Source organism: Bradyrhizobium sp. USDA 4506 (genome assembly GCF_054058795.1).
Genome location: NZ_JBSSBM010000002.1, coordinates 5,831,174 through 5,888,284, shown reverse-complemented (window position 1 = coordinate 5,888,284; position 57,111 = coordinate 5,831,174). Strand labels below are relative to the sequence as shown.

Here is a 57,111-nt window from a genome sequence, read left to right as displayed (position 1 = left end):
GATCGTCCGAACCCGAGCCGCTTTGAAAGCTTGTGCTCGAAAGCTGAGCTGCCGTGACATTGATGGCGGCATTGGAGCCTTGGGCGACTCCCCCGACCACCCATTGCCCGCTGCTCGCATCCGCCGTGGAATCCCACACCTGATAATTCGTGATGGTGTCGGTGGCGATACCATAACGAAATATGCGTTGTGGGATTCCAACACGAACGGGCGTTGGAACGTCAACGGAGTGAACCAGTCTGCGAATACGGAGATCGACGTCACTCCGGCACAACTTGCCCTGACGACCTATCAGGCCGGCTCTGGCACCGACCAGCTCTCGATCCGGGCCTATGATGGCAGTGCGTGGGGTGCCTGGCAGCCTTTCAACGTAACGGGAGAGAGCCCCAGCAGCGCCACCATCGCAGCAGGCGCGACGCTGGAATTGACGGGTGCTTCGAACGCGGCCGTAACGTTCCTCGGCAGCACGGGGACGCTGAAGCTCGACAATTCCGCGAGCTTCACCGGAACTGTCGCCGGGATGTCCGGTTCGGACACGATCGATTTCGCGAATATCAATTTCGCGACCGTTCAGACGCCGACCTTCAGCGGTGACAGCACGCACGGAACGCTCACGGTGACGGACGGCACTGTCACCGCCAGCATTGCGCTGCTGGGCAACTACATGGCTTCCACGTTCACGGCCTCGAGCGACGGCCATGGTGGTACCTCGGTCGTCGATCCGCCGGCGATGCAGGTCAGTCAGCTTGCGCAGCCGCAGCATGCGTAAGGGCTTGAGATAGGGCGGCTGTGGAGGGCCTGTTGCGGGGCCCTCGGCAACCAAGATCGCTCAACCGGCAAAGATGAAAGGGCCCGCCTCCTGGCGGGCCTTTTTCTTGTCTTGCAGCGCTTTCGCGATGCCGCTCAACACCTAACGCCTGCTCAGTACCTGATCACAGCGACGAGCCGTTACAGGCTGCTTCCGCCGCCTGGTCGTCCACATTCGGGTCGGCCGCGGCCGTGGCCCAGGCGAGCTCGACGAGGGTCACGATCCGCCGGCCGGCACCGTCGAGCTGGCAGACGATCAGGCCTTGTTCCTCGATGTAGGTCAGAAGATGCCGGGCGCGGCGCAGCGAATGCGTGCCGTAGGCGCGGGCGATCGCAGCATCGCTCGGGCACGGCCAGCCCTCTTTCGCGGCGCGGGCGATCATCATGAAGACGCCCTGCATGTCCTCGGGCAGCAACGCGGCGCGCAGCGAGACGTCCTGCCAGGCGTCGTCGTCCGCGACATCGGCGCCGAGCCCGGCGCGGGCGCGCGTCAGCATCCGGCGGAAGTCCGTCAGCTCCGGCACCACGGCACCGAGGCCCTCGATCCGGCAGCGGACCACGAACTCCTGATAGAGCACGCCGATGGCGCGGAAGCCGGCGTCGGGCTCGGCGAGGATGGCGCGCAGGATACGGTCCAGCCGTTCCCGCCGCTCGGCCATTTGCTCGGCGCTCGGCGGCGGCTCCGCAGCTTCGGGATCTCGCTCCGCTGCCGGCTGCTTGGCGGCCATCAACTGGCTGAGCAGGTCCGGCGACGGCGTCCGGCGCTGCGGCCGCACCGCTTCCGGCGGCGGAGCGGCGAGGATGATCGCGCGTGCGTCCTCCAGTGCCGCTTCAGGCAGCGGCATCAACCGCGGCGCCGCGTTGCGCGGCTGGGTGTCGGTCGGACCGATGCGCAAGCCCAGCGGACGCCGGGACAGTGCAGGTCCCAGCGCCATGAATTGTCCGCGCTCGAGGTCGCGGAAGGCTTCCGCCTGCCGCCGTTCCATGCCGAGCAGGTCGGCGGCGCGCGCCATGTCGATATCGAGGAAGGTGCGGCCCATCAGGAAGTTCGACGCCTCGGCCGCGACATTCTTGGCGAGCTTCGCCAGCCGCTGGGTTGCGATGATCCCGGCAAGCCCGCGCTTGCGGCCGCGGCACATCAAATTGGTCATCGCGCCGAGCGAAAGCTTGCGCGCCTCGTCGGACACCTCGCCCGCGACCGCCGGCGCGAACAGCTGCGCCTCGTCCACCACCACCAGCATCGGATACCAGTGGTCGCGGGCGACGTCGAACAGCCCGCCGAGGAAGGCCGCGGCGCGCCGCATCTGGTTCTCGGCGTCGAGTCCTTCGAGATTGAGCACCGTGGAGACGCGATGGATGCGCACGCGCTCGCCGGCGACCTGCAGGCTGCGCTCGGTGTGGTCCTCGGCGTCGATGACGAGGTGGCCGAATCGTTCCGCCAGGGTGACGAAATCACCTTCGGGATCGATGATGGTCTGCTGCACCCAGGGTGCGCTCTGTTCCAGCAGCCGGCGCAGCAGATGGGATTTGCCGGAACCCGAGTTGCCCTGCACCAGCAGGCGTGTCGCCAATAGCTCCTCGAGGTCGATGGCCGCCGAAGTGCCGGCCGTCGTTTGTCCCATCTCGATCGCTACGGTCATGTCCCGACTCAAATTGCCTTGCGGAGAGGCGGCTTAACAAGCTGATCGCGCCGCGTCGAGCGAACCGCACCATCATCCCCAGGCACGGCCGGGAGGCGGACAATGCGGATGCTCGCCAAGCGAGATGAAGTTTGATCAAGCCACTACAACGTGTTTAGCTTGCGTCTCTGATGTAGATTTTTTCGAACCAGTTCCAGTTCAGCTGCGCGATCCGGCCCGGTTCGGACCCGCTCTTATTCAGTCAGCCCGTCGAACTCTCAGCCCGACGAACTCAATGTCTGAGTTCAACTACGACGCATTCATTTCCTACATTCTTCCCGATCCAAACGGGAGTGATCCCTGCTTGCAAGGCTCGCGTTGTCGAAGGCATCCGCCAAAAATCGAAGGTTTCACGGATCTTATCCCCGCTCACGCGCGCACGCGGCGGAGTGATCCTGATGTCGGCAGCGAGATGGTCGATCATCTTCCTGGTGCCGGTGCTGAACTTCGCCGTTATCGCATTCGGGCTGGTCCTGGCGCTGCTCGGCGACGGGATCTGGGACCAGGCGTCCTGGATCGCACTTGCCGTGCCGCTTGTCGTCATCGCTTTCTACATGTTCCGGCGTTCCGCGCGTCCTTCGCAGAAGGAGCGAGCGTTCGCGGTGACGCCGAAGTGATCGGCGTCGCTATTCTCATGCCGGATACCTCCGTCCCGTTTGCCGGAGATGTCCCGTCGCGCAAACCTCGGCATAGTCCGCCGCACAAAAGAAACGTGCGAGGAAACATGACTGAGAGCACCGTCGATACACTTGCGCCGTCGGTCGCGGCGCCTGGCGCAGTGTCGCCGCGAAAAGTGTTTTGGGCGACCTGGTTCGGCTGGATGCTCGATGGCTTCGATTCGTCGATGTACGCCTACATCCTGGTCGGCGCGTTGAGCGAATTGCTGCCGGCCAGCGGCATCGAGCCGAGCAAGGCCAATATCGGCATCTATGGCGGGCTGTTGTTCTCGATCTTCATGCTGGGCTGGGCCTGCTCGATGGTCTGGGGCTGGGCTGCGGACCGTTACGGGCGGGTCCGGATCATGTGCTGGACGGTGCTGGTCTACTCGCTGTTCACGGCGCTGTGCGGGCTTGCGACCGGTATCGTGATGTTCGCATTGTTTCGCTTTGTTGCCGGCTTCGGCATCGGCGGCGAATGGGCCGCGGGCACACCGCTGCTGCAGGAATCCGTGCCGGAGAATACGCGGGTGCGGCTCGCCGGATGGCTGCACACGGCGACGCCGACCGGGCTGTTCCTCGCCGCCGCCGTCACGCTTGCGATCGGCAGCACGCTCGGCTGGCGCGGCATGTTCCTGCTCGGCATTCTGCCCGCTCTCCTGATCGCGTATCTGCGCAGCAACATTCCCGAACCCGAGCGCAGCGCTGCGCGCGAGCAGCCGTCGGTCGCCGCCTTGTTTGCCGGCGATCAGGCGCGCACCACCTGGGCCGCGGCGCTGATGATGGCCTGCATCATCTTCGGCCTGTGGTCGTCGAACTTCTGGGCCCCCACCGTGATCTCGACCAAGCTGGTCGCCGCGGGCGCGACGCCGGCGCATGCGCAAGAGATGGGCGCGGTGGCCGGCCTGATCACCAATGTCGGCACGCTGATCGGCTGCCTCCTTGTACCATGGCTAACGACCTGGCTCGGCAGCCGGCGCCGCACCGCGGTGCTGTTCTTCGTCGGCGGGCTGATCTCCGTCGTGGTCTCCTATGAGGTCGCGATCGAATGGCTCGACAGCCTGACGCTGTTCATGGTGCTGCTGCCGGTGCTCGGCTTCTTCACCAACGGCGTGTTCGGCCTGTTCACGATCTGGCTGCCGGAAATGTTTCCATCGGCACTGCGCGGCTCGGGCTCCGGCTTCGCCTTCAGCATGGGCCGCGTGCTCGGCGCCGCCGGCCCGACCCTGATCGGCGCGCTCGCCGCCCGCACCGGCAGCTTCCCGCTGGCGATTTCGATGCTGTCGCTGATCTATGTGGTCGGCCTGCCGCTGATCGCCCTGGCGCCGGAGACGGCCGGCAAGCCGCTGGCGAGATAGCAGGCTACTTTGCGCGTTGCGCGCGGCTTCGGCCGCGCGCCGTCGCGTCAAGCGGTGGCTTACTCCGCCGGCTTCGCGGTCACCGGCGCCTGCGCAGCCGCAGGTACCTTCGCGGGTGCCTTGTCGACCTTCTTCGACCAGGAGCGGTAATAGGCGAGCGCGGTCATCAGCACGATGCCGACGATGCTGACCGCGATCTGCATCCAGATGCTGCCGGAGACCTCGACCAGCAGCACATGCGCGATGACCGCGAGGAAGACGCCGGTGCAGAATACTTCGAGCGACTGCTGGCCGCATTTGATGATCGGCTGGAAGATCGGCCATTCATACCCGGGCCACTCTCGCGGCAGGAAGCGCGTGACGAAGAAGGCCAGGACGATGAAGTGCAGGACGCGATAGGGCGCGAGGTTGGTCTTGTCGTTCGGATTGAAGGCGTCATAGAGCCAGGCCGGCATCGCCTGCCCGAGCTCCGGGAAGCGGCCCGCCAAGGTCATGACCAACGCGAACAGCAGATAGGCGCCGCCGAGCCAAAGGAAGGCGCGCGACCGGATGAACGTGATCGATTCGCTCGCGCCGCCAAGCGCGAACCAGCCGCCGAACACGAACAGGAACTGCCAGCAGAACGGATTGAAATACCATGAGCCGGACGGATAGGCCGGCAGGTTCCAGCCGAATTGCCGCGCCGCGAGATAGAGCAGGAACGAGGCCAGCAGCGTCAGATTGAGCTTGCGCAGCATCGCCCACAGCACCAGCGGATAGCACAGCATCAGCGCGATATAGAGCGGCAGCACATCCATGTTGACCGGTTTGAACGCCAGGATCAGGCCCTGATAGAGCGTCTCGGCCGGGTTGTGCATGAAGCCCGCGACGTTGAACTCGTTCTGCAGGTTGGGGTCATGGTAGCGCTGGGAGAGATAGCCGATCTCGGCGATATAGATCACGAACAGCAGGACGTGCGCGACATAGATCTGCCAGGCCCGCTTGATCAGGCGGGTGGCGCCGATCACGGTGCCGCGCTCGAGCATCATGCGCGCATAGACGAAGGATGCGGTGTAGCCGGAGATGAACACGAACAGATCGGCCGCGTCGCTGAAGCCGAAATTCTTCTGCGTGATCCAGTTCACCGCGTTGTTCGGGATGTGATCGAGATAGATCGCCCAGTTGGCAAAGCCGCGCAGCAGATCGAGGCGATAGTCGCGGCCACGCGGCGGCAGAACAGCCTTGACGTCCATCGGTACGCTCCCATCCCGAGTGCCCGCGTGTCCGGTCGCGGGTCGCCCACGACGTCATACTAGAACAGGATTTCGACGGTTGTGTATTGGTTTTCCGGAAACGGATCGCCGCCACAGCCGGCCAAACAGCGATGAATTTGGATCAAATCGTTCGCGCCGCGAACCGCGCGGTGCGTAGGATGGGTAGAGCGAAGCGAAATCCATCGCTCCGTGTCGACCTGACGAATGATGGGTTTCGCTTCGCTCTACCCATTCTACGAGAGCCGACCGCGCACCGGCGCGGCTAACGCTGCACAAACCCGTTATGTAGCGTGGTGAACAGCGCCTTGCCCTTCTTCACCAGATCGTATTTGCGGCCGTAAAGCAGCCAGACCGCGGTGAGGTGGCACATTCCGCCCATCATCAGCGACATCGCGGTGTAGGGATCGAGATTGCGGCGATAGCTGCCGGCGCGGCTCGCCTGCTTGATCAGCTGCACATAGCGCAGCGCGTATCTGTCGACCGCCTTCTTGATCCGCGGCTCGGCGGCAAGCACGCTCGGCCAGATCTCGAGGAAGAACACCCGGCCCCAGCTCGGGTTGTCCTTGATGTACTGGAAGTTGGTGAGGAAGATGATGCGGAGCTGCTCGACGGGATCGCCACCCTTGACCAGCAGCGGCTCGGTCTTCTGATAAAGCGCCTCGAAATTGCCCTCGGGCACATCGAGCACCAGCGCGCGCTTGTCCTCGAAATAATCATAGATGCTGGAGAGCGGTACTTTCGCCGCGGCGGCGACCTCGGTGAGCGAGGTTCCGTCGATGCCTTTTTGGCCGAACAGCTTGGTGGCCGCCGTGAGGATCTGCTCGCGGCGGTCGCGGCTGCGTTGCTGCTTGAGCTTGAGTGTCGTCCCCGAAGCCACGGTGGTCTCCAAGAGCGTTTTCGCGCGAAGTGGATACCGGTTCGCGCAAGGAAAACGCGTCAAAGCAAGAATCTCGTCTCGTAAAAACAGTAAGGCAGCGGGATCGGAACACAAGCGCCATTGCGACGGCATACAGCGGTAAAGCCCATGGGTCACACCGGCGTGTTCCGCCGCTCATGTGTGCGGAACGCGTTGCGGGCAATGATCTGGCGCATGATCTCTGAGGTGCCGTCCAGAATGCGGACCACCCGCGTTTCCCGCCAGATGCGCTCGATCGGCAGGTCCCTGGAATAACCGGCACCACCGAACAGCTGCATGGTCGTGTCGGCGACGCGCTGCACCATGTCGGCGCCGGTATATTTGGAGAGCGCTGCCGCGGCGGTGCGGGCGGCGGCATCGCCCTGGTCGTAACGCCAGGCTGCCTCATAGGCGACAAGCCGCGCGGCATGCAGCGAACTCGCCATGTCGGCGATCTGCCACTCGATGCCCTGATGGTCGCGCAGCTTGCGTCCGAACGTCTCGCGCTCCGAGACATGGTCGAGAGCGTAGTCCAGCAGCTGGCTCGCCGCGCCGACGCAATAGGCGCCCCAATGGGTGCGCCCGGCATCCAGGCACCGCATCGCGATGGCGAATCCTTCGCCCTCCTGTCCCAGCAGATTCTCGCGCGGAACACGGCAATCCTCGAAGATCACTTCGGCGTGCTCCGAGCCGCGTCCGGCAGCCATCTCGACCAGGCGGCCGATGGCGAGGCCCGGCGTCTTTGCGTCGACGACAAAGGCCGCGATGCCCCTGGCGCCGGCGGAGGGATCGAGCGTGGCGAACACCGTGAAGACGCCGGCCGCGGGCGCATTGGTGATATAGGTCTTGCGGCCGTCGAGCACGTAATGATCGCCGTCCCGCCGCGCCCGGGTCTGGATCCGGGCGGCATCGGATCCGGCATTCGGTTCGGTCAGCGCGAACGCGCCGATCACCCGTCCGCTGGCGAGTTCCGGCAGCCATCGGTCGCGAACCGCCGGCTGCGCGTAGAGCTCGATTGCCTTTGAGCCGATGTGAACGTTGACCCCGCTCAGATAGTAGAAGGCGGTGTGGGCCTTCGCGAGCTCCTCGATCGCGATGCAGCTGCCCAGCATCGAGAGCCCGAGGCCGCCGAATTGCTTCGGCGTGTTGGTGCCGAACAATCCCATCCTGCGCAGGCCGGCCATGGCGCTGTCCGGCACCTTGCCGGTTGCCTCGATGGCGACATCGTGCGGCTGCAGCTCGCTGCGCACGAATTCACGCACCCGGCCTTGCAGAACGCGGAGGTCGTCGGGAAGCTCAAAATGCATGGCGCACCAAAAGTCGAATAATCTTCGAAAAATGTTGCGCCGCTTCCCGGCAGATGTCAAGGTTTTGCGGAAGTTCCGGAGAACACGGGATGCTCGCAGGCTTGATGCAGCAGGTCCCGCTCACCCTCAATCTGGTGAGAGAACGGGTCGCGGATCTCTATCCGGACAAGACGGTGATGACGCGGTATTGCGACCGCATCCATGTCATCAGCTATGCGGAGCTGCTCGGCCGCGCGGGCCAGCTCGCCAACTTCCTCGCCGAGATCGGCGTCGAGCGCGGCATGCGCGTTGCCACGCTGGCCTGGAACTCGCGCCGTCACCTCGAGCTTTATGTCGCCGTGCCCTGCATGGGCGCGGTGCTGCACACCACCAATGCGCGCCTGCACGCGCCGGACATCGCAAGACTGCTCGCCCACGCCGAGGATCGGGTGCTGTTCGTCGATCGTTCGATCTGGCGAACCGTCGGGACGGAGATCGAGCTGCGCAACACGTTTGAAGCTCACTAAGCGCTTCAACCCAGCTTCCGACCATCGCATCTTCCGCCGCAACTTTGTCCACTTGTTACGGGACAAAACCACGAGTTGTGGACTGGCGACCTGTCGCTTTGGGGAGAAGATCATGCCACGTTCGTTTCAATCCAATTATTCCGTTCGGCTCTTCCTCGGCCTCGCCGCCGCCCTCACGATCGGGCTTGCCTCGCCGGTATCAGCGCAACAGGCCTCCGGCACCGCGCTGGCCCGCGTGCTCGTGCTCGGTACCGGCGGCACCATCGCGGGGCAGGCCAGCGCACGCGCCGGCAACGCCTATGACTCAGGCAAGGTCAGTGCAGCGAACCTGGTCGCGGCGATCCCGGGCATCGACAAGCTCGCCCAGATGTCGGCCGAGCAAATCTCGTCGATCGGCTCGCAGGACATGAACGACAAGGTGTGGTTCGACCTCGTCAAGCGCATCCGCGCGGCCATCGACAACAAGGAGGTCGACGGCGTCGTCATCACCCATGGCACCGACACGATGGAGGAGACCGCGTTCTTCCTGCAAAACGTGCTCGACACCGACGTGCCGATCGTGCTGGTCGGATCGATGCGGCCCTCGACCGCGATCGGCGCCGACGGTCCGGCCAATCTCTACGAGGCGATGCGGGTCGCCTCGGCCCCGGAATCCCGCGGCCGCGGTGTGCTCGTGGTGCTCAACGACACCATCCATGCCGCGCGCTGGGTGCAGAAAACCAACACCACCAGCGTCGAGACTTTCCGCTCGCCCGATGCCGGGCCGGTCGGCTATGTCGACACCGGCTCGCTGCGCTTTCTGCAGCCGGCCGCTCCAGCCAGGGGTGCCAAGCTGAAATTGCCGGATGCGCCGCCCTTGCCGCGGGTCGACATCATCTATTCGCACGCCAACATGGACGCCGCTGAAGTCGAGGATGCGGTCAGGCGCGGCGCCAAGGGCATCGTGCTGGCCGGCGTCGGCGACGGCAATTCGTCGAAGGGCGCGATCGATGCGCTGGCCGCCGCGGCGAAACAGGGCGTCGTGGTGGTGCGCTCGACCCGGGTCGGCTCAGGCTTCGTCAACCGCAACGTCGAGGTCGAGGACGACAAGCTCGGCTTCGCGGTCTCGCTCGATCTCAACCCGCAGAAGGCGCGGGTATTGCTCGAGCTCCTGATCGCGAACGGCATCACCGAGCCATCGGCGGTTCAACAGGCGTTCGCGCGGTAGACCACCGGTTTTGAGGCGCCTGCCGGCTTCGCCTGCGCGGCCTTTTTCGCCGCGCGCCGCGCCGCGAGCAGCAGGGCGCGCGCTTCCGCGATGCGCGACATCACGGTAGTGACGGGAATGCCGGTGACTTCGGCGATCTCCTTGTAGGAGAGATCGATCAAGTCGCGCAGCGCGATGACTTCGCGGAGCAGGGCGGGCAGATCGTCGATCAGTTGCCGGATTGTTGCGCTGTCGCGCCGTTCTGGCGCTACATTCTCGCCGCCTAGTTCTTGGCCGAGTTTCTCCTGGCAAACGGCTTTGAGGATCGCGAGCAGCCACGGCCTGATGGCCGGGCCGCGAACGCCGTCGAACCGGCGCAGTGCGCGCAGATAGCATTCCTGCACGGCCAGTTCGGCGTCCGCCTCGCTTCGCATCAGCACCTGGGCGAACGCATAGGCATCGTCGAGACACGGCAATGCCGCGTCGCGAAACTGCTGCGCCGTTTTATTCCCGGCTTTCGCACTTCGCATCATAGGGTTGCATCTCGTGAATAGCTTTACCGGCAATCGGCGGAGTGGTATCAGGCTCCGCGCCGGAGTCGTGGACCGTCGCGCCAAGCGTAGGGACAGGAACGACGTGCGCACACGACATGCGCGCGGCGGGCAGCAAGCGATCGATCGTGTCAGCCCTGATCGATCGAGCGTCGGAGCGCGGATCATGTCCGAGACACAGGTGCCCAACCGGTTCTCGATCTTCCATCATGGGCTGGCGAAAGGGCCGGCCTATGAGGCATGGCGCGAAGGGATTTGCCGCGGCTTCTGCCGGCTCGACGTCGGACCGACCGACGACAACCGCATCGATTGCCACAACGAGTTCACGCTGCTGCATACGGTCGCCATCGCGACGCCGCGCGGCGGCTCGGCCCGCTTCGCCCGCACCCGCGCGCTTTTGAATGACGGCTGCGACGATCTTGTCCTGATCTTTGCGACGCGCGGCACGGTGCAGGTCACGCAGGCAGGCAAGGCGATCGAGCTTCAGCGCGGCCAGATGTGCCTCACCGAAATGAATATCGTCGGCACCGCCGATCTCACCCGGTCGGGCAGCTTTACGACGACGCGGTTTCCGCGGCGCCTGCTGCTCCAGATCGCGCCCTCGGCGGAGACGCAGCTGGCGCGGGCACTCGGGCGCGAGCCGGCCCTGGGCGCGATGATCGAGCGCTATTCCGTGCTCTGCACCGAGCTTGCCGGCGATCTGGACGTGCCCGGCCAGCGGGCAGCGGCGCACCATCTCGCCGACCTGGTGGGTCTCGTTCTCGGCAGCAGCGCCGAGACAAAGCAGCTGTCGGCACGCGACGGCGTGGCGAAGGCGCGGCTCGATCTGATGAAGGCCGATGTTCTCAAAAATCTCGACAACGGTAAGCTCACGATCGAAGCCATAGCAAAGGCGAATGCGCTGAGCACCCGCCAGGCGCAGCGCCTGTTCGCGTCCGCAGGGACGACGTTCTCGGAGTTCGTCCTCGAGCAGCGCCTGCTGCTGGCGCGCCGGCTGCTGCTGCACGAAGAGGGCGCCGGCCGCAAGGTCAGCGACATCGCCTATACGGTCGGCTTCAACGACCTCTCTTATTTCCATCGCGCGTTCCGCCGGAAGTTCGGCATAGCGCCGGCGGAGATGCAGATGGAACTGGGTCGCAAGCATTGAACACCTGCTGCCGCGGCGCTAGATCAGCAGACCAGCTTCATCGCAACGAGGGCGCTGCCAATGCCTCTGTGGACCTGCGAACAATGCGGCGCGCAATTTCCTGAAACCGCGACGCCACCGCCGGCTTGCCCGATCTGCGAGGACGAGCGGCAATACGTGAACTGGAAGGGGCAGGCGTGGCTGACGCGCGAGGAGCTCGCAGAGCGGCACAGACTGGTCTGGCGCGACGATCTCGGTCTCGTTGGACTTGCGCTCGAGCCGTCCTTTGCGATCGGGCAGCGCGCGCTGCTGGTGCCGGACCGCGGCGGCTGCGTGATGTGGGACTGCGTGCCGCTGGCAACCGCCGAGGCGATCGCGCATGTCAGATCGCTCGGCGGGCTGAAGGCAATCGCGATCTCGCATCCGCATTATTATGGCGCGGTCGCCGACTGGAGCGCGGCGTTCGACAATGCCCCGGTCTATCTGCACGGCGACGATGCACAATGGGTGACGCGGCCTTATCCGTCGATCGTGCCGTGGCAGGGGGACAGCCATCGCATCTCCGACGACATCCTGCTGGTGCGCGGCGGCGGGCATTTTGCCGGCGCCACCATGCTGCATTGGCGCAACGGCGCCGACGGGCGCGGCGCGCTTCTGACCGGGGATATCGCGATGGTGGCGATGGACCGCCGCTCGGTCAGCTTCATGTATTCCTACCCGAACTATATCCCGCTCAATGCATCAGCGGTCCGCCGCCTCGCGCGCGCGGTCGAGCCGCTGGCCTATGATCGGATCTATGGCGCCTGGTGGGGCAAGAACATCGCCTCCGACGCCAGGGCGGTGTTCGACCGCTCGGTGCAGCGCTATCTCGCGGCGATCTCGGACTGACGGTTCCGGCCGCTTTTGGCAACCTTGCCACGCGGCGCGATCGCGCTATATCAGGGCTTTCCCGCCCCTTACCGATTGTCCGAGTTTCCGCATGACCACAACTGCCGCTGCCGAATCCCAGCCGTTCCAGGCCGAGGTTGCCGAATTGCTGCACCTGATGGTGCATTCGGTCTATTCCGAGACCGATATCTTCCTGCGCGAGTTGATCTCGAACGCGTCGGATGCCTGCGACAAGCTGCGCTACGAGGCGATCGCCAATCCGTCCCTGATCACGGACGGCACGCCGCCGGAGATCAGGATCGTCCCGAACAAGGCGGCCGACACGCTCGCCGTGGTCGATACCGGCATCGGCATGGAGCGCCAGGAGCTGATCGACAATCTCGGCACCATCGCGCGCTCCGGCACCAGATCGTTCCTGTCGAAGCTCACCGAGGCCAAGGACGGCGCCAACCTGATCGGCCAGTTCGGCGTCGGCTTCTATGCCGCCTTCATGGTCGCCGAGAAGATCGTCGTCACCAGCCGCCGCGCCGGCTCGGACGAGGTGTGGGTGTGGTCGTCGGAAGGCGGCAGCGGCTTCGAGATCGCACCGGCGGGCGAAGAGGCCGCCCAGCGTGTCGCGCGCGGCACCGAGATTGTGCTGCATCTGAAGAAGGACGCCGCCAAGTATCTCGAGGCCTACGAGATCGAGCGCATCGTCCGCGAATATTCCGACAACATCCAGTTTCCGATCCTGCTGGTGCCGGAAGAGGGCGAGCCGCGCCAGATCAACTCGGCAAGCGCGCTGTGGCAGCGCTCGAAATCCGAGCTCAAGCCGGAGGATTACGCCCAGGCCTACAAGCAGATCGCCGGTGCGTTCGACGAGCCGGCGATGACGCTGCATTACCGCGCCGAGGGCCGGCAGTCCTACGCCGTGCTGCTGTTCGCGCCGTCGCAAAAGCCGTTCGACCTGTTCCAGGTCGAGCGCAAGGGCAAGGTCAAGCTCTATGTCCGCCGCGTCTTCATCGCCGACGATGCCGAGCTGCTGCCGGCTTACTTGCGCTTCATTCGCGGCGTGATCGACAGTGAGGATCTGCCGCTCAACATCTCGCGCGAGATGCTGCAGAACAATCCGCAGCTCGCGCAGATCCGCAAGGCCGTCACCGGCCGCGTGATCGGCGAATTGGAGACGCTCGGCGAGAAGGAGCCGGAGACCTTTGCAAATATCTGGGACGCGTTCGGCCCGGTGATCAAGGAAGGCCTGTGGGAGGATTTCGAGCGCCGCGACAAGCTGCTGGCGCTGGCGCGCTTCACCACGACGTCGGGCGAGAACCGCTCGCTGAAGCAGGTTGTCGACGACTTCAAGCCGAACCAGACCGAGATCTATTATCTGGTCGGCGATAGCGTCGAGCGGCTGAAGTCGAATCCGAAGCTGGAATCGGCGCGCGCCCGCGGCATCGAGGTGCTGCTCTTGACCGATCCGGTCGATGCGTTCTGGACCTCGGCGCCGCTCGATTTCGGCGGCAAGCCGCTGAAGTCGCTGAGCCAGGGCGATGTCGATTTCGGCCTGATCCCGCTTGCCGACGACAAGGACGACAAGAAGGACGAGCCCGCAGCCGACGCGGCGACCACGATCGCCGTGATCAAGGATGCGCTCGGCGAGCGCGTCTCCGACGTCCGCGCCTCGCAGCGGCTGACCGCGAGCGCGTCGTGCCTCGTCGCCGGCGGCGATGCGCGCGACCGCGCGCTGGAGCGGCTGCTCGCCCAGCAGAACCGCGGCGCGATCACAAAGCCGGTGCTCGAGATCAATCTGCGCCACCCGCTGGTCGCAGCGCTCGCGACCGATACCGCGCAGGCGAAGGACCTGTCGCTGCTGCTGTTCGAACAGGCGCAGATCCTCGACGGCGAGATGCCCGACGACCCCGCCGCGTTCGCTGGCCGCATGAACCAGCTTGTGCTGCGCGGATTGGGGAAGTAGAGCGCGAACTCTGAACCCGTCATCCTGAGCCCGTAGCCCGGATGGAGCGAAGCGCAATCCGGGACAGGTGCATCCGTGGATAGCGCGGCCCCGGATTTCGCTGCGCTCCATCCGGGCTACGCATTCCTAAAACTGGCAGGCTGACTGCGCCGCCCAGGCGCTTGACAGGCCGCGCCTCATTGATGTTATGTTATAACATAACATCAAGCGAATGCCCCATGTCCCGCCGCCGCCGATCCCTCCAGCAACTGTTTGATCTCGATGCAAAAACTCCCCGTCACCATCTTGTCCGGCTTCCTCGGGGCTGGAAAGACCACTTTGCTGAACCACGTCCTGAACAACCGCCGCGGTCTGAAGGTTGCGGTGATTGTGAACGACATGAGCGAGGTGAACATCGACGCCGACCTCGTTCGCGATGGCGGTGCGAACCTGTCCCGGACTGACGAAAAACTGGTCGAGATGAGCAATGGCTGCATCTGCTGCACCCTGCGCGACGATCTGCTGAAGGAGGTGCGCGCGCTCGCCGAGAGCGGCCGTTTCGATTATCTCCTGATCGAATCGACCGGCATTTCCGAGCCGCTGCCGGTCGCCGCGACTTTCGAGTTTCGCGATGAAGATGGCCAAAGCCTCTCCGACATCGCGCGGCTCGACACCATGGTCACGGTGGTCGACGCCGCCAATCTCCTGAAAGACTACGCCTCGACCGATTTCCTCAGCCAGCGCGGCGAAGCGCTCGACGGCGACAAGCGCACGCTGGTCGATCTGCTGGTCGAGCAGATCGAGTTCGCCGATGTCGTGGTGCTGAACAAGATCGATGCCGCGACGCAGGCAGAGCGCGAGGCCGCCCGCACCATCGTGCGTGCGCTCAATCCCGACGCCGACCTGGTCGAGGCGAATTTCGCAAAGGTCCCGTTCGACCGCGTGCTCGACACCGGCCGCTTCGACCACGAGCGCGCGCAGCAGCATCCGCTCTGGCACAAAGAGCTCTATGGCTTTGCCGGGCACGTGCCGGAGACCGAGGAATACGGCATCACGAGCTTCGTCTACCGGGCGCGGCGCCCGTTCGATCCGCTGCGCTTCCACGGCTTCCTGCGCGAGAGCTGGCAAGGCGTGATCCGCGCAAAGGGCCATTTCTGGATCGCGACGCGCCCGGATTGGTGCGGCGAGCTGAGCCAGGCCGGCGCCATCGTCCGCACCGAAGGGCTCGGTTCGTGGTGGGCCGCGATCCCGCGCGAGCGCTGGCCGGATCATCCGGACTGGCGGCTGATGATGCAGCGGAGCTGGAACGATCTCTACGGCGATCGCCGGCAGGAGCTGGTCTTCATCGGCTCCGGCATGAACGAGGACGACATCCGCCGCAGGCTCGATGCCTGCCTCGTCACCGGCAGACCGGGCATGGACCCGCAGGCCTGGGCCGGGCTGCGCGATCCGTTTCCGCCGTGGAGCAGGGCAGGCGAGGCGGCGTGAGACAGTCACCGTAGCCCGGATGGAGCGGAGCGCAATCCGGGGTCTCCCGCCGCTTGAGAGGTTCCCGGATTTCGCTGCGCTCCATCCGGGCTACGCTTCTAAAACCGGTCCCAACCCGGGCCGTATCTGCTAGAGAATCCCGCATCAGGGCGGAAACGGCGCGGCGTTGCGATGGCTGGCGGCAGCGATATCTTCTACGGCGGCATTCCGGTGTTTCGCGGCTTCGCGCGGCTGATGGACCCCGCGCTGTATGCGCCGTTGCCGGATGACTGGACGGTCGGCGTCGCCGATATCGTGGAATCAACCAAGGCGATCGCGGCACAGCGCTACAAGGCGGTCAACATGGCCGGCGCCGCGGTGGTCGCCGCCGTCACCAATGCGCTGGAGGGCCGCGAATTCCCCTTCGTGTTCGGCGGCGACGGTGCGAGTTTTGCGGTCGCGCCCGCCGATCTCGACAAGGCACGCGAGGCGCTGGCGGCGACCGCGCGCTGGGTGCACGACGACCTCGATCTGGTGCTGCGGGTGGCGCTGGTGCCGATGGCGGCGATCCGCGCCGCGGGCGCCGATGTCCGCGTAGCGCGCTTCGGGCCGTCGGCCAATCTGTCCTATGCGATGTTCTCAGGCGGCGGTCTTGCTTACGCCGATGCCGCGATGAAGCGCGCCGAGTTCGCGGTCGATCCGGCGCCTCAGGGCACGCAACCCGATTTGTCCGGCCTGTCCTGCCGCTTCGAGGTGATGCCGTCCGCGCGCGGCGTCATTCTGTCGGTGCTGGTGCTGCCGGCGAAGAACGCCGATCCCGCGTCCTTCCGCAAGGTGATCGAGGATATCGTCGTCCGCGTCGAGAAGAGTCCCGATGCCGGACGGCCGGTGCCCGCCAGCGGACCGCCGCTGCACTGGCCGCCGCAGGGAATGGAGTACGAGGCGCGCGCACGGCGCCGCGGCCCGCTCGCGCTGCGGCGCGCCGCGGTGCTCACATTCGCGCTGTGGGCCTATACGCTGATGCGGTTCAACATCCCAGTCGGCAAGTTCGCGCCGAAACGTTATCTGCAGCAGGTCGTCGAGAATTCAGACTTCCGCAAGTTCGACGACGGCCTGCGCATGATCCTGGATTGCACGCCGGAGCTCGCTTCCGACATCGAGCAGCGCCTCGCCGCCGCCGCGGCGCAGGGCATCGTGCGTTATGGCCTGCACGAGCAGGATGCCGCGATGATGACCTGCTTCACCCCGTCGGTGATGCGCGCCGACCACGTCCACTTCATCGACGGCGCCCGCGGCGGCTACGCCTCGGCCGCGACGGTGCTGAAGGCGCGCGCGGTGTAGCAATTTTTCTCACCTCTCCCCGCTCGTTTGCGGGGAGAGGTCGGACGCCACGCCTCGCGTGGCTTCCGGGTGAGGGCAGGCAATGAGTGGCCGCAAGGAGATATTCATCCGACTCGCGAGATCGACGGTGAGCTGACTACAATTCAGATATGGCTACGCGGATAGAGCCCCTCACCCCAACCCTCTCCCCGCAAGAGCGGGGCGAGGGAGCACGGTCCCGTCGCGGTTGCCGCTCGGCTCAGAATTACCGCCCCACCCGCGTCCAGGTCTCGCCGCCGCACAGCGCGCCGACGCAGCCTTCGACGCGCAGCGTACTCTCGCCGGTCACCGAGATGCTGCTCGCATAGGTGCCGCCGTCGTCGGCGTTGTAGATCTGGCCCGACCATTTGCCCGCGGCAACCGGATGCATGCCGGAAAACAGCGGCAGCCCGATGATCGGCCGGCTGGACAGCGACGGATTCGGATTCTTGTTGTCGAGCTGGGGCTTGCCGGTCATCGGATCGATCGGGTCGCGCAGGCTCACCACCACGCCGCAGATGCCGCCGCCGCATTTGCTGATCTTGACGCGGGCATCGCCGGCCTGGGTCTGCCAAACGCCGACCGGCTCAGGCGCGCCTTGCCCATGCGCGACGGGCACGGCAAGCACCGTCGCAATGATTGCGATCATGAATTCGAATCTGCAGGCCATGGCTTATTCCCCCAGAGCATGATCCGGAAAAGTGCGAAGCGGCTTTCCGAAAAGATCATGATCAAACAACAAGCTAAAGCGCGATGACGATTCGACCCAATCTCATCGCGCTTTAGTGGTCGGCCTGCATAACAAGTCGAAGAATTTCTGCAATGTCATATTCGCGCGATCAGGTGAGCGCGCTCCCAAAAAAAATCTGGTGCCTGTTTCAGGAGCAGTCATGCTCAGGCAACGCTCCGGTGCGAGGGCGCTGCGTCGTATTTATTTCCAGCGGGTCAGCCGGATCGAAATGATGGTGGCCAGGCCGAACGCCACCATTGCACCGCCGACCAGCGCAAACAGCGTCCACGCCGGGGCGCTCACGGTAGCGAGCCACCAGCCGCCGATACCGACCAGCAGCAGGCGGATGGTGCCGGCCAGCACCGGTCCGCCGACCTTGGCCGCGCCCTGCGAGGAGAAATAGAGACAGACGCCGACGCCGAAGAAGCCGAAGCCCGGGCCGGCCAGCGCGAAATAGGACGAAGCCGCGGCGGTCACGCCGGGATCGGTGGTGAACAGCGCAATCCACAGCGTCGGTTTGAGCGCGACCACAAGTCCGACGAAGCCAACGACAAGTCCGGCGACGGTGCCGGCGGTCCACGCCACCTTGCGGGCGCGCGTCACGAGTCCCGCGCCGATCGCCATGCCGACCATCGGCACCGAGGCGACGCCGACCGCGAACGCGATCGGGATCAGCAAAAACTCCAACCTCGAGCCCATGCCGTAACCGGCCAGCGTCTCGGTGCCGAAGCTGGCCAGGATCTTGGTGAAGATCAGGATGGTCAGCACGCTCTGCAGCGGCGACAGGCAGGAGATCGCGCCGACCTTGAGAATGTCGAGGAACATCGCGCGCTGGAAGCTGAAGGCGGCGAAGTCGAGCTTCAACCGGCTGCGGCCGGAGGCGAGATACCAGGCGAGGAAGATCGCACCACACGTGAAGGCCGTGAGCTGTCCGGCGGCGACGCCGCGCATGCCGAGACCGGGCATGCCGAACAACCCGAGACCCAGCACGCCGCCGACCGCGATCTGGATCATCGAGACCGTGATCAGAGTCATCGAGGGAATCCGCATGTCGCCGGTGCCGCGCACCACGGAGGCGAGCGTGTTGACCAGCCAGATCGAGATCGCGCCGGAGAACAGCACCTGCGAGTAATGCATCGACTGCTCGAGCACGCCGCCATGTCCGCCGAGCAGCGCATAGAAGTTTCGGCCGAAGCCCAGCATCATCACGGTGAAGAACAGTCCGGCGCATCCGCCGATGATCGCCGCATGCAGCGCCAGATCGGCGGCGCGGTCGCGGTCGCCGGCGCCGAGCGCGCGGCTGATCGCCGACGAGACGCCGCCGCCCATCGCGCCGGCCGACATCATCTGCGTCAGCATCGCGAACGGAAACACCAGCGCAATGCCGGCCAGCGGCTCGGTGCCGAGCCGGCCGATGTAAGAGGTCTCGGCCACCGCGACCAGCGTCGAGCCGAACATGGCGATGGTGTTCGGGATCGCGAGGCGAAGCAGCGTCGGCAGGATCGGCGCGGTCAAGAGGTCATTGACCGGCGTGGCGGGCGCGGCCGTGGCCGGCTGCACGTCGTCGATCGAGGCATCAATGGTCATGCGTCACGGCTCACTTCGCAAGCGGGAAAGGGGCGCACTGCAATCCAACGCCAGTGAACCGGGCTCGCAATCAATAAATGATGATCGACATGTTACGATGTTGCACCGATCATCGCCACCGCCGCCGATGCAGGGGTCACCACGGCAGGCCGCATAGGTCGATCTTGCCCTGGCGCGGCGCGCGGACGATGTCGTTGACGAACGGCGCCATCGCCTCAAAGCGGATCTGCCCGGAAGGCTGTTCGCAATAGACTTCGCCGCTGAAGGGATGCCAGCCGCGCGCTTGGTAGAACGCGAAATTGTGCGGCTCGCAGAATAAGATTGCAAATTTCACCGCGTCGTTGGCACGAATGGTGTGCACGGCGGCATCTAACGCCAGTGACGCATAGCCGCGCCGCCGGCAGTCCGCGCGGGTCGAGACTCCGCCGATGCCGCCGACATGCACCTTGTGGCCATTCCAGGTGATGGTCCGGAAATAGATACCGACATGGCAGGCCAGCCCGCTGTCGTCGGGCGCATCCAGCAGTACGCGCAAATCCGCGTGGGCCCATTTGATGTCCGCCCAGACCGGCTTCTCGGCGGCATCCGGGCTCCAGACCGCCTGGAGCAGCGGCTCGGCGCGCCGCCACGACGCATCTCCGTTGAGAATGTCGATTTCGATGCTCATCGTCTGGGTCCTTGGTCTTGGTTCGGGCTGTGCCGATCTGTCATGGGCGATCCGAAAATGCGGTGTTTCTCCGCCATGGAACCTTCTATAAGGGGGGCCCGTTAAGTGTAGTCTCCCACCCTCTGTTGGACATTACCCCATGACCTTCACGCTACCCGATCTGCCCTACGCCCACGACGCCCTTGCTCCCTACATGTCCAAGGAAACGCTGGAGTTTCACCACGACAAGCATCACCAAGCCTACGTCACCAACGGCAACAACGCGATCAAGGGGACCGAATTCGAAGGCAAGTCCCTCGAGGAGATCGTGAAGGGTTCGTTCGGCAAGAACGCGGCCGTCTTCAACAATGCCGGTCAGCACTACAACCACATCCATTTCTGGAAGTGGATGAAGCCGAATGGTGGCGGCAGCAAGCTGCCCGGCCGGCTCGAGAAGAAGATCAATGAAGACCTCGGCGGCTTCGACAAGTTCAAGGCCGACTTCGCCGCTGCCGGCGCCGGCCAGTTCGGCTCCGGCTGGGCCTGGCTGCAGGTCAAGGGCGGCAAGTTCGAGGTCGCCAAGACCCCGAACGGCGAGAACCCGCTGGTCCACGGCGCGGTGCCGATCCTCGGCGTCGACGTCTGGGAGCACTCCTACTACATCGACTACCGCAACCGTCGTCCGGACTATCTGAAGGCGTTCGTCGAAAACCTCGTCAACTGGGATTATGTCGACGAGCTGTTCGGCAAGGCCGGCTGAGCGCTGCTTCGACCGTCGCATATTTCTTCACCCTCCCCTGAAAGGGGAGGGTCGTTTCGCATGCAGCGAAGCGAAATGCGAAACGGGGAGGGGTCATCTCTCAACACGAGCAGTCTCTCAATGGAGAGACTGTGACCCCGCCCCGCCGCTCATTTCATTCGCGTCGACCCTCCCCTTTCAGGGGTGGGTGATTTGAGTGTGCGGCAAGATGCGCCCTCACTCGACACACACCAGCGGGGGCATTGGTGGGTAACGCGGCAAGCTATCTCCTCGTCTTCTTCGGCGGCGGTCTCGGCGCGACGTTGCGCCAGCTGATCAACGTCACCTGCGCGCGCTGCATCGGCACCGCGTTTCCTTACGGCACCTTCATCATCAACATCACGGGCTCGACCGTGATGGGCCTGATCGCCGGCTATCTCGCCTTCAAGGGCGACGCCTCGCAGCCCTGGCGGCTATTTTTGATGACCGGCATCCTCGGCGGCTACACCACCTTCTCCGCCTTCTCGCTCGACACCGCACTGCTCTATGAGCGCGGCGAGCTCGGCCTTGCGGTGCTGTATGTCGCGGGCTCGGTGGCTCTCTCGATCGCCGGCCTGTTCGTCGGGCTCGCGATCGTGCGGCATTTGACGTGAGATGCGCTCGGTCGTCATGCCTCGCGGGCGCTCTCGCGCGCGCGTGCCGCAGGCAAGGCTTTTTACCTTTTGCACGGGGCCCCATGGGTGCGATCGGCACCCGGCTTTCCCTGCGCCCTTTGATCAAGGGAGGGCGGAATGAGATGCAAAGCTCGGACAAATCATGTTGCGAGAATGTGGATGTGTAACTCATAGACCGCGCCACACACGCAATGTCGTCCTGGCGAAAGCCAGGATCCATTACCCCAAATCTCAATTGTTGCGCGACGCCGGGGCCACGATCCGATTCATCACTGAATGCGGTGGTTATGGGTCCTGGCTTTCGCCAGGACGACGCGCGGGAGGAGTCGTCCGCTACCCCGCCATCCGGCGGCACCCCATTCATCTCCGGAACCCGCCAACCTCCCCGGCCGGCGGCATTTCCCGCCTCCAAATTTCCCTTTGGTAACCTCGCCTTAACCATGATTAGCGTTTGGTTAGGGTCGGAATGACGCGTGAAAAGCCCTCGTTTTGACATGTTGGCAGGGGAAGCAGGGCCCGGCTTTGGACGGGCCCCCATGCGACAGATGTAAGAGGCTCTCGCGCAGTTTTGCCGCGCCGGGCGCGCGGCCGTGGAAGGGGTGCCGATTGGCGGCCCGCCGAATTGGGACACTTGCGTTGAGAGGATATTGCCGATGAATCCCGCCGACGTGGCTCAGTCAACTCTGCCACTGGCATCGAGCGACGTGTCGCTGATCGCGCTGTTCTGGCAGGCCCATTGGGTCGTCAAATGCGTGATGTTGGGACTTCTGTCCTGCTCGGTGTGGGTCTGGGCGATCGCAATCGACAAGATCCTGCTCTACGCCCGCACCAAGCGGGCCATGGACAAGTTCGAGCAGGCCTTCTGGTCCGGCCAGTCGATCGAGGAACTCTACCGCGCCCTCTCTGCCAAGCCGACCCAGTCGATGGCGGCCTGTTTCGTCGCGGCGATGCGGGAGTGGAAGCGCTCCTTCGAGAGCCAGTCGCGGTCCTTTGCCGGCCTGCAGGCGCGGATCGAGAAGGTCATGAACGTCTCGATCGCCCGGGAGGTGGAGCGGCTGGAACGCCGGCTGCTGGTGCTCGCCACCGTGGGCTCGGCAGGCCCCTTTGTCGGCCTGTTCGGCACCGTCTGGGGCATCATGTCGAGCTTCCAGTCGATCGCGGCCTCCAAAAACACCTCTTTGGCGGTGGTGGCGCCCGGTATCGCGGAAGCGCTGTTTGCCACCGCGATCGGCCTGATTGCCGCAATTCCGGCGACTATTTTCTACAATAAGTTCACTTCGGAGGTGAACCGGCAGGCCGCGCGCCTGGAGGGGTTCGCCGACGAGTTCTCCGCCATCCTGTCCCGTCAGATCGACGAGCGGGGTTGAGTTAGATGATGGTCACTTTTGCGGGTGTGCGATCATGGCGATGAGCATGGCAGGGTCCGGCGGTGGCAGACGCCGCCGCGGCGGGCGCAAGCCGGTCATGGCCGAGATCAACGTCACGCCGATGGTCGACGTGATGCTGGTGCTGCTGATCATCTTCATGGTCGCGGCGCCGCTGATGACGTCGAACATCGACATCGACCTGCCGGTGGCGAGCGGCGGCAAGTCGATCTCGTCGAACCAGCCGCCGCTGACACTGTCGGTCAAGCGCACCGGCGGCGGCTGCAACTCGAATGTCGAGCTCTATCTGGGCGACGCGCCGGTCACGGCCGCCGATTTTCCGGCCAAGATCAAGGCGATCGGTGACGCCCGGTCGGATGCCGAAAAAGTGGTCTATCTGCGTGGCGACAAGGACGTCTGTTACACGGATATGATGAAACTGCTCGGGGAGGTCCGGGCCGCGGGATTCAAGGCGAATATCGTCATCATCCCGGAAGGCGGATAACCACCATGCCAAGGCACGGGGAAGCCTGATTTGAAGGTCAAGGTCGACAAGACTCTGGCGGCATCGATTGTCCTGCACGTCCTCGTGATCGGGTGGGGCCTCGTGTCGTGGTCGACCAAGGCGTACGTGATGCCCGAAGAGGAATCGGTTGCCGTCGACGTGATCTCGCCCGACCAACTCTCGCATGTCATGGCCGGTCAGAAGGACGGCAAGAAGGAGAATCCCAAGCCACTGGTCGACAAGGTCGCCGAAGCCAAGCCGGTCGACGACACCGTCGGTAAGGTCGAGGAGAAAAAGCCCCCGGTCGTGACCGACACCGCGCCGCAGCCGGCGCCGAAGGTGGAGAAACCGGAAGACAAGAAGCCGGATCCGCCGAAGAAGGTCGAGAACAAGCCGAAGGAAGAGCCGAAGCCGGTCGAGAAGAAACCCGATCCGGTGAAACCCGACCCGATCGCGGAAGCGATCAAGAAGGAAGAGAAGAAGCCGCCGCCGAAGCCGGTGCAGCAGGCCGCCAAGCCGCCGCCGGAGCAGAAGCCGAAGGATCGCGTGTTCGACCAGAGCAAGATCGCAGCCCTGCTCGACAAGCGTGACCCGACGCGCGCCGCGGCGACCGGCGATACGCTCAATGCCAATGCGGCGCTCGGCACCGCGAAGGGCAAGGCTGCCGACAATTCCGCGACCTGGGGCGCGATGTTCCGGCAGCAGGTCGAGCGCTGCTGGAAGAAGCCTTACGGTGGAATAGAGGCACAGATGGCAGAAGCCGTGTTCTCCATCCATTTGAAGCGCGACGGCACGCTGGAAGGCATGCCGGTCGTGGTAGGAAACGCGAAGACGCCTTATCTTCGGGTGTATCAGGAGAGCGGCTTGCGCGCGATCATCGAGTGCCAGCCCTATCGATTGCCTCCAGCATTCTTTGAGGAGTGGCAGTTCTTCGAGCCGGCCTTCACCGAGAGGCAGAGCTGAAATTGCACGCTACCGTTTACGAGCATGAGTTCGAACGATGATTGACAAGACCCGCTTGCCTCACACGCTATTCCGTCCGAGCCGCCGGCAGATCCTGGCCGGAATGGCGTCCGCCGGCGCGATGCTGGGCGGTCTCACCGGCCCCGCATCCGCCCAGAAGCGGATCACCATCACCGAGGGCGAGTTCGCGCCGGTGCCGATCGCGATCCCGAACTTCGCCGCCGGCACGCCTGGCGATGCCGAAGTCGGCGTCGGCGTCACGCAGGTGATCACCAACAACCTGAAGCGCAGCGGATTGTTCGCGCCGATCGATCAGGCCGCCTATCTCGAGAAGCAGATCAATATCGACGCGGCGCCGAACTTCAACAACTGGAAGAGCATCAACGCGCAGGCGCTGGTGACCGGCCGCATGACGCGCCAGGGCAACGGGCGAGTGAAGGCGGAATTCCGGCTCTGGGACGTCAACACCGGCCAGCAGCTCGCCGGTCAGCAGTACGACACCTCGGCCGAATACTGGCGGCGGATCGCGCACATCATCTCCGACCAGATCTATGAGCGCATGACCGGCGAGAAGGGTTATTTCGATACCCGCGTCGTGTTCGTCGACGAGAGTGGCTCGGCGGATCGCCGCGTCAAGCGCCTCGCGCTGATGGACCAGGACGGCGCCAATGTGCGCTACCTGACCCGCGGTTCGGACCTCGTGCTGACGCCGCGCTTCTCGCCGTCGACCCAGGAAATCACCTACATGGAATTCGGGCAGGGCGACCCGCGCGTCTATCTGCTCAACATCGAGACCGGCCAGCGCGAGATCGTCGGCAACTTCCCGGGCATGTCGTTCTCGCCGCGCTTCTCGCCCGACGGCCAGCGCGTCATCATGAGCCTGCAGCAGGGCGGCAACTCCAACCTGTTCGTGATGGATCTGCGCTCGAAGTCGATGACACGGCTGACCGACACGCCGGCAATCGACACCTCGCCGTCCTACGCGCCCGACGGTACGCGGCTGTGCTTCGAATCCGATCGCGGCGGCAAGCCGCAGATCTACGTGATGCCGGCAACCGGCGGCGGTGCACAGCGCATCTCGTTCGGCGACGGCACCTATTCGACGCCGGTTTGGTCGCCGCGCGGCGACTACATCGCCTTCACCAAGCAGGGCGGCGGGCAGTTCGCGATCGGCATCATGAAACCCGACGGCTCGGGCGAGCGCATCCTGACCTCGGGCTTCCACAATGAAGGCCCGACGTTTGCGCCGAACGGGCGCGTCGTGATGTTCTTCCGCGATCCGGGCGGCAACAGCGGCCCGTCGCTGTTCACCATCGACGTCTCCGGCCGCAACGAGCTGCGGGTACCGACCCCGGGCTTTGCCTCCGACCCGGCCTGGTCACCGCTGTTGTCGTGAGCTGGGTGCAGAGCTGCTCCGGGAACCTCGACGGCAGTCGCGGCTTCTCACCTAGCGCACTGAATTTCATGGTGAATTCCGGCCGTCGTCCTAGCGCGGCAAGGACTTGCTAACGATGTTCGCTCAGAAAGACTTCACCTGCGATCAGTAAGAGTGCGAGCTGAAAAGGACGCGCGCTCTCACAATGCAGTTTGCAAGTCAGACGGGTGAACCGGACCGGTCGATGTCGCCGACGATTTCCGCGGCGCTGGTCGATTCCCTGTTCATGAACCCAGCGCCCATGATCTTCGGCGCCTTCGGCCCCGCCATTGCGGGCGCCGTGATTGCGGCTGTGACGAGCAATCTGTTGTGCTGGCTGTGCGTGCCGCTGTTCATCGTGGTGGGGCTGGCGCGCGCGCTGCAGATGTACCGCTACCAGCAGCGCAATTCCCGGCTCACCGTCGAAGAGTCCGTGACCTGGGAGAAGCGCTACCGGATCGGCACCATCGCCTACGGCATCTCGCTCGGCATCTGGGGCGTCACCGTGCTCCTCACGACCAATGATGCCGCCGCGCACATGCTGTGCGTGACCACGGTGGTCGCCTACACCTCGGCGGGGGTAGGGCGGACCTTCGGCCGGCCGCAGATCTTCCACCTGCATCTGTTGATGTCGATCGGTCCCCTGATCCTGGCGCTGATGTATGTCGGCGGCCCGTATCACATCGCCCTTGCGCTGCTCAGCCTGGTGTTCTTCAGCGCCATCCGGCACCTGACCTCCAGCCTGCAACGCATCTACGTCAACGCCTGGATCGCCAAGGAGCGCGAGGCCGCGCTGGCGGGCCAGTTCGATACCGCGCTGAACAACATGCCGCACGGCCTGTGCATGTTCAGCGCCGACGGCCGCGTTGCGGTGATGAACCACCGCTTCATCGAGATGATGCAGCTGTCGGACGATTTCGTGCAGCGCGGCGCCAGCGCGACCGATATCTGCAACGCCTGCGTCCTGTCCGGCTCGATCTCGGCCGCGGCCGCACAGCAGATCCTCTATGAGATCGAGAGCTCGCAGCGCGGCGATATCGTCACCAGCGACCCCGACCCAACCAAGAACCGCTCGCTCGACTGGACCTTCCAGCCGATGGCCGGCGGTGGCACGGTGGTGCTGGTCGAGGACATCACCGAGCGCAAGGACGCCGAGGCCCGGATCAGCCACCTCGCGCGCTACGACGAACTGACCGCGTTGCCCAACCGCGTCAATTTCCGCGACGAAATCGGCCGGCTGCTCGCCATGCAGCACGGCGATCATCGCTCCGCATTGCTGTTCGTCGACCTCGACCAGTTCAAGCAGGTCAACGATACGCTCGGCCATCCCTGCGGCGACCAGCTGCTCTGCGCGGTCGCCGAGCGGCTGCGCGAGATGCTGCGGCCGGAGGATTTCGTGGCGCGGTTCGGCGGCGACGAGTTCGTGGTGTTCCAGCAGAACATCCACTCGCACGAGGACGCTGCGGCGCTGGCTCGGCGCATCGTCGACCGCCTCAGCGAGCGCTACAAGATCGACAACCATCTGGTCGAGATCGGCGCCAGCGTCGGCATCGCGATGACCGCGCCCGGCGTCGGCGCCGACACGCTGCTGAAGAACGCCGACATGGCGCTCTACCGCGCCAAGGCCGACGGCCGCGGCACCTTCTGCTTCTTCCGCGACGAGATGGCGCAAACCGTCGAGGCCCGCCGCATCCTCGAGCTCGACCTGCGCAAGGCGCTCGCCAACGAGGAATTCGAGCTGTTCTATCAGCCGCTGATCAACCTGAAGTCCGGCAAGGTGAGCACCTGCGAGGCGCTGCTACGCTGGAACCATCCGGCGCGCGGTACGGTCTCTCCGGTCGACATCATCCCCGTTGCCGAGGACATGGGCCTGATCGTCGATCTCGGCCGCTGGATCCTTCGCAAGGCCTGCATGGAATGCATGAAGTGGCCCGAGGCGGTCAGCGTCGCGGTCAACTTCTCGCCGCAGCAGTTCCATCAGCGCGACGTGCTGAGCGAGGTTCGCTACGCGCTCGAGGTCTCCGGCCTGCCGGCGCACCGGCTCGAGATCGAGATCACCGAATCCTCGCTGCTGCACAACACCGAGCTGACCCACGACTTGCTGTCCCAGTTGCGCTCGCTCGGCGTGCGGATCTCGCTGGACGATTTCGGCACCGGCTACTCGTCGCTCAGCTACCTGCACAATTTCCCGCTGCAGAAGGTCAAGATCGACCGGTCCTTCCTCGAAGGCATCGACAGCGACCGTCCGCTGACCCTGCTGCGCGGGGTGGCGCGGCTGTCGGCGGATCTCGGTATGTCGGTCGTGGTCGAGGGCATCGAGACCAATGAGCAGCTCGAACTGATCAGCGCCGATGGCGCGGTGACCGAAGCACAGGGATACCTGTTCAGCCGGCCGGTTCCCTCCGTCCGCATCCGCCAGCTGCTCAATGCCTCGCACGGCCGGCGGACCGACGAGCAACTGCACGTGGTTCCCTCGCGCTCGATCGCTTGAGCCCGGCGCAATACCCTCAATCGATAGTTGTGAGAGCCTTCGGCTGCACCATTCGTAGTGTACCCTTGCGGCGAGAGGTTAACTGTATTGCCTCGATTGCTTTGACGGAAATTAAGAAGCTGTTAATCTTTTGGCCGCGCGTTGAAGTTGTTGCGTTGTTCAGGGAGTACCAAATGAGGTCCGCGGCCGAAGTCATCAAGCCCGCGACAGGAAGGCTTGCGGACCCTCTGGATCAAGTCGATTACCGCCTCGCTCAGACCCCGGAACAGAAAGACGAGATCTACCGGCTTCGCTATCGCGCCTATCTGCGCGAAGGCGCGATCCGGCCCTCGGCGGACGAGCGGGTCGTCGATCAGTTCGATGATGCGCCGAATGCCTGGGTGTTCGGTGTCTATCTGCAGGGCGAACTCTGCAGCTCGATCCGCATCACCGTGGTGACGCCGGAGTGGCGAACCTCGCCGACGCTCGAGGTGTTCGGCGACGTGCTGCTGCCGAAGCTTGATCAGGGCCTGGTCTTCATCGACTCGACGCGCTTCGTCGCGGATCCCGAAAAGGCCCGGAACGTTCCGGAACTGCCTTATGTCACGGTGCGCCTCGGCTCGACCGCGGGCGTGCACTTCAACGCTGATTACGGCCTGGCGCCGGTCCGGCCCGAGCACATGGCGTTCTACCGGCGTGTGTTCCTGCACGAGACCTGGTCGGAGCCGCGGCTCTATCCCGGGCTGGTGAAGCCGGTCGGCTTGATGGCGTCGCATTTGCCGACGGTGCGGGAACGCGTGCTGGCCCGCTATCCCTTCCTGCGCTCCAGCGCCTTCGAGCGGCGCATGCTGTTCGACCGTGAAGGCCAGTTGCAGCCCGACGGCTTCGTGCAGCCGTTCGAGCGCGCTTCGATCGTGCCGAATCCCTGAGGGAATCGGCCATTCTCATCGAGCCAGTGTCGATCGACTGTTGCGCGCAGGCCAAATTGTCCTGCAAAAGCGGCCGGTTCCCGCGAACCTTGCCTTCCCTTCACCATCGCGCCACATTTGCCACCCATTAACCATCGGGGGCGCTTTTCGCCATTGCCTGGCATTTGATGGGGTTCAGCAAGGTCTCGTCAAGGTTGACGGAACGTTCGCTTAACCATCGCCCTGTAGACCGATTGGGTAGTACGAAGAGCGCGAGCGTGGAGGCTCCGGGAATGAATTATCTCCAGGGTATGAAGCTGGTTGCGGTTCTGGCGGTGGCGCTGTCGATGGGTGCCTGTGCCAACAAGAACCCGTTGGACGCCAATGGCGCGATTGGGGGCGCCGCGACCCCGGGCAGCCAGCAGGATTTCGTGGTCAATGTCGGCGACCGCGTGTTCTTTGAGAGCGATCAGACCGATCTCAGCCCGCAGGCGACGGCGACCCTCGACAAGCAGGCGCAGTGGCTGCAGACCTATAACCGTTACTCCTTCACCATCGAAGGTCATGCCGACGAGCGCGGCACCCGCGAATACAACATCGCGCTCGGTGCCCGGCGTGCCCAGTCGGTCCGCGCCTATCTCGCCTCGCGCGGCATCGATCCGAGCCGCATGCGCACCATTTCCTACGGCAAGGAGCGTCCGGTCGCGGTCTGTAACGACATCTCCTGCTGGTCGCAGAATCGTCGTGCCGTCACCGTGCTGAACGCCAGCTCCTGACGCGAACCTGAATGAGTGTTTTCAAGCCGGCGCCTTCGGGCGCCGGTTTTGTTTTGGCCGCGTGAAGGCCCGGCCCGCCGTCATCAAGATGAACGAAGCTGCGCGCAATTGGCCGCTTGCTTGTTCCAGCGTCCGTACTAAACCGGTATCCCGCGACGCTGTCCCGGATTTGAAGTGCCAGTCACAATTCCGGCGTACTCCGTCTTTCAATGTCGCTCGCTTTTCACGTCGATCTCGTCGTCAGGGCAAAATGTCATCCAGGATTCATTTTCTTTCCTCCGCCGCGGCGATCGCGGCGTTGCTCGCCGTTTCCGCGCCAGTGTTTGCCCAATCCGACGATTCCGATGCTGAAATGCGGATCGAGCGGCTCGAGAACCAGCTGCGGCAGCTGACCGGTCAGAACGAGGAACTGCAATACCGTAACCGCCAGCTCGAGGAGCGGCTGCGGCAGCTTGGCGGGCAACCGCCCGGCCCAGCTGGACAGGCTCCGGCGGGCCAACCCGTTGCGGCGGCGCCACCGGCGCAGCCGCCGCAGGCCTACCCGCAAGCGCAGCCGGGCTACGCCCAGCCCCAGCAAGGCTACGGCCAGCCGCAGCAAGGATATGGCCGGCAGCCGCAGGGCGGCTATGACCAGCAGCAGCAGATCGCGGCGCCCGCGCCGATCGCGCAGGAGCCGGCGCCGGCGGCTTCCGGCCGCCGCGGCCGCGGCGATGCCTTCGATCCGAACCAGAACCCGAATGCCCCAGGGGCGCCGCGCGTACTTGGCGGCGGCGGGATGCCGATGCCCAGTGAGGCGGCGGTTGGTGCGCCCGGCGGCCGTGGGGCAGGCGAGCCGCTCAATCTCGGCAACACCAGCCCGCAGCGTGCGCCCGGCGCGAGCGCAGCCCTGACCACGCTGCCGCCGTCGGCGACGTCGAAGGACGAGTTCGACCTCGGCATCGGCTATATGCAGCGCAAGGACTATGCGCTCGCCGAAGAGACGATGAAGAACTTCGGCCAGAAGTATCCGAACGATCCCCTGGTGGCGGACTCGCAATACTGGCTCGGCGAAAGCTATTTCCAGCGCCAGCAATATCGCGATGCTGCGGAGACCTTCCTCGGCGTGACCACCAAGTTCGACAAGTCCGCGAAGGCGCCCGACGCCCTGCTGCGGCTCGGCCAGTCGCTGGCGGCGCTGAAGGAAAAGGAAGCGGCCTGCGCCGCGTTCGGCGAGATCACGCGGAAGTACCCGCGCGCGTCCGGCGGGGTCAAGGCTGCGGTTGATCGCGAGCAGAAGCGCGTGAAGTGCTAAACCAGATGCGGGAAGGCCCGGCCTCTCCGCCAGCAGCTGGTTTTGCGATGCCCGACGATCAATCCGCCATCCCGGCAAGGGACGCCAAGCGCCTGTTCGCAGGCCTTGCGGGCGCGCCGGCGCTCCTGCTTGCGGTGTCCGGCGGTCCCGATTCAGTCGCGCTGATGTGGCTCGCCGCGCGCTGGCGCCGCGCGCTCGCGCAGGGACCGCGGCTGGTGGCGGTCACGGTCGATCACGGCCTGCGTCCTGAAGCGGCTCGCGAGGCGCGCGACGTCAAGCGGCTGGCGCGAAGTCTCGAGCTGCCGCATCACACGTTGCGTTGGACTGGACCAAAGCCTGGAACCGGCGTGCCGGCAGCGGCGCGCGCGGCCCGCTATCGACTGCTCGCGCAGGCCGCACGCAAGCATGGCGCCACGCATATTTTGACCGCGCACACCCGTGACGATCAGGCCGAGACGCTGTTGATGCGGATGCTGCGCGGCAGCGGCGTTGCGGGCCTCTCGGCAATGGCGCGCGAGACCGAGCGCGATGGCGTCTTGCTGACACGGCCGCTGCTCGACATCTCCAAGGCCCAGCTGATCGCAACGCTGCAGAAGGCGCGCATCAGCTTTGCCGACGATCCGACCAACCGCGATCGATCCTTCACGCGTCCGCGGCTGCGCGCGCTGATGCCGATGCTCGCGGAGGAGGGCGGCGACGCGCGGAACCTGGCGCGGCTTGCCGCGCGGATCGCGCGCGCCAACGCCGCGCTGGAGGTGCTGGTCGACGGCGCCGAGCACTATCTTGCGTTGAAGAGCGAGGATAACTCCGGCGCGGGCTTCGATGCTGCGCTGTTCGCAGTAATGCCCGAGGAAATCCGCGTCCGTCTGCTCAAGCGCGCCATCGACCGCGTCGGACATGAGGGCCCGGCCGAGCTCGGCAAGGTCGAAACCCTGCTCGCCGCGATGGACGAGGCCTTGGATGGGACTTTGGGAAAACGCGAATCCAGGCTGAAACAGACCCTTGCCGGAGCGGTCATCAGCATCGCCGCCGGCCGGATCAGGATCGGGCCGGCGCCGCCCCGCCGGGGGCGCTCCCGCTGAGCCGGGTTCGATTGTTTCAATCGCTGTCATAATCGGGCAAAGAGGCTTAACCACCCCGGAAAAACACCGGATTCAGCGCCATTTTTTGACCGGGAATCGCGCTAGGATGCGGTAAATAGTCGTGCGTGGTTCCCTTGGCATCTACCCCAGCGGCACCTAAATTGTATGCCATCGACGGGATGGATTCCCTGGGGATTCCCACAGAGCCTGCCCAAGGATAGAGAGAGGCCGCGATCCGCGCGACCACGAAGGAAGACCATGAACGCCAATCTGCGGAATTTCGCCCTCTGGGTCATCATTGTCCTGCTGTTGCTGGCGTTGTTCACGCTTTTCCAGAATCCTGGCCAGCGCTCGTCGTCCTCGGACATCTCGTTCTCGCAGCTTCTCACTGAGGTCGATCAGGGCCATGTCCGCGACGTCGTGATCCAGGGGCCGGAGATTCACGGCACCTTCAACAACGGCACGAGCTTCCAGACCTACGCGCCGAGCGATCCGACGCTCGTGAAGCGCCTCTTTGACGCCAAGGTGCAGATCACCGCGAAGGCGCCCGGCGACAACGTGCCGTGGTTCGTCTCGCTGCTCGTCTCCTGGTTGCCGTTCATCGCGCTGATCGGCGTGTGGATCTTCCTGTCGCGGCAGATGCAGGGCGGCGCCGGCAAGGCGATGGGCTTTGGTAAGTCGCGCGCCAAGATGCTGACCGAGGCCCATGGCCGCGTCACCTTCGAGGACGTCGCTGGTGTCGACGAGGCCAAGCAGGACCTGCAGGAGATCGTCGAATTCCTCCGCGACCCCGGCAAATTCCAGCGGCTCGGCGGACGGATTCCGCGCGGCGTGTTGCTGGTCGGCCCTCCCGGTACCGGCAAGACGCTGATCGCGCGCGCGGTCGCGGGCGAAGCCAACGTGCCGTTCTTCACCATCTCCGGTTCTGACTTCGTCGAGATGTTCGTCGGCGTCGGCGCGAGCCGCGTCCGCGACATGTTCGAGCAGGCCAAGAAGAACGCGCCCTGCATCATCTTCATCGACGAAATCGACGCGGTCGGCCGTCATCGCGGCGCCGGCCTCGGCGGCGGCAATGACGAGCGCGAGCAGACGCTGAACCAGTTGCTGGTCGAGATGGACGGCTTCGAGGCCAATGAGGGCGTGATCCTGATCGCGGCGACCAACCGTCCCGACGTGCTCGATCCCGCGCTGCTGCGTCCCGGCCGCTTCGACCGCCAGGTCGTGGTGCCGAACCCGGACGTCGTCGGCCGCGAGCAGATCCTCAAGGTTCACGTTCGCAAGGTGCCGCTGGCGCCGGATATCAACCTCAAGACCATCGCGCGCGGCACCCCGGGCTTCTCGGGCGCCGACCTGATGAACCTCGTCAACGAGGCTGCGCTGACCGCCGCCCGCCGCAACAAGCGGATGGTGACGCAGGCCGAGTTCGAAGAGGCCAAGGACAAGGTGATGATGGGCGCCGAGCGCAAGTCGCTCGTGATGACCGAGGAAGAGAAGTTGCTGACGGCCTATCACGAGGGCGGCCATGCCATCGTCGGCCTCAACGTCGTCGCGACCGATCCGATCCACAAGGCGACCATCATTCCGCGCGGCCGTGCGCTGGGCATGGTGATGCAGCTGCCGGAGCGCGACAAGCTGTCGATGTCGCTCGAGCAGATGACTTCGCGCCTTGCCATCATGATGGGTGGCCGCGTCGCCGAAGAGTTGATCTTCGGCCGCGAGAAGGTGACCTCGGGCGCCGCCTCCGACATCGAGCAGGCGACCCGCCTTGCCCGCATGATGGTGACGCGCTGGGGCCTCTCGGAAGAGCTCGGCACCGTCTCCTACGGCGAGAACCAGGACGAGGTGTTCCTCGGCATGTCGGTCTCGCGCACTCAGAATGCGTCCGAGGCGACCGTCCAGAAAATCGACTCCGAGATCAGGCGTCTGGTCGAGGAAGGCTACAACGAGGCGACCAAGATCCTCACCGAGAAGCGCGAGGATCTCGAGGCGCTCGCCAAGGGCCTGCTCGAGTTCGAGACGCTGACCGGCGACGAGATCATCGACCTCTTGAAGGGCAAGAAGCCCAACCGGGAGTCGGTGCTGGAGCCGTCGACGCCGCGCGCATCCGCCGTGCCGCCAGCCGGCAAGCCGCGCCCGCGTCCCGATCCGGACACCGGCATGGAGCCGCAGCCGCAGGCGTAAGCCTCGCCCGCGATGGCCGGCACTTCCGGCAGACCAGTTGTGCAAAAGCTCGGCCTCAAGCCGGGCTTTTGTATTTTTGTCGACGGGTTGTCCGTTCCCTACGGCGACGTTGTCGGCGAATTGCCCGCCGATGTGCTGGTGGCGAAGACCGCACGGGCACCGCTCGATGTCGTGCACCTGTTCGCCGCCAAGGCCGAGGGGCTTGCGGCCAAGCTGCGGCATTATCGTCAGGCGATCGCCCCTGACGGCATGATCTGGGTGTCGTGGCCGAAGAAGAGTTCGCGCGTCGCGACTGATCTTACGGAGAGACAGGTCCGCGCGACCGGGCTCGCGAACGGCCTGGTCGACGTCAAGGTCTGTGCGGTCGATGACGTCTGGTCGGGACTGAAATTCGTGATCCCGGTCAGGGACCGCGGCAAGCGCTGAAATCGCACCTTTCGAATATCCGTGGCCTCCGCTGCGGCGCCGTGGCATCCTCCCGCCAAGCCGTAAACGGCACGGCCGCGTTGTCTGATGGCGCGGCAAGAAAAAGGGGAGGGGAGGCCGATGCGCAAGGCATTCGGCGCGCTTGGCGCCATTTCGTTCCTGCTGCTGCCCACGTCTTCCATCGCCGCCGAGATGCGCGGCGTCACATCAACCGAAATCAGGATCGGCCAGACCATGCCCTATAGCGGGCCGGTGTCGGCGTTCGGCGCGCTCGGCAAGGGCGAAGCCGGCTATTTCAGGATGCTGAACGATCGCGGCGGCATCAATGGCCGCAAGATCAACTTCATCTCGCTGGACGATTCCTACGCGCCGCCGAAGACGGTGGAGCAGACGCGCCGCCTCGTCGAGAGCGACGAGGTCGCGCTGATCTTCTCCTCGATCGGCACCGCGCACAACACCGCGATCGCAAAGTACCTGCAGGGCAAGAACATCCCGCAGCTGTTCCTGGCCTCCGGCGCCTCGAAATTCGGCGACGTCACGCAATTCCCGCAGGCGACGATGGGCGTGCAGGCGCCGTTCCGCTACGAGGCACGGCTATATGCGCGCTATGCGCTGGCGAAGAATCCGAATGCAAGGTTCGCCGTCATCTCGCAGAACGACGACTACGGCCGCGACTATCTCGCCGGCCTCAAGGACGTGCTCGGCGAGAAGTATGAGTCTCTGGTCACGGTTGCGACCTATGAGATCACGGACCCGACGATCGACTCCCAGATCGTCAAGCTGAAGGCGACCAATGCCGACGTCTTCGTGATCGCGGCGACGCCGAAATTCGCGGCGCAGTCGATCCGCAAGGCCTTTGAGATCGGCTGGCGGCCGATGACCTTCCTGTCCAACACCGCGGTGTGGATCTCGACCGTGATGCAGCCTGCCGGCGTCGAGGCCGGCACCGGCATCATCTCCACGGCCTATGTGAAGGATCCGGACGACCCGGCATGGAGCGACGATCCCGGCATGAAGGGCTGGCGCGAGTTCATGACCAGATACGTGCCGGAAGGCGACCAGTACGACACCAATTACGTCAACGCCTACAACAGCGCGATGGCGCTGGAGGCGGTGCTCAAGGCCTGCGGCGACGATCTCTCGACCGAGAACATCCTGCGTCAGGCATTCGCGATCAAGGGCCTGGAATTGCCGATGCTGCTGCCGGGCATCAAGGTCAACACCTCGCCGGCCGACCACGTGCCGGTCGATCAGATGCAACTGATGCGCTTCAACGGCAAGACCTGGGATCGCTTCGGCGAGCTTCAGACAGGGAATTGAGGGTGGGGCTGATCGCGCTTGAACTGTGAGCGCCGGGGATCAAACCCGTCATCCTGAGGAGCCGCGCAGCGGCGTCTCGAAGGATCGACGGCCCGACTGGTGGCCGATTCATCCTTCGAGGCTCGCCCAGCTGCGCAATTGCGCCGCAAGGCTCGCACCTCAGGATGACGGGACGACGATGCGATTTTGGACCTGTGCGGCGTCGGTTAGTTCGTGCTCTGACCCGCCGCCGCCGCGCCGGTCTTCGTCTCGTCCGAGCGCACATGGATCACGGCGATGTCGTCCTTGTACAGCCGCTTCCAGCCCTTCAGATGATCCAGCGCGTTGCCGGCGGGAGAGTCCGAGCTCAGCAGCGTGGCATCGATCCGGTATTTGTCGAGCAGGCCCAGCAGCCGGCCGACGTCGCGGGCATCGAGCGCATCGTAATAGTTGAGCACGAATTGCTCGCCATAGAGCTCGGCGCGGCCGTCGATGAACACCTTCATGTCGCGGCTGACCATGTAGCCGCCGAACGGCGCGGTGCTGAACACGCGTTGCGCCTTGTGCTGCTGCAGCACGTCGACCGCGGCAACGGGCGAGAACATCGGGAGGAATTTGAACTGATGCTGCGCGACGAACATCGCCGTCGTCACCCACGCGCCGATCACCATCGCGATCACAGCCAGGATCGTGACGACGGGGAATGAGCGCGTTTCTCCGAAGCGGGCGGCGGTGGCGCCCGCCGTTCCCCATTGCTCGGCGATCGGTTTGGCGAGCACCAGCGGAGCGATGAATGCGAACACCTCGATGTTGCGGACATGGCTCAGCGCCATCCAGATCAGCCCGAGCAGCAGCAGGATCCGCGGCACCGACAGCGTCAGCCTGCGATAGCAGATCAGGCCGATCAGGCCGAGCAGCGTGGCTTCGAAGAAGCTCGGCTTGCTGAAATCCGCCGGCTTCCATTCCCCGATCAGCGTCAGCAATTTGCCGAGGCTGAGGATCTTGGTCGCGCCGAGCAGGCTGTTCCAGCCATAGGGCGTCAGGCAGCTCGCGGCCAGCGCGGCGAGGCCGAACAGGCCCCATCGCACGACAAGCCGACGGCGGCGGCCGGGCTCCGCGTTCCACACCGCCTCCAGTCCGATCGGTCCGATCAGCGCCAGGCCGAGAACGAAGCCGCCATGCAGATTGGCCCACAGCGTCATCAGCGGCAGCAGCCACCATGACGGTGAGGCGCGGCGATCCGCGGCCACGAGCAGGCCGCCGATGAACGCCAGCAGCACCGGCAGCGCCAACACATGCGGCCGCGCCAAGAAGTGGATCGTCGACAACAGCAGCGCCAGCGCCGCGATCAGAAGCGCGCGCGCCGGATCGAAATACGGGCTCAACAGATGCAGGAAGATTGCGACCGTCGCGCCGATCGCCATCGACGACAGGATCACCGGCCCGGCCCAATCGCCGCCGTATACGAGCGCGTACACCACCTGCGACAGCCACGAGCTCGAGATCCAGGGCTCGCCGAAACGGGTGAACGAGAACACGTCCGATGTCGGCATCGCGCCGTGTTCGAGGATCCACTGTCCGACCCGGATCTGCCACATCGTGTCGGAATCGCGCAGCAGGATTTCGCCGGCCGAGAGATAAAACAGATAGGCGCCCACGGCGGCGCACAGCGGCACCAGTCCTCGCGCCGCGCTACGGCTGCTCACGCTGCTGGTGATGGAGAGTGACATGCGCTTTCTTGCTTGTTTCGGCCGGGGGCATCCAGAGCCAACGCCACGCGTGATGCTGGCGCGCACTCGACCACGGCTTCCGATAAATTCGGGTAAATGCCGCGGCGATATCGCGAGTGTGCGCAAGATCAGATGTCTCGATTTCGAGCGATCACCTTAGCCGGCGATTTACCATCGCGGCCCTGAACCGGTCGGGGAGAGGCCCGAAGCACCGCCGGCTCAATCAGAGGTGGTACCAGAGGTTGCAAAAAATCCTTACAATTCCAGCTTGTCAACCAGTCTGAATAGTTGTTCACTTCTTCAGGCGATTGCGGGATCAATCGCTCAAAACGTTGAAGACTCGTGTGTTCTGCCGGTGGGCGCCGGCCGGGGCGCACGGCGGGGGGACGGAACGCCATGGTTTACCGGCGAACTCATCAGGTCGTGAAACGGCTGGCCGCGCGGCGCAGCGCCATTCTGTCGGCTGCGCGGGACGCGGCGGCGGCGGGCGGCATGGCGGCGGTCCAGATCGCACCCGTCGCGGTGCGGGCCAATGTCGCGGCCGGAACAGTCTACCGCTATTTCCCGTCGAAGGCCGAGCTGATCTCGGAATTGATCACTGAAGTCTCGCGCGACGAGCTCACGGCGATCCGGCGTGCCGCCGATGCCGCGCCAGGGCCGTCATCGGCGCTTGCCGCCGCGGTGACGACGATCGCGGTCCACGTGCTGTCGCAGCGCAAGCTCGCCTGGGGCATTTTGGCCGAGCCGGTCGACGTCGACGTCACCGCCTCGCGCCTCGCCAGCCGCCGCGATATTTCCGGCGAGCTGGCCATGCGCATCGATGCCGCGGTGCGCGCCGGACACCTGCCGGCGCAGGACACGGCGCTGGCCGCCACCGCCTTGCTCGGCGCGCTGCACGAAGCGCTGGTCGGCCCGCTGGCGCCGGCCAATCTCGACGATCCGATCAAGCTGCGTGACGCGGTGCAGACCGTGACGCTGCTTGCGCTGCGCGCGGTCGGCGTGATGGACGCACGCGCGCGTGGCCTCGTGGTGCAGGCGACGACTCCGGCGAAGGCGCTGGTCGGCGCCTGAGTCCAGGATGAGGCCAACGCGCGCGAAGAACACTTCTGTCGCATTGGCGTTGTAGTTTTGCGGGCTGGGTTCAACCAACCTCACGGAGCAACCCATGACGACAACCCATGGCTCGGCCAAATGGCAGGGCGGCATCAAGGACGGCAAGGGCGCGATCTCGACCAAGAGCGGCGCGCTCTCGGATTACCCCTACGGCTTCGCCAGCCGTTTCGAGGGCAAACCGGGTTCGAACCCGGAGGAGCTGATCGGCGCGGCGCATGCCGCCTGCTTCACGATGGCGCTGTCGTTGATCCTGGGAGAAGCCAAGCTCACGGCGGAGCATATGGAGACCAAGGCCGATGTGACCCTGGAGAAGGTTGCCGACGGCTTCGCCATCACCGCGGTGCATCTGACGCTGTCGGCGAAGATCCCGGGCGCCGACAACGCGACGTTCCAGGAACTGGCCGGCAAGGCGAAGGCCGGATGTCCGGTGTCGAAGCTGCTCAACACCAAGATCACGCTCGACGCGTCATTGCAGGGCTGATCGCGGCGCGGCGGGTTAGAGCGTTTTCGAGCGAAATAGGCACCGGTACGCGTGAAGAAAACGCGCCAAACAGGAATCTAGAGCTGCGCGTCGCCCTTCGGGCCGACCGAGGCGATACGCAGCATGTTGGTGGTGCCGGGGGCGCGGAGCGGCACGCCGGCGACGATGATGACGCGCTGGCCGGCCTTGGCAAAACCGTCGCGGAACGCAATCGAGCCGGCGCGGTCGACCATGTCGTCGAGATCGTGGGCGTCCTCGGCGACCACGCAATGGACGCCCCACACCACCGACAGCTTGCGGCCGGTGACGAGGTTCGGCGTGATCGCGACCACCGGCACCTTAGGCCGCTCGCGCGCCACCCGGATCGCGGTCGAGCCTGATGACGTCCAGCAGATGATCGCCGACAGGTCGAGCGTCTCGGCGATCTGCCGCGCGGCGTCGGCAATGGCGTCACCCACCGTCGCTTCGGGATCGACGCGCTGCGCGTTGATCACGTTGCGATAGGTCGGGTCGCGCTCGACCTCCTCGCCGATGCGGTTCATGGTGGAGACTGCCTCCACCGGGAATTTGCCGGCGGCGGATTCCGCCGACAGCATGATGGCGTCGGCGCCTTCGTAGACGGCGGTGGCGACGTCGGAGACTTCGGCGCGCGTCGGCACCGGCGCCTGGATCATCGATTCCAGCATCTGGGTTGCGACCACCACCGGCCTGCCGGCGCGGCGCGCCATCCGGATCATCTGCTTCTGCAGGCTCGGTACCCGTTCCAGCGGCAGTTCGACGCCGAGATCGCCGCGCGCCACCATCAGCGCGTCCGACGCTTCGATGATGTCGGCAAGGCGGTCGATCGCCTGCGGCTTCTCGATCTTGGCCATCACGGCGGCGCGGCCGCGGATCATCTTCTTGGCCTCGATCACGTCCTCGGCGCGCTGCACGAAGGACAGCGCGACCCAGTCGATCCCCTCCGGCAGCGCGGCTTCCAGGTCGGCGCGGTCCTTTGCGGTCATCGCCGACACCGGCAGATCGGTATCGGGCAGGCTGACGCCCTTGCGGTCCGACATCTTGCCGCCGATCACGACGCGCGTGACCGCGCGCTCGGGCGAGGTTTCCTCGGCGATCAGCCGCACCTTGCCGTCGTCGAGCAACAGCGCATGGCCCGGGCGGAGCGCCGCGAGGATCTCCGGATGCGGAAGCTGGACGCGGCTGTTGTCGCCCGGCGTCTTGTCGGAATCCAGAATGAAGCTCTGGCCGTTCTTGAGCTGGGTCGAGCCTTCCGCGAACGAGCCAAGCCGCAGCTTCGGCCCTTGCAGGTCGACCAGGATGCCGATCGGCCGGCCGTAGCTCGATTCGACATTGCGGATGGTCTTGACCAGCTCCCGCATCTTGTCATGCGGGGTATGGCTCATGTTGATGCGGAAGACGTCGGCGCCCGCCTCGAACAGCTTGCGGATCATCGCGCTGTCTGAGGAGGCCGGGCCGAGCGTTGCGAGGATCTTGATTCGACGCAGTCGTCTCATGGTTTGTTTCCGGGTGGTGCGGCTGGCGGCAGACCAGACGCGCCCGGCGGCGCTGCGCCCGGCGGCGGGTTGGGCAGGCCCGGCATCGCCCCGGGACTTCCTGGACCCACGCCGCCCGGCATTCCCGGTACTTTCTGCGGCTGTTGTTCGTTGGCTTCGGTCAGCTGGACGGTCCATGCACGCTGCTCGCCGGTGTCGACCTCGAAGAAGCCGGTGCGGTCGAACCCGCGCGCCAGGCAATTTTCGGTGCCCTTGATGGTGAATTCCTTGTCGCGCGAGCACATGAAGGCCTGGCCGGACCATTCGCCGCCGCGATCATAGTCGAGAGCGTAGATGTAGTAGTAGCGCGCCACAAGGTTGCCGCGCAGCAAGGTCTCGCAGGTGCGCGACGACACGTTCCACCAGCCCTCGGTGGTCCAGCCCTCGGCGTCCTTGTAGCCGAGCGCGATGCCGACGCGGCTCGAGGTGTTGTTGCAGAGCCGGAAATCGGCCGCCGCCGGGCTCGTCCACAGGCAGGCCGCGACCAGCGCCAGCACCGGCAGGAGGCCGGCCAACGTCAGACGGATATTGCGGGGAGCTGAGGCGAGGGAATCTGTTGGGCTCATGCAGCGAAGCTATATCAAATCATGGACGATTTCGCGTGCCCGGCCGGCACTGTCAACGGGCGGGCGCCCGTCTGCGACGCTGTCGGACCATGGCCGGGGTGGCCGGACCGGTCCGTTTTGCGCGCCGATATGGCAAAATCTGTGACAATTCCCACCTGATATCAATATGGTGAGCGCGACACACGGGATCACGATCATGAGCATTGACGACAAAACCAGAACGGAACTCGAGGCCGCGGTCTTCCGGCGTCTCGTCAGTCACCTGCGCAACCGCACCGATGTGCAAAACATCGACCTGATGAACCTCGCCGGCTTCTGCCGCAACTGCCTGTCCAACTGGATGAAGGAAGAGGCCGACGCCAAGGGCCTTGCCGTGAGCAAGGACGAGAGCCGTGAGGCGGTCTACGGCATGCCGTATGAGGAATGGAAGGCGAAGTATCAGGGCGGCGCGACGCCGGAGCAACTCGCGGCGATGAAGAAAGCCCAAAGCGGGCATTAAACCGACGGTGTCATTCCGGGCTGGTGCGCCAGCACCAGACCCGGAATCTCGAGATTCCGGGTTCGATGCTGTCGCATCGCCCCGGAATGACGTTTATGCGTGGAACGTCCGCATCTCCTGTGGGCGCGCTGTGGATGAGCGCGATGTTTCCTTGACGGAACGCGCGCCAAAATCGAGGGTCGCCCGCAGCAAGCGGTGCGCAAGGCGCGTATTCGCGTAACATTTCAATGCCTGTTCAGGAGTGCGCGATGGCCACCACGTCTGCCGCCGTCAAGGAAGAGCCCGCAACGCGATTTGCCAAGGACCAGCTCAAGTCCATCATCGAGCGCATCGAGCGGCTGGAAGAAGAGAAGAAGACGATCTCGGACGACATCCGCGACGTCTATGCCGAGAGCAAGGGCAACGGCTTCGACGTCAAGGCGCTGCGCGCCATCATCCGTCTGCGCAAGCAGGATCCGAACGAGCGCCAGGAGCAGGAGACCATCCTGGAGACCTACATGCAGGCTTTGGGGATGCTCTGAGGCGGCCAGCGGCCACCCTGCCGGGCCGTTCTGCAAGGCGCCCCCCCAAAGAGGCTCAGGTCAAAGCTGCTGGAAGACCTCCTGTCGAGGCTTGGGTGAAATCCCGGGATTTGCTACACTGCTGGCGAGGTAACCGGGCAGATCGTTCAGATGGACGTGCCAGGACCAGAGCGCCGGCTCGCTGCGGTCCTCGCCGCCGACATGGTCGGCTATAGCCGCCTGATGGAGGCTGACGAGACGGGCACCCTTGCGCGCCTCAAAACCCATCGCATCGAACTGATCGATCCGGCCATCGCCAAGAATCGCGGCCGCATCATCAAGACCACCGGCGACGGCCTGCTGGTCGAATTCCACAGCGTCGTCGATGCGGTGCTGTGCGCGGCTGAGGTCCAGAGCCGGATGGCGAAGCGCAACGCCGACGTCGCGCCGGCGCGCTGGATGCAGTTTCGCATCGGCATCAATCTTGGCGACGTGATCGTTGACGGCGCCGATATCTTCGGCGACGGCGTCAACGTCGCGTCCCGTCTGGAGACGCTGGCCGAGCCCGGCGGCATTTGCATTTCCGGCGCGGTGCGCGATCAGGTCGGCGATCGCCTGGAAGATCTGAGCTTCGAGGATCTCGGCGACCAGACCGTCAAGAACATCGCGCGCCCGATCCGGGTTTTTCGCGTTCATCTCGAATCCGGTGCCAGGCCCGTTCCGGAGCACCCGAGTGCGGTGGCCGCCCCTGTCGTCGCCAAGAAGCCTTCCATCGCCGTGCTGCCGCTCGTCAACATGAGCGGCGATCCCGAGCAGGAATTCTTCGCCGACGGGCTCACCGAGGACATCATCACCGAGCTGTCGCGCTTCCACGATCTGCTGGTGATCTCGCGCAACTCGAGCTTCGTGTACAAGGGCAAGGCCGTGAAGGTGCAGGACGTCGCGAAGGAATTCGCCGTCGACTATGTGCTGGAAGGCAGCGTGCGGAAGGCGGGCGGCCGGATCCGCGTCACCGTGCAGCTGATCGACGCCGTGGCCGACCGGCACGTTTGGGCCGAACGCTACGACCGCGAGCTTGCCGACATCTTCGCGATCCAGGACGAGATGACGCGCGCGATCGTGGCGACCTTGCCGGGGCGCGTCGAGGCTGCCGCGCATGACCGCGTCAAGCGCAAGCCGACCGACAACATGGCGGCCTACGAGTGCGTGCTTGCCGCCAAGGTGCTGCATCATCGCTCGGCACGGGACGACAACGCGGAGGCGCAGCGCCTGCTCGAGCGGGCCATCGTGCTTGACCCAAACTATGCCCATGCCCACGCCTGGCGGGCCTGCGTGCTCGGCCAGACCTGGGTCTACAACTGGTGCACCGACCGCGACGCGACCATGGCGCAGGTCGCCGCAGAGCTCGAGATCGCGCTCAAGCTCGACGACAATGACAGTGACGTGCACCGGATCCTCGCCGCGCTGAACCTTAACCGCGACGACCACGACAAGGCGGCCTTCCACCAGGAGCGCGCGCTCGCGCTGAACCCGAACTACGACCTCGTGGTCGTGCAGCAGGGCGAGCTCCTGACCTGGCTCGGGCGGCCCGAGGAGGGCATCGACTGGATCAAGCGGGCGATGCGCCTCAATCCGTTCCATCCGGAGCGCTTCTGGAGCCATCTCGGCCGGGCCTGCTATTGCGCCGAGAAATACGCCGACGCCGTCGAGGCGTTCTCGCGCATCACGCGCCCCGACCACACCCATCATGCCTTCCTCGCGGCGACCTTCGCGCAGATGGGCAACACGGTGGCGGCCTCTGCCCACGCCGCCGAGGTGCTGAAGCGCGAGCCGACCTTCTCGGTTGCCGCGCATCTGACAACCCAGCGCTACAAGTATGAGCCCGATCGGGCACGCTACGAGGCCGGCCTGCTCAAGGCAGGGCTGCCGGCCTGAAGGGGCGGAAAGCTATCTTGTCGGCAGAAGCGTGGCTCAGCGCAGCGAGGCGGTGCGGAGCACGAAGGACTGGGTCGTCAGGAGGGCGGTCGCCGAGCCCGAGAAACGGTCGCAGGTCATACCCATCATCGGATCTTCCGAGAAGGTCATGACGACGGCGGCCTGCGGCTTCACGAAATGAGTCCGCATCATGGTCATGTCGGTGTCGCCAAGCACCGTGGTCAGCATGGCATTGCTCGCGCTCGGCGCCAGCATCACCACGCGCATCCAGATATCGTTGCCCTTGGCAGCCGAGATCCGCGCGGAGGTGGTGATCACGCCCTGGCTCGGTGCGCCCTTGGCAACGACGGTGTTGATTTCGGTGCTAGGAACCGCGGCATTGCGCGTCGGGCGCACGTTGCGCGGGATCGGCGCGGTCGCTGCGACGATGTTTGCGCGATCGACCGGTGACGCCGCAGGCGCATAGGCCAGCGCCTTGTTGAAGTTTTCGGTTGTCGTGCTGGCAGTGGTCTGCGGATCGGTACCGCCGACCGCCTCGCGGGCCTTCAGCGCGGCTATCTGCGCCGCCGACGCCTGCTTCGGCGCCTCACCCTCGTCACCCCAGAAGCCGCGGGCATTGATGATGTCGGCAGGCGATTGCGGCGCGGTGTTCTCGGCCACCTGCACCATTTGCACCGCGGGCTTCGCCTTCGGCATCGGAACGAGCTGGGCGTCGGCGGCGGCGAGCTGGATGGCGGCGGCGAACTGCGGCTTGGCGCGCGGCAGCGGAACCGGATCGGCGGCTTTGGCGGGCGCGGCGGCGGCCACCACGGTGTTGGCGGCGGGCTTGTCGTTCACGCTGGCCGCGCCTTCGTCTTCATCGTCACTCGACTTGCCGCCACCGAACAGCTTCGCGAACAGGCTCGGCTTGCCGATGGTCGCGGCATCGTCACCATTGCCGCGGCGCTCGATATCGGCCTTGGCAAGCTCATAGCCCTTGAGCGGCGTGCCGTCGGTCGGGACATGGACTGTGCGGCCGTCGGGGAACACCCTGACCAGCTGATCGCGGGTCATGCGCGGCCAGTGGCGGATGCTACCGGTGTCGAGATGGACGAACGGCGAGCCCGAGGTCGGATAGAAGCCGACGCCGCCGCGCTGCAGGCGGAGGCCGGCGTAGCGGATCTGCTCCAGCGGCACGCCCGGGATGAAGAAGTCCATCGCATGCCCCAGCATGTGCTGGCTGTGGCGCGCAACGCCCGAGGAGCGGCGGCGGAGCATGGCGTTGGTCGCAGGGGCGCGATAGGCGGAGATGATCTGGATCGGCTGCTTGCCGCCGACGTCGTTATAGACGTCCCACAGGATGTCGAAGAGGTGACGGTCCATCACCGTTTCATCCTGGGAACGCCAGTCGCGCAGGAAGTGGTTGAGCTGCTTCAGCGCGCCTTCGTCGTAGCGGCCCTCGCGCTTGAAGGTGACGGTGAGGTCTTCGCCGGAATGGGTGTGGTGGAAGGAGAGGGTGCGGGTCTGGTTCAGCGCGGTGGCATCGTGCACCGATCCTGCGCCCGCCAACAGCAATAGCGCAGTCAGGCCGACTTGGTATCCGGCCTTAGGCAACGACAGCGGATTGCAGCGGCGTGCGAAGACAGCCAGCACTATGAGCCCACCCAGTCGACGAGCGTTCGGTCGGCATCTTTCGCAGACCCCCTGCGGAAGACGGTGAACGCTTTCTTAAAGCGGGAGGGTTAACCGAGGTTTACCGACCCGCCCCCAAGTTAGGCTTAACTAACTGGGCGACTGTGGCAAAAGATAGCCCTGCTCCCCGGCCGAGACCCGAAATGGTTAACGTAAACGATCTCGCCTTTTGAGCGAGATCGTTGATTTTGCTTCAAAATTTATCCCAATCGGGCCGAAATGCAGATTAGCGGGTGATCACCCGGCGCTGCTGCTGGGCCTGCCCACGACGGATCGGCTGCGGCTCCGGCTGTCCGAATCCCCCGAACAGGCGCTCGAAGAAGTTTGGTCCGGAGGAGCCAAAGCCGTTGTCGCCGGCGACATTGACGCCGGCGGGCAGGCTGCTGCTCGGCGGACGCGAGTAGCTCGGCTGGGAGTGCGCCACTACCGTCTCGAGATCCTTGCCGCGGCCGTTCCTGAGCAGCGACAGCATGGCGGCGTCGCGGCCGTAAACGTCCCTGCGCAATTGCAGCTTGCCGGCGCATCGTCCACGAACGCGGTCTGGTAGGTGATGTTTACCGGGATCGGCGTCGGGAATTTCAGGTCGACCTCGCTCGAACCGTACATGCTGCGGATCCGCTCCGGCGTGTAGTGCTGGTTCGGCTCGGTAATGTTGAGCAGGACGGCGGCGTACTGATCGGGATTCTGCACGCGCATGCAGCCGTGGCTGAAAGCGCGCTCGTCCTTCGCGAACAGGTACTTGTCCGGCGTGTCGTGCTGATAGACCAGGAACTTGTTCGGGAAGTTGAAGCGGATGCGGCCGAGCGCGTTGGCTTCACCCGGCGGCTGCGAAATGTGGATCGAGCCGTCGCGGTTGCGCTCGAGCCTGAGGCCCATGCGCTGCAGCACCGTCGGATCCTGCTGCAGGGCCGGCAGATATTCGTTGTAGATGATCGACGGCGGCACGTTCCAGGTCGGATTGACCGTGATGTACTTCATCGTCTCGGTCAGAAGCGGCGTGGCATGCTGGCCGGGCTTCCCGGTGACGACGCGGGTGGTCCAGACCGGCGCGCCGTTCTGCATCACCTTCAGCGTGTAGTCCGGGATGTTGAGGATCACATAGGCATTGCCGACACTGGCGGCGCCGAGCTGGCGCGGCAGCCAGCGCCAGCGCTCCATGTTGACGATCACGGTGTCGATCTGCCGGTCGCGCTTCGGATTGTTCAGCGCCTTGACCGTGCGCTCGTCGAGAACGCCGGTCGGCTTGAGGTCGACGCTGCTCTGGAATTTCTCCACCGCCCGCGCGACCGTCGCGTCATACTTGGTGCTGTCGGCATCCTCGGTGATGCCGAGCTTGTTGCGCAGGTCCGGCACGCGCGGATCGTCCATCTCGACCGCAGCCTGCTTCTTGCGCGCCGGCAAATATTTCAGCGTCGGACCGTCCGCGATCGTGATGACCGGACCGTCGCCCTGGCCGCGCAGCTCGGCGAGCTTCTTCTTCAGCTCCTTGTAGAGCTTCTGCGGCGGGTTGTAGCCGTCGAGCGCGGCGGAGGCGTCCTTGGCGGAGGTCACATTGGCGAACACTTCCGCCGGATCGATCGGGTGCTCCGGATAGAGAATGTCCGCCGACACCTGCGACCAGTGCATGCGGCCGCTCTGGGCCTGGCGGGCGTAGTCCAGCATGCTGGCGGCGAGCTTCAGCTCGGCGTCGGCCAGCGCGTCCGGCGACGTCGCCGCGGCGAAATCCGGCACCGGATAGTCTGATGCATCGAGGCCGTCGGCGGCCGCGTCCTTCAGGCGGGCGATGACGCTCTTGCCGGCGTCGGTCAGCTTGCCAGCCTTGGTGAACACCGGCGCGTATTCGCGAGCGGAATAGAATTTCTCGGCCGCCGCGCGCTCGTTCTTGCGGTCGAAGCTACGCAGCGACTTGCTGGCGAGCAGTTCGCGCAGCTTGTCGGCAACCGGCTGGTCCTCGGCGGCAACGTTGCTTGCCGCCTTCGCCGGTTCGCCCGCCGGCGCTGCGGCGGTCGCGGGAGCAGGAGCTGTGGCCGGCGCTGCGGCGGTCGCGGGAGCAGGAGCTGTGGCCGGCGCCGCTGCCGTTGCAGGCGCGGGGCTTGCGGCAGGCGCGGTGGCCGTTGCGGGGGCGGGGGTGGCCGCCGCCGGCGCGACGGCGGTATCGGTCTTCGGTGCATCGGCGGGCTTCGTCGCCGGCGCGGTCGCGACATCGGCGGGCTTCGGCTCGACGGCCTTTGCAGTCGCGCTCGGCTCTGCCGGCTTGGCGTCGACCGGTTTTGTCTCAGCGGGTTTGGCCTCGGTGGCGTGCACATCCGCTGGCTTCACGTCGGCCGGCTTGGCTGCATCGGGCAGCGCGGCGGTGGTGTCGGCCTTGAAATCGCTTGCGGTGGGGGGCGGCACGTTGGCCGGTTCGGGGCGCGGGATCGCCGCGTCGATCGCGAGTTCCGAAGCGCTGGAGTGCGGCGTGTCCTGCGCGAGGGCCGAGGTCGCGGACACCGTGAGGAAGGTTGCCGCGACGGCCATCAATACGCGGTCAAATCCTCGACGGTTGTTCGAACAGTCACGCATCGTCACACCCCCTGGGTGAAACTGCCCCTCATCAAGCTGGAACAGTTCAAATCAGAATTTGGTTTCATAGCTTGCGCGAAAGCGCCGGCCTCTCGATCGACTCGCACGCCTGCACACAACGAACGCAGACGATACCTTTGCCCCTCTCATGCAGCCAGCGCCATGCGGGGCAACTCACGACAAACTGACCTCGAAGCAGCTGATTTCGCTCCGGGCTGTGCGTTTTTGCCACGCGGCACAGCCTTTGTCTGTCACCGCCACGACACGGTTCAAAAGGTTCCCTGGTGTGGCCCTGTCGGCCTCGAGGGCTAAGTAGCGTCGCTTGCGCGCGCGCCGGCCGCGGCTTCGTCGAGCTTGCGGTAGAGTGTCGAGCGGCCGATCTTGAGGCGGCGCGCGACCTCCGACATCTGTCCGCGATAATGCGAAATCGCGAAGCGGATGATCTCGTTCTCGAGATCTTCCAGGGGGCGCACCTCGCCCGCGGCACTGAGCATGGAAAGGCCGCCGGCGGTGGGCAGGGAGGTGGCAACCGGTATTTCATTACCGGAAATCATAGCGGGGGCCGTGGAAGGCGACACCACCAGCGGCTCGCCCTGCAGCGATTTGCCATCCGGCGCCGGATGCGCCGTTCCTTGCGGGAAATCGGCGAGCCCGAGCTGGTCGCCGTCGCTCATCACCACGGCGCGATACACGGTGTTCTCGAGCTGGCGGATGTTGCCCGGCCAGTCGAGCTGCGAGAGGTGAGCCATCGCCTCGCCGCTGATGCCGGTGATGTTGCGGTTCTCCTCGGCGCAGAACCGCGCCAGGAAATGCCGCAGCAGATGCGGGATGTCTTCGCGCCGCTGTCGCAGCGCCGGAATGGTCAGTGGCAGCACGTGCAGGCGATAGAACAGGTCCTCGCGGAACTGGCCGCCTTTCACGAGATCAAGCAGCTTGCGGTTGGTCGCCGAGATGATGCGAACATCGACCTTGACCGGCTTGCGGCCGCCGACCGCCTCCACGGTGCCTTCCTGCAGGGCGCGCAGCAATTTCACCTGCGTGGCCAGCGGCAATTCACCAACCTCGTCGAGGAACAGCGTGCCGCCATGCGCTTCGACGAACTTGCCCTGATGGCGCTCGGTGGCGCCGGTGAAGGCGCCCTTCTCATGGCCGAACAGGATCGATTCGACGAGATTGTCCGGGATCGCGCCGCAATTCACCGCAACGAACGGCTTGGCCTTGCGCTCGCTGCTGCCGTGAATGGCGCGCGCGAACAGTTCCTTGCCGACGCCGGATTCGCCCTCGATCAGCACCGGGATCGTCGAGGACGCGGCCTTTTGCGCGGTGCGCAACACCCCGGCCATCGCCTCGCTGCGGGTGATGATATCGGAGAAGGTCAGCCGGCCCTCGCGGCTGTGGCGAATCCGCTGCAATTCGCCCTTCAGCGCCGAGGCGTTGAGGGCGTTGCGCAGGGAAACCTGCAGCCGCTCGAACCCGACCGGCTTGACGACGAAATCCTGGGCACCGGCGCGCATCGCCGACACGACATTGTCGATGCCGCCATGCGCGGTCTGCACGATGACCGGGACGGTCAAACCAGCTTCACGAATTTTTGCGAGGACTCCAAGACCGTCGAGGCCCGGCATCACGAGGTCGAGCACGACGGCGTCAATCGCCTGCGTCTCGGATGCGGTCAGGGCCGCGATCGCCGCGTCGCCACTGTCCACGACGAGGGGCTCATAGCCGCACTTCTGCACCATGTTTTCAACCAAACGGCGCTGTACTGCGTCGTCATCGGCGATCAAAATGGTGGCAGCCATGGTTTTCCCCGCACGCTACGTTTATTTGTCTCGAATCGGGGCAATGTCGCCGATGCCGATTAACGCACTCTTAAATGTTGCAAACCCGCATTTATTCCGCCGCCGCCGACATCTTTCCGACTGAACCAAGGTTACGAACAAGATGACCTCGCGCTCCAAAACTGCATCCAGCAAGTCTGCCCTCAGCAAGGCCGCTCTCCGCAAGGAAGCCGCGTTGCGCAAGACGGCCGCGCAACGCAAGTCGTCCGCAGGCGGCCCGGCGGCGAGAAAGGCAGCCAGCAAGACCGGCAAGCTTCCGGAATGGAATCTGGCAGATCTCTACTCCGGTATCGATGCGCCTGAGGTCGCACGCGACTTGCAGAAAATGGACGCAGATTGCGTCGCGTTTGAGACCGACTACAAGGGCAAGCTTGCCGAAAATACCGCCAAGGAGGGCGGCGGAAAGTGGCTGGCCGAGGCGATCAGGCGCTATGAGGCGATCGACGATTTGGCTGGCCGTCTCGGCTCTTACGCCGGCCTGGTCCATGCCGGCGACAGCGTCGATCCCGCGATCTCGAAATTCTACGGTGATGTCTCCGAGCGGCTGACCGCCGCGTCGGTGCATCTGTTGTTCTTCTCGCTCGAGCTCAATCGCGTCGACGACGATATGATCGAGCGCGCGATGGCCGAACCCGAGCTCGGCCATTACCGGCCGTGGATCGAGGATCTGCGCAAGGACAAGCCATACCAGCTCGAGGATCGGGTCGAGCAGCTGTTCCACGAAAAGGCGCAAAGCGGCTATGCGGCCTGGAACCGGCTGTTCGACCAGACCATCTCCGGTCTGCGTTTCAAGGTCGGCGGCAAGGAGCTCGCGATCGAGCCGACGCTGAACCTGCTGCAGGACAAGGCGGGGGACAAGCGCAAGGCTGCCGCGCAGGCGCTGGCCAAGACCTTCAAGGACAATGAGCGTAGCTTCGCGTTGATCACCAATACGCTCGCCAAGGACAAGGAAATCTCCGACCGCTGGCGCGGCTTCCAGGATGTCGCGGATTCCCGCCATCTCAACAACCGCGTCGAGCGCGAGGTGGTCGATGCGCTAGTCGCCTCGGTGCGCGCGGCCTATCCGAAGCTGTCGCACCGCTATTACGCGCTGAAGGCCGGCTGGTTCAAAAAGAAGAAGCTGCCGCACTGGGACCGTAACGCCCCGCTGCCGTTCGCGGCGACCGGCACCATCGCCTGGCCCGAGGCGCGCAACATGGTGCTGTCGGCCTATAGCGGCTTCTCGCCCAGGATGGCCGCGATTGCCGAGCGCTTCTTCGACGATCGCTGGATCGATGCGCCGGTCCGTCCCGGCAAGGCGCCGGGCGCGTTCTCGCATCCGACCACGCCGTCGGCGCATCCCTATGTGCTGATGAACTATCAGGGCAAGCCGCGCGACGTGATGACGCTGGCGCACGAGCTCGGTCATGGCGTCCATCAGGTGCTGGCGGCGAAGAACGGCGCGCTGATGGCGCCGACGCCGCTGACGCTCGCGGAAACCGCAAGCGTGTTCGGCGAGATGCTGACCTTCAAGCGGCTATTGTCCCAGACCAGGAACGCCAAGCAGCGTCAGGCGCTGCTCGCGGGCAAGGTCGAGGACATGATCAATACCGTGGTGCGGCAGATCGCGTTCTATTCATTCGAGCGCGCGGTTCATACCGAGCGCAAGAACGGCGAACTCACCGCCGAGCGGATCGGCCAGATCTGGCTCAGCGTGCAGGGCGAGAGCCTGGGGCCGGCGATCGAGATCAAGCCGGGCTACGAGACGTTCTGGATGTACATTCCGCACTTCATCCACTCGCCGTTCTACGTCTATGCCTATGCGTTCGGCGATTGCCTCGTGAACTCGCTCTATGCGGTCTACGAGCACGCGTCCGAAGGCTTTGCCGAGCGCTATCTCGACATGCTCGCCGCCGGCGGCACCAAGCACTACTCCGAGCTGCTGCGGCCGTTCGGGCTCGACGCCAAGGACCCCAAATTCTGGGACGGCGGCCTGTCCGTCATCGCCGGCATGATCGACGAACTGGAGGCGATGGGCTGAGGCCCATCGGCGTTCCGGCCGGGCCGGGCGGCAGCCGGTCCCGTGCCAGTTTCGTTGGGCGTTTTTTGCGCCTGACGGCATGATCGTTCCATGACGCCTGCGTTTGGGACGGCAATCCTGCCGAGGGGCTGGCGCGGCGTCGTCGCTCGAACGTGGATCGGGGACGATTTGCGCTTCAAATCGCCCGATCGGGACCGCGCCGTTGCCCTGCCTATCCGTTTGCGGTAATGGCTCGCGGAGGAACGCGAATTTCTGACTGGGGACAGCGATGGCAGACCATAGCGAAGTGGCCTACACGACCGCCGACGGCAACGATTACGTGGCGCATGAGCAGACCTATGAAGGGTTTCTCATGCTGGTCAAATGGGGCACCATCAGCGTCGCCATTATTCTCGCCCTGATGGCCTATTTCCTGGTCTGATCCTTAAGATCGGCTAGCGGCGCCGCCGTCCCGCGGCGGTGCCGGAATTCCTGTCGAACCCGGATCTAAAAACCGGGTATCCAAATCTGGCGAAAATAACGCTAGTTTGAAGACGTGTGCGCCGCTCGCGCCGCCGGAGGGCCCATGAAGATTGCCGTTGCCAAGGAAATTGATCCGTCCGAGCCGCGGGTTGCGGCCTCGCCCGATACCGTGAAGAAGTTCAAGGCACTCGGCGCCGAGGTCGCGGTCGAGCCCGGCGCGGGCATCAAGTCGGGCCTTCCCGATTCGGAGTTCACCGCGGTTGGCGCCACCGTCAGTGCCGACGCGCTCAAGGACGCCGACATCATCATCAAGGTGAAGCGGCCGGAAGCCTCCGAACTTTCCAAATACAAGCGCGGCGCGCTGGTCATCGCGATCATGGATCCCTACGGCAACGAGGCCGCGCTGAAGGCGATTGCCGATGCCGGCGTGTCCGCCTTCGCGATGGAATTGATGCCGCGCATCACTCGCGCGCAGGTGATGGACGTCTTGTCCTCGCAGGCCAATCTGGCCGGCTACCGCGCCGTGATCGAGGGCGCCGAGGCGTTTGGCCGCGCCTTCCCGATGATGATGACCGCCGCCGGCACCGTTCCGGCCGCCAAGGTGTTCGTGATGGGCGTCGGCGTCGCCGGCCTGCAGGCGATCGCGACCGCGCGGCGGCTCGGCGCCGTCGTCACCGCGACCGACGTGCGCCCGGCCACCAAGGAACAGGTCGAATCGCTCGGCGCGAAATTCCTCGCCGTCGAGGATGAGGAATTCAAGAACGCGCAGACCGCCGGCGGCTACGCCAAGGAAATGTCCAAGGAGTACCAGGCCAAGCAGGCCGCGCTGACCGCCGAGCACATCAAGAAGCAGGACATCGTGATCACGACCGCGCTGATCCCGGGCCGTCCGGCACCAATGCTCGTCACCGGCGAGATGGTGAAATCGATGAAGCCCGGCTCGGTGCTGGTCGATCTCGCGGTCGAGCGCGGCGGCAATGTCGAGGGCGCGAGGCCCGGCGAAGTGGTCGAGACCGATGGCATCAAGATCGTCGGCTACACCAATGTCGCAGGCCGTGTTGCGGCGTCGGCCTCGGGGCTCTACGCGCGCAACCTGTTCTCGTTCATCGAGACGATGGTCGACAAGGCCAACAAGGCGCTCGCGGTCAATTGGGACGACGAACTGGTGAAGGCCACCGCGCTGACCAAGGACGGCGCCGTCATCCATCCCAACTTCCAGCCGAAGTAAGGAGAGAAGCCATGGAGCATCTCGCGCAGGCCGTCGATCCGTTCGTGTTCCGGCTGTCGATTTTCGTCCTCGCCGTGTTTGTCGGCTATTTCGTGGTGTGGTCGGTGACGCCGGCGCTGCATACGCCGCTGATGAGCGTGACCAACGCGATCTCGTCGGTGATCGTGGTCGGCGCGCTGCTTGCGGTCGGCGTCGGCATGGTCTCGAGCGGTTCGGGCTGGGCCCGCGGCTTCGGCTTCGTCGCGCTGATCTTCGCCTGCGTGAACATCTTCGGCGGCTTCCTGGTCACCCAGCGCATGCTCGCGATGTACAAGAAGAAAGCCAAGTGAGCGGCAATCACCTCGGGGTGATGAGGATTTTGGGGGACCTGAGATGAGCGCCAATCTCTCTGCACTGTTGTACCTCGTGGCGGGGGTGCTGTTCATCCTGTCGCTGCGCGGCCTGTCGAGCCCGGCGTCGTCGCGCCAGGGCAACATGTTCGGCATGATCGGCATGGCGATCGCCGTCGGCACCACGCTGGCGAGCCATCCGCCGGCCGACGGCGTGGCCTGGCTGCTGGTGATCCTCGCGGTCGCGATCGGCGGCGGCATCGGCGCCGTCATTGCGCGCCGGGTGCCGATGACCTCGATGCCCGAGCTCGTCGCCGCGTTCCACTCGCTGGTCGGCATGGCCGCGGTGCTGGTCGCCGCCGGCGCGTTCTATGCGCCCGAGGCGTTCGACATCGGCACGCCCGGCAATATCCATCCGCAGAGCCTGGTCGAGATGTCGCTCGGCGTCGCGATCGGCGCGCTGACCTTCACCGGCTCGGTGATCGCGTTCCTGAAGCTGTCGGCGCGGATGAGCGGCGCGCCGATCATACTGCCGTTCCGCCACGTCATCAACATCGTGCTGGCGCTGGCTCTGGTGTTCTTCATCGTCGGCCTCGTGATGAGCGGCAGCGCGCTCGACTTCTGGCTGATCACCATCATCGCGCTGGCGCTCGGCGTGCTGATGATCATCCCGATCGGCGGCGCCGACATGCCGGTCGTGATCTCGATGCTGAACTCGTACTCCGGCTGGGCCGCGGCCGGCATCGGCTTCACGCTCGGCAATTCGGCGCTGATCATCACCGGCGCGCTGGTCGGCTCCTCCGGCGCGATCCTGTCCTACATCATGTGCCACGCGATGAACCGCTCGTTCATCTCGGTGATCCTCGGCGGCTTCGGCGGCGAGACCGCCGCGGCCGGCGGCGGCTCGGGCGAGCAGAAGCCCGCCAAGCTCGGCTCGGCGGATGACGCCGCCTTCATCATGAAGAACGCCTCCAAGGTCATCATCGTGCCCGGCTACGGCATGGCGGTGGCGCAGGCCCAGCACGCGCTGCGCGAGATGGCCGACATCCTGAAGAAGGAAGGCGTCGAGGTGAAATACGCCATTCACCCGGTCGCGGGCCGCATGCCCGGCCACATGAACGTGCTGCTGGCCGAGGCCAACGTGCCCTATGACGAGGTGTTCGAGCTCGAGGACATCAACTCGGAGTTCGCCCAGGCCGACATCGCCTTCGTGATCGGCGCCAACGACGTCACCAACCCGGCGGCGGAAGAGGACAAGACCTCGCCGATCTACGGCATGCCGGTGCTGCAGGTCTGGAAGGCCGGCACCGTGATGTTCATCAAGCGCTCGCTCGCCTCGGGCTATGCCGGCATCGACAACCCGCTATTCTACCGCGACAACACCATGATGTTGCTCGGCGACGCCAAGAAGGTCACCGAGAACATCGTCAAGGCGATGTAAGGCGGTATCGATGGCGCTGAACCGGGAGTGGCATCGAGCGCATCGCATGCCGCCCCGGGCGACGCGCGAGCAGCGCATCAAGTGGCACGTCGCGCATGCGGCGGCATGCGCGTGCCGGCCGGTCCCCGACAGCATCAAGGCAGACGTCGAGAAGCTGCTCAAGCTCCGCGGCAAAGCATAGCCGCGGCCACCGCTGATGGCGCTGGCACTCGCAATCCTGAAATGGTTCCTGATCGCCGCGGTCGTCGTCTATCTCGGCGGGCTCGCGGTGCTGTACGTCAAGCAGCGCGAGTTGCTGTTTCCGATCCCGCCGGTCGGACGGACTGCGCCGGCAGCCGCGGGCCTTCCCGAAGCGGAAGAGCATGTCCTGGCCACCGGCGACGGCGAGAAGGTCATCGTCTGGCACGTGCCGGCGAAGCCGGGCCGGCCCGTCGTGCTGTTCTTTCATGGCAATGGCGATTTCCTTGCCGGGCGCGTGGCGCGCTTCAAGGCCATCACGGCCGACGGCACCGGGCTGGTGGCGCTGTCCTTTCGGGGTTACGCAGGGTCGAGCGGGTCTCCGAGCGAGCAAGGACTGCTGCAGGACGCCGCGGCGGCCTACGCCTTCACCACCGCGCGCTACCGCGCCGAGCAGATCGTGGCCTGGGGATTCTCGCTCGGCAGCGGCGTTGCGGTCGCGCTCGCCGCCCAACATCCCCTCGGCAAGCTGATCCTCGAGGCGCCGTATACGTCGACCGCTGACGTCGCCGGCGCGCATTTCTGGTATGTGCCGGTCAGCCTCCTGATGCGCGATCAATTCCACTCCGACCGTCTCATCGCGCAGGTCCAGGCGCCGCTCCTGATCATGCATGGCACCGACGATCCGGTGATCCCGATTCGCTTCGGCGAGCGCCTGTTCGGCCTCGCCCATGAGCCCAAGCAATTCGTGCGACTGCCCGGTGGCGGGCACGACAATCTCGACGATTTCGGTGCGATGGCGACGGCGCGGCGGTTTATCGACGCCGCAAGAGGCTGACGGCTGCGATTGTCTGTCGCATAATCGCGCCAGCGAAGTAAGGGGACCCCACGATGAGCGCACACGGACCGATGCCGCGGTCGGCCTGGCTGTATCCCGTTCTGGCGGTGCTGCTGTTTGCCGCGGTCACGGCCACCGGCTA

The 57,111-nt window shown here is 65.1% G+C and carries 50 protein-coding genes and 1 pseudogene (1 of these 51 running past the window's edge); 37 read left to right on the top strand and 14 right to left on the bottom strand.

The genetic code is table 11. From position 1 onward, the window contains the following. Positions 1-187: 187 nt before the first annotated feature. Positions 188-769: a hypothetical protein gene (locus ACVIHF_RS30020; protein ID WP_456778878.1), complete on the top strand. Its 582-nt coding sequence runs from the start codon at positions 188-190 to the stop codon at positions 767-769. A 163-nt stretch (positions 770-932) separates the two neighbouring features. On the opposite strand, the gene ACVIHF_RS30015 is transcribed toward ACVIHF_RS30020, so the two are convergent. Next, entirely contained in the window at positions 933-2,447 is a 1,515-nt protein-coding gene (locus ACVIHF_RS30015; RefSeq protein WP_456778879.1) for a helicase HerA domain-containing protein, read from the bottom strand. Positions 2,448-2,884: 437 nt separating this feature from the next. On the opposite strand from ACVIHF_RS30015, the gene ACVIHF_RS30010 reads away from it, so the two are divergent. Beyond that, on the top strand, positions 2,885-3,103 hold the full coding sequence (locus ACVIHF_RS30010) for a hypothetical protein (RefSeq protein ID WP_456778880.1): 219 nt from the start codon (positions 2,885-2,887) through the stop codon (positions 3,101-3,103). Positions 3,104-3,210: 107 nt separating this feature from the next. Further along, positions 3,211-4,500, top strand: a complete 1,290-nt coding sequence (locus ACVIHF_RS30005; protein ID WP_456778881.1) for an MFS transporter — start codon at positions 3,211-3,213, stop codon at positions 4,498-4,500. 59 nt (positions 4,501-4,559) lie between these two features. Here the strand turns inward: ACVIHF_RS30005 and ACVIHF_RS30000 are convergent, their stop codons facing one another. The 3 genes from ACVIHF_RS30000 to ACVIHF_RS29990 all read right to left on the bottom strand — a co-directional run bounded on the left by ACVIHF_RS30000 (position 4,560) and on the right by ACVIHF_RS29990 (position 7,955). Beyond that, positions 4,560-5,732 (bottom strand): OpgC domain-containing protein, encoded by a 1,173-nt coding sequence (locus ACVIHF_RS30000; RefSeq protein ID WP_456792981.1) that lies wholly within the window; start codon positions 5,730-5,732, stop codon positions 4,560-4,562. 283 nt (positions 5,733-6,015) lie between these two features. Further along, positions 6,016-6,630, bottom strand: a complete 615-nt coding sequence (locus ACVIHF_RS29995; RefSeq protein ID WP_456778883.1) for a TetR/AcrR family transcriptional regulator — start codon at positions 6,628-6,630, stop codon at positions 6,016-6,018. A gap of 152 nt (positions 6,631-6,782) precedes the next feature. Then, on the bottom strand, positions 6,783-7,955 hold the full coding sequence (locus ACVIHF_RS29990) for an acyl-CoA dehydrogenase family protein (RefSeq protein WP_456778884.1): 1,173 nt from the start codon (positions 7,953-7,955) through the stop codon (positions 6,783-6,785). A gap of 89 nt (positions 7,956-8,044) precedes the next feature. Here ACVIHF_RS29990 and ACVIHF_RS29985 point away from each other — a divergent pair, with 89 nt between their 5' ends. Further along, positions 8,045-8,461, top strand: a complete 417-nt coding sequence (locus ACVIHF_RS29985; protein ID WP_456778885.1) for an AMP-binding protein — start codon at positions 8,045-8,047, stop codon at positions 8,459-8,461. Between the two features lie 112 nt (positions 8,462-8,573). Next, the gene (locus ACVIHF_RS29980) at positions 8,574-9,668 is read left to right on the top strand and encodes an asparaginase (RefSeq protein ID WP_456778886.1); all 1,095 of its coding nucleotides are present in this window, start codon (positions 8,574-8,576) and stop codon (positions 9,666-9,668) included. Here the strand turns inward: ACVIHF_RS29980 and ACVIHF_RS29975 are convergent. After that, complete coding sequence (locus tag ACVIHF_RS29975) at positions 9,647-10,180, bottom strand: sigma factor-like helix-turn-helix DNA-binding protein (protein WP_456778887.1); 534 nt, start codon at positions 10,178-10,180, stop codon at positions 9,647-9,649. The two genes, ACVIHF_RS29980 and ACVIHF_RS29975, sit on opposite strands and share 22 nt — an antisense overlap. A 184-nt stretch (positions 10,181-10,364) precedes the next feature. On the opposite strand from ACVIHF_RS29975, the gene ACVIHF_RS29970 reads away from it, so the two are divergent. The 5 genes from ACVIHF_RS29970 (at position 10,365) to ACVIHF_RS29950 (ending at position 16,953) form a co-directional block, all read left to right on the top strand. Next, complete coding sequence (locus tag ACVIHF_RS29970) at positions 10,365-11,345, top strand: AraC family transcriptional regulator (RefSeq protein ID WP_456792980.1); 981 nt, start codon at positions 10,365-10,367, stop codon at positions 11,343-11,345. Positions 11,346-11,405: 60 nt separating this feature from the next. Beyond that, complete coding sequence (locus ACVIHF_RS29965) at positions 11,406-12,212, top strand: MBL fold metallo-hydrolase (protein ID WP_456792979.1); 807 nt, start codon at positions 11,406-11,408, stop codon at positions 12,210-12,212. A 91-nt stretch (positions 12,213-12,303) separates the two neighbouring features. Then, positions 12,304-14,166, top strand: coding sequence for a molecular chaperone HtpG (gene htpG, locus ACVIHF_RS29960; protein WP_456778890.1), 1,863 nt, complete (start codon positions 12,304-12,306; stop codon positions 14,164-14,166). A gap of 261 nt (positions 14,167-14,427) precedes the next feature. Continuing rightward, positions 14,428-15,633, top strand: coding sequence for a zinc metallochaperone GTPase ZigA (zigA, locus tag ACVIHF_RS29955; RefSeq protein ID WP_456792978.1), 1,206 nt, complete (start codon positions 14,428-14,430; stop codon positions 15,631-15,633). A gap of 171 nt (positions 15,634-15,804) precedes the next feature. After that, complete coding sequence (locus ACVIHF_RS29950) at positions 15,805-16,953, top strand: DUF3095 domain-containing protein (protein WP_456778892.1); 1,149 nt, start codon at positions 15,805-15,807, stop codon at positions 16,951-16,953. Positions 16,954-17,197: 244 nt separating this feature from the next. Here the strand turns inward: ACVIHF_RS29950 and ACVIHF_RS29945 are convergent, their stop codons facing one another. The 3 genes from ACVIHF_RS29945 to ACVIHF_RS29935 all read right to left on the bottom strand — a co-directional run bounded on the left by ACVIHF_RS29945 (position 17,198) and on the right by ACVIHF_RS29935 (position 19,955). Then, the gene (locus tag ACVIHF_RS29945) at positions 17,198-17,641 is read right to left on the bottom strand and encodes a DUF2147 domain-containing protein (protein ID WP_456778893.1); all 444 of its coding nucleotides are present in this window, start codon (positions 17,639-17,641) and stop codon (positions 17,198-17,200) included. Between the two features lie 261 nt (positions 17,642-17,902). Further along, positions 17,903-19,288 (bottom strand): MATE family efflux transporter, encoded by a 1,386-nt coding sequence (locus ACVIHF_RS29940; RefSeq protein WP_456778894.1) that lies wholly within the window; start codon positions 19,286-19,288, stop codon positions 17,903-17,905. A 136-nt stretch (positions 19,289-19,424) separates the two neighbouring features. Then, positions 19,425-19,955: a GNAT family N-acetyltransferase gene (locus ACVIHF_RS29935; RefSeq protein WP_456778895.1), complete on the bottom strand. Its 531-nt coding sequence runs from the start codon at positions 19,953-19,955 to the stop codon at positions 19,425-19,427. A gap of 139 nt (positions 19,956-20,094) precedes the next feature. On the opposite strand from ACVIHF_RS29935, the gene ACVIHF_RS29930 reads away from it, so the two are divergent. From ACVIHF_RS29930 to ACVIHF_RS29865, 14 genes are all read left to right on the top strand, one after another. Beyond that, on the top strand, positions 20,095-20,694 hold the full coding sequence (locus ACVIHF_RS29930) for a superoxide dismutase (protein ID WP_456778896.1): 600 nt from the start codon (positions 20,095-20,097) through the stop codon (positions 20,692-20,694). Positions 20,695-20,939: 245 nt separating this feature from the next. Continuing rightward, positions 20,940-21,326, top strand: a complete 387-nt coding sequence (gene crcB, locus ACVIHF_RS29925) for a fluoride efflux transporter CrcB (protein WP_456778897.1) — start codon at positions 20,940-20,942, stop codon at positions 21,324-21,326. Between the two features lie 674 nt (positions 21,327-22,000). Next, complete coding sequence (tolQ, locus tag ACVIHF_RS29920) at positions 22,001-22,714, top strand: protein TolQ (RefSeq protein ID WP_016846954.1); 714 nt, start codon at positions 22,001-22,003, stop codon at positions 22,712-22,714. A gap of 34 nt (positions 22,715-22,748) precedes the next feature. After that, the gene (locus tag ACVIHF_RS29915; protein WP_016846953.1) at positions 22,749-23,216 is read left to right on the top strand and encodes a biopolymer transporter ExbD; all 468 of its coding nucleotides are present in this window, start codon (positions 22,749-22,751) and stop codon (positions 23,214-23,216) included. 30 nt (positions 23,217-23,246) lie between these two features. Next, a complete protein-coding gene (locus ACVIHF_RS29910; protein WP_092080736.1) occupies positions 23,247-24,179 on the top strand; it encodes a cell envelope integrity protein TolA in 933 nt (310 codons plus the stop codon). Positions 24,180-24,216: 37 nt separating this feature from the next. Then, positions 24,217-25,575 carry a Tol-Pal system beta propeller repeat protein TolB gene (gene tolB, locus ACVIHF_RS29905; RefSeq protein WP_092080739.1) on the top strand — a complete coding sequence of 453 codons (1,359 nt, stop codon included), beginning with the start codon at positions 24,217-24,219 and terminating at the stop codon, positions 25,573-25,575. A gap of 184 nt (positions 25,576-25,759) precedes the next feature. After that, complete coding sequence (locus ACVIHF_RS29900) at positions 25,760-28,084, top strand: putative bifunctional diguanylate cyclase/phosphodiesterase (protein WP_076828017.1); 2,325 nt, start codon at positions 25,760-25,762, stop codon at positions 28,082-28,084. A gap of 173 nt (positions 28,085-28,257) precedes the next feature. Then, entirely contained in the window at positions 28,258-28,992 is a 735-nt protein-coding gene (locus ACVIHF_RS29895; RefSeq protein WP_456792977.1) for an N-acyl amino acid synthase FeeM domain-containing protein, read from the top strand. Between the two features lie 272 nt (positions 28,993-29,264). Then, positions 29,265-29,747 carry a peptidoglycan-associated lipoprotein Pal gene (gene pal / locus ACVIHF_RS29890; protein WP_016846948.1) on the top strand — a complete coding sequence of 161 codons (483 nt, stop codon included), beginning with the start codon at positions 29,265-29,267 and terminating at the stop codon, positions 29,745-29,747. Positions 29,748-29,997: 250 nt separating this feature from the next. Beyond that, complete coding sequence (ybgF, locus tag ACVIHF_RS29885; RefSeq protein WP_456778898.1) at positions 29,998-31,038, top strand: tol-pal system protein YbgF; 1,041 nt, start codon at positions 29,998-30,000, stop codon at positions 31,036-31,038. Between the two features lie 47 nt (positions 31,039-31,085). After that, the gene (gene tilS / locus ACVIHF_RS29880) at positions 31,086-32,120 is read left to right on the top strand and encodes a tRNA lysidine(34) synthetase TilS (protein ID WP_456778899.1); all 1,035 of its coding nucleotides are present in this window, start codon (positions 31,086-31,088) and stop codon (positions 32,118-32,120) included. 258 nt (positions 32,121-32,378) lie between these two features. Then, complete coding sequence (gene ftsH, locus ACVIHF_RS29875; protein ID WP_057018122.1) at positions 32,379-34,301, top strand: ATP-dependent zinc metalloprotease FtsH; 1,923 nt, start codon at positions 32,379-32,381, stop codon at positions 34,299-34,301. Between the two features lie 39 nt (positions 34,302-34,340). Continuing rightward, entirely contained in the window at positions 34,341-34,727 is a 387-nt protein-coding gene (locus ACVIHF_RS29870; RefSeq protein ID WP_456778900.1) for a DUF3052 domain-containing protein, read from the top strand. A gap of 120 nt (positions 34,728-34,847) precedes the next feature. Continuing rightward, positions 34,848-36,047 (top strand): ABC transporter substrate-binding protein, encoded by a 1,200-nt coding sequence (locus tag ACVIHF_RS29865; RefSeq protein WP_456778901.1) that lies wholly within the window; start codon positions 34,848-34,850, stop codon positions 36,045-36,047. Between the two features lie 206 nt (positions 36,048-36,253). Here the strand turns inward: ACVIHF_RS29865 and ACVIHF_RS29860 are convergent, their stop codons facing one another. Then, entirely contained in the window at positions 36,254-37,756 is a 1,503-nt protein-coding gene (locus tag ACVIHF_RS29860) for a hypothetical protein (protein WP_456778902.1), read from the bottom strand. Between the two features lie 396 nt (positions 37,757-38,152). Here ACVIHF_RS29860 and ACVIHF_RS29855 point away from each other — a divergent pair, with 396 nt between their 5' ends. Both ACVIHF_RS29855 and ACVIHF_RS29850 read left to right on the top strand, forming a co-directional pair. Further along, a complete protein-coding gene (locus ACVIHF_RS29855) occupies positions 38,153-38,827 on the top strand; it encodes a TetR/AcrR family transcriptional regulator (protein WP_026191806.1) in 675 nt (224 codons plus the stop codon). Positions 38,828-38,921: 94 nt separating this feature from the next. Further along, a complete protein-coding gene (locus tag ACVIHF_RS29850) occupies positions 38,922-39,350 on the top strand; it encodes an OsmC family protein (RefSeq protein ID WP_016841620.1) in 429 nt (142 codons plus the stop codon). Positions 39,351-39,427: 77 nt separating this feature from the next. On the opposite strand, the gene pyk is transcribed toward ACVIHF_RS29850, so the two are convergent. Further along, complete coding sequence (pyk, locus tag ACVIHF_RS29845; RefSeq protein WP_225162447.1) at positions 39,428-40,864, bottom strand: pyruvate kinase; 1,437 nt, start codon at positions 40,862-40,864, stop codon at positions 39,428-39,430. After that, positions 40,861-41,469 (bottom strand): DUF1036 domain-containing protein, encoded by a 609-nt coding sequence (locus tag ACVIHF_RS29840; RefSeq protein ID WP_038377731.1) that lies wholly within the window; start codon positions 41,467-41,469, stop codon positions 40,861-40,863. Before ACVIHF_RS29840 ends, pyk begins: the two co-directional genes overlap by 4 nt. Before the next feature lie 196 nt (positions 41,470-41,665). On the opposite strand from ACVIHF_RS29840, the gene ACVIHF_RS29835 reads away from it, so the two are divergent. The 3 genes from ACVIHF_RS29835 (at position 41,666) to ACVIHF_RS29825 (ending at position 44,403) form a co-directional block, all read left to right on the top strand. Further along, positions 41,666-41,968 (top strand): DUF1244 domain-containing protein, encoded by a 303-nt coding sequence (locus ACVIHF_RS29835; RefSeq protein WP_456778904.1) that lies wholly within the window; start codon positions 41,666-41,668, stop codon positions 41,966-41,968. A gap of 248 nt (positions 41,969-42,216) precedes the next feature. After that, entirely contained in the window at positions 42,217-42,489 is a 273-nt protein-coding gene (locus ACVIHF_RS29830; protein ID WP_016841616.1) for a DUF2312 domain-containing protein, read from the top strand. Positions 42,490-42,639: 150 nt separating this feature from the next. Continuing rightward, on the top strand, positions 42,640-44,403 hold the full coding sequence (locus tag ACVIHF_RS29825; RefSeq protein ID WP_076828030.1) for an adenylate/guanylate cyclase domain-containing protein: 1,764 nt from the start codon (positions 42,640-42,642) through the stop codon (positions 44,401-44,403). A 36-nt stretch (positions 44,404-44,439) separates the two neighbouring features. Here ACVIHF_RS29825 and ACVIHF_RS29820 read toward each other — a convergent pair whose 3' ends face one another. From ACVIHF_RS29820 to ACVIHF_RS29810, 3 genes and pseudogenes are all read right to left on the bottom strand, one after another. Continuing rightward, positions 44,440-46,035, bottom strand: coding sequence for a DUF882 domain-containing protein (locus tag ACVIHF_RS29820; RefSeq protein WP_456778905.1), 1,596 nt, complete (start codon positions 46,033-46,035; stop codon positions 44,440-44,442). Between the two features lie 265 nt (positions 46,036-46,300). Further along, positions 46,301-48,636, bottom strand: a pseudogene (locus ACVIHF_RS29815) (L,D-transpeptidase scaffold domain-containing protein). A gap of 308 nt (positions 48,637-48,944) precedes the next feature. Next, positions 48,945-50,435, bottom strand: a complete 1,491-nt coding sequence (locus ACVIHF_RS29810) for a sigma-54-dependent transcriptional regulator (protein ID WP_456792976.1) — start codon at positions 50,433-50,435, stop codon at positions 48,945-48,947. 142 nt (positions 50,436-50,577) lie between these two features. Between ACVIHF_RS29810 and ACVIHF_RS29805 the strand changes: the two genes are divergently transcribed. The 8 genes from ACVIHF_RS29805 to ACVIHF_RS29770 all read left to right on the top strand — a co-directional run. Beyond that, a complete protein-coding gene (locus tag ACVIHF_RS29805; protein ID WP_456778907.1) occupies positions 50,578-52,494 on the top strand; it encodes a M3 family oligoendopeptidase in 1,917 nt (638 codons plus the stop codon). Positions 52,495-52,762: 268 nt separating this feature from the next. After that, positions 52,763-52,915 carry an aa3-type cytochrome c oxidase subunit IV gene (locus ACVIHF_RS29800; RefSeq protein WP_092080774.1) on the top strand — a complete coding sequence of 51 codons (153 nt, stop codon included), beginning with the start codon at positions 52,763-52,765 and terminating at the stop codon, positions 52,913-52,915. A 144-nt stretch (positions 52,916-53,059) separates the two neighbouring features. Beyond that, positions 53,060-54,184 carry a Re/Si-specific NAD(P)(+) transhydrogenase subunit alpha gene (locus tag ACVIHF_RS29795; protein ID WP_283067964.1) on the top strand — a complete coding sequence of 375 codons (1,125 nt, stop codon included), beginning with the start codon at positions 53,060-53,062 and terminating at the stop codon, positions 54,182-54,184. An 11-nt stretch (positions 54,185-54,195) separates the two neighbouring features. Continuing rightward, positions 54,196-54,513, top strand: coding sequence for a proton-translocating transhydrogenase family protein (locus ACVIHF_RS29790; protein WP_016841609.1), 318 nt, complete (start codon positions 54,196-54,198; stop codon positions 54,511-54,513). Positions 54,514-54,556: 43 nt separating this feature from the next. Beyond that, positions 54,557-55,954: an NAD(P)(+) transhydrogenase (Re/Si-specific) subunit beta gene (locus tag ACVIHF_RS29785; RefSeq protein WP_076828040.1), complete on the top strand. Its 1,398-nt coding sequence runs from the start codon at positions 54,557-54,559 to the stop codon at positions 55,952-55,954. A 10-nt stretch (positions 55,955-55,964) separates the two neighbouring features. After that, positions 55,965-56,135: a hypothetical protein gene (locus ACVIHF_RS29780; RefSeq protein WP_456778908.1), complete on the top strand. Its 171-nt coding sequence runs from the start codon at positions 55,965-55,967 to the stop codon at positions 56,133-56,135. A 15-nt stretch (positions 56,136-56,150) separates the two neighbouring features. Continuing rightward, a complete protein-coding gene (locus ACVIHF_RS29775; RefSeq protein WP_456778909.1) occupies positions 56,151-56,969 on the top strand; it encodes an alpha/beta hydrolase in 819 nt (272 codons plus the stop codon). Between the two features lie 53 nt (positions 56,970-57,022). Continuing rightward, positions 57,023-57,111 carry the 5' portion of a calcium:proton antiporter gene (locus ACVIHF_RS29770; protein WP_456778910.1) on the top strand. It continues 1,009 nt past the right edge of the window, so only the first 89 of its 1,098 coding nucleotides appear in the window; it begins with the start codon at positions 57,023-57,025; its stop codon lies off the right edge, out of view.

Bases quoted from the DNA above. Each gene is read 5' to 3' on its own strand.
- ACVIHF_RS29990 (WP_456778884.1), bottom strand. From the start codon at position 7,955: ATGCATTTTGAGCTTCCCGACGACCTCCGCGTTCTGCAAGGCCGGGTG.
- ACVIHF_RS29940 (WP_456778894.1), bottom strand. From the start codon at position 19,288: ATGACCATTGATGCCTCGATCGACGACGTGCAGCCGGCCACGGCCGCG.
- ACVIHF_RS29795 (WP_283067964.1), top strand. From the start codon at position 53,060: ATGAAGATTGCCGTTGCCAAGGAAATTGATCCGTCCGAGCCGCGGGTT.
- ACVIHF_RS29785 (WP_076828040.1), top strand. From the start codon at position 54,557: ATGAGCGCCAATCTCTCTGCACTGTTGTACCTCGTGGCGGGGGTGCTG.
- tilS (WP_456778899.1), top strand. From the start codon at position 31,086: ATGCCCGACGATCAATCCGCCATCCCGGCAAGGGACGCCAAGCGCCTG.
- ACVIHF_RS30010 (WP_456778880.1), top strand. From the start codon at position 2,885: ATGTCGGCAGCGAGATGGTCGATCATCTTCCTGGTGCCGGTGCTGAAC.
- ACVIHF_RS29840 (WP_038377731.1), bottom strand. From the start codon at position 41,469: ATGAGCCCAACAGATTCCCTCGCCTCAGCTCCCCGCAATATCCGTCTG.
- ybgF (WP_456778898.1), top strand. From the start codon at position 29,998: ATGTCATCCAGGATTCATTTTCTTTCCTCCGCCGCGGCGATCGCGGCG.
- ACVIHF_RS29945 (WP_456778893.1), bottom strand. From the start codon at position 17,641: ATGGCCTGCAGATTCGAATTCATGATCGCAATCATTGCGACGGTGCTT.
- zigA (WP_456792978.1), top strand. From the start codon at position 14,428: ATGCAAAAACTCCCCGTCACCATCTTGTCCGGCTTCCTCGGGGCTGGA.
- ACVIHF_RS29930 (WP_456778896.1), top strand. From the start codon at position 20,095: ATGACCTTCACGCTACCCGATCTGCCCTACGCCCACGACGCCCTTGCT.
- ACVIHF_RS30015 (WP_456778879.1), bottom strand. From the start codon at position 2,447: ATGACCGTAGCGATCGAGATGGGACAAACGACGGCCGGCACTTCGGCG.
- ACVIHF_RS29790 (WP_016841609.1), top strand. From the start codon at position 54,196: ATGGAGCATCTCGCGCAGGCCGTCGATCCGTTCGTGTTCCGGCTGTCG.
- htpG (WP_456778890.1), top strand. From the start codon at position 12,304: ATGACCACAACTGCCGCTGCCGAATCCCAGCCGTTCCAGGCCGAGGTT.
- ACVIHF_RS30000 (WP_456792981.1), bottom strand. From the start codon at position 5,732: ATGGACGTCAAGGCTGTTCTGCCGCCGCGTGGCCGCGACTATCGCCTC.
- ACVIHF_RS29780 (WP_456778908.1), top strand. From the start codon at position 55,965: ATGGCGCTGAACCGGGAGTGGCATCGAGCGCATCGCATGCCGCCCCGG.
- ACVIHF_RS29850 (WP_016841620.1), top strand. From the start codon at position 38,922: ATGACGACAACCCATGGCTCGGCCAAATGGCAGGGCGGCATCAAGGAC.
- ACVIHF_RS29895 (WP_456792977.1), top strand. From the start codon at position 28,258: ATGAGGTCCGCGGCCGAAGTCATCAAGCCCGCGACAGGAAGGCTTGCG.
- ACVIHF_RS29970 (WP_456792980.1), top strand. From the start codon at position 10,365: ATGTCCGAGACACAGGTGCCCAACCGGTTCTCGATCTTCCATCATGGG.
- ACVIHF_RS29935 (WP_456778895.1), bottom strand. From the start codon at position 19,955: ATGAGCATCGAAATCGACATTCTCAACGGAGATGCGTCGTGGCGGCGC.
- ACVIHF_RS29965 (WP_456792979.1), top strand. From the start codon at position 11,406: ATGCCTCTGTGGACCTGCGAACAATGCGGCGCGCAATTTCCTGAAACC.
- ACVIHF_RS29900 (WP_076828017.1), top strand. From the start codon at position 25,760: ATGCAGTTTGCAAGTCAGACGGGTGAACCGGACCGGTCGATGTCGCCG.
- ACVIHF_RS29775 (WP_456778909.1), top strand. From the start codon at position 56,151: ATGGCGCTGGCACTCGCAATCCTGAAATGGTTCCTGATCGCCGCGGTC.
- ACVIHF_RS29985 (WP_456778885.1), top strand. From the start codon at position 8,045: ATGCTCGCAGGCTTGATGCAGCAGGTCCCGCTCACCCTCAATCTGGTG.
- ACVIHF_RS29975 (WP_456778887.1), bottom strand. From the start codon at position 10,180: ATGATGCGAAGTGCGAAAGCCGGGAATAAAACGGCGCAGCAGTTTCGC.
- ACVIHF_RS29805 (WP_456778907.1), top strand. From the start codon at position 50,578: ATGACCTCGCGCTCCAAAACTGCATCCAGCAAGTCTGCCCTCAGCAAG.
- pal (WP_016846948.1), top strand. From the start codon at position 29,265: ATGAATTATCTCCAGGGTATGAAGCTGGTTGCGGTTCTGGCGGTGGCG.
- ACVIHF_RS29835 (WP_456778904.1), top strand. From the start codon at position 41,666: ATGAGCATTGACGACAAAACCAGAACGGAACTCGAGGCCGCGGTCTTC.
- ACVIHF_RS29800 (WP_092080774.1), top strand. From the start codon at position 52,763: ATGGCAGACCATAGCGAAGTGGCCTACACGACCGCCGACGGCAACGAT.
- ACVIHF_RS29810 (WP_456792976.1), bottom strand. From the start codon at position 50,435: ATGGCTGCCACCATTTTGATCGCCGATGACGACGCAGTACAGCGCCGT.
- ACVIHF_RS29950 (WP_456778892.1), top strand. From the start codon at position 15,805: ATGGCTGGCGGCAGCGATATCTTCTACGGCGGCATTCCGGTGTTTCGC.
- pyk (WP_225162447.1), bottom strand. From the start codon at position 40,864: ATGAGACGACTGCGTCGAATCAAGATCCTCGCAACGCTCGGCCCGGCC.
- tolQ (WP_016846954.1), top strand. From the start codon at position 22,001: ATGAATCCCGCCGACGTGGCTCAGTCAACTCTGCCACTGGCATCGAGC.
- ACVIHF_RS29830 (WP_016841616.1), top strand. From the start codon at position 42,217: ATGGCCACCACGTCTGCCGCCGTCAAGGAAGAGCCCGCAACGCGATTT.
- ftsH (WP_057018122.1), top strand. From the start codon at position 32,379: ATGAACGCCAATCTGCGGAATTTCGCCCTCTGGGTCATCATTGTCCTG.
- ACVIHF_RS29865 (WP_456778901.1), top strand. From the start codon at position 34,848: ATGCGCAAGGCATTCGGCGCGCTTGGCGCCATTTCGTTCCTGCTGCTG.
- ACVIHF_RS30005 (WP_456778881.1), top strand. From the start codon at position 3,211: ATGACTGAGAGCACCGTCGATACACTTGCGCCGTCGGTCGCGGCGCCT.
- ACVIHF_RS29825 (WP_076828030.1), top strand. From the start codon at position 42,640: ATGGACGTGCCAGGACCAGAGCGCCGGCTCGCTGCGGTCCTCGCCGCC.
- ACVIHF_RS29860 (WP_456778902.1), bottom strand. From the start codon at position 37,756: ATGTCACTCTCCATCACCAGCAGCGTGAGCAGCCGTAGCGCGGCGCGA.
- ACVIHF_RS29915 (WP_016846953.1), top strand. From the start codon at position 22,749: ATGGCGATGAGCATGGCAGGGTCCGGCGGTGGCAGACGCCGCCGCGGC.
- ACVIHF_RS29980 (WP_456778886.1), top strand. From the start codon at position 8,574: ATGCCACGTTCGTTTCAATCCAATTATTCCGTTCGGCTCTTCCTCGGC.
- ACVIHF_RS29855 (WP_026191806.1), top strand. From the start codon at position 38,153: ATGGTTTACCGGCGAACTCATCAGGTCGTGAAACGGCTGGCCGCGCGG.
- tolB (WP_092080739.1), top strand. From the start codon at position 24,217: ATGATTGACAAGACCCGCTTGCCTCACACGCTATTCCGTCCGAGCCGC.